Source organism: Lichenicoccus roseus (genome assembly GCF_005844085.1).
GTDB classification, from domain to species: Bacteria; Pseudomonadota; Alphaproteobacteria; order Acetobacterales; family Acetobacteraceae; genus Lichenicoccus; species Lichenicoccus roseus.
Genome location: NZ_VCDI01000006.1, coordinates 1 through 56,015, shown reverse-complemented (window position 1 = coordinate 56,015; position 56,015 = coordinate 1). Strand labels below are relative to the sequence as shown.

Here is a 56,015-nt window from a genome sequence, read left to right as displayed (position 1 = left end):
GTGGGTCAAGGAAAATTCCGGTGGCGTGCGCCTCTATCGTGTTCCGAAGCGGCCCCTGCGCTACGTCGCATTCGGCGCAGACTACTGGCCCGGGCTCGATGTCTGGGGCGTCATGGGCCGTCGCATGACAGTGGTTTCGCACGGCGGTCCGGGCCGTCTTCGTCTGAGCGCCGCGCTGCGGCCGCGATATTCGGTCTCGGTCACCATGAGCGGTGACGGCGCGCCTCGTGTCCTGGTCGTCAGCGGGTCGATACCGCTGGACATCGCCATCCCGGCGGACGTGCCGGTGACATTCGCGGCCGACAAGTCTTTCGTGCCTAACACGATCTGGCACAACGGCGACCGCCGGGTGGTGTCCCTGCTCGCCACGGTGTCACCTTGAGCCCGGCCGCCAGTGGCGTCGGGCGCGCGACGTCTTGCCTGTTCCTTCGGTGCGATCCGACAGCTGGTCGATCAACCGGCCAACGGCAACGCCGCGATGCCCCTCCTGCCAATGGTCCGCCGCGTCGTCCGCCGCCATGAAACCGGGCAGCGGCAGCAGCAGGGCGGCGCCGAGGCCGGCCAGCAACGGCTCGTAGGTGGCACGCAGGGCGACCAGGGTGCCGGCGCCCTGGGCGTCGCTGGTCCAGCGCAGCCCGCTACTCAGCAGCAGTGTTTCCAGCCTGGCATAGTCCTCCGGAGGCAGCCGGTCGACGCCCTGGAACGGCATCGGGGCGAGGTTGAGCGTCCGCGCCATTTCGACCACCACCTGGCGCGCCATGATGAAGGTCATGCGAGCCTGCAACGGCGGCATCTCGTCGAGGCCGACCAGGATCAGCGCGCAGGTGTCCATCACCGCGGTCAGCGCCGCCAGCCAGGACTGGTTGTCGTGCTGCGAGCGGTAATAGACCAGCATCGGGTAGGAGAGGTGGCTCTCCAGCAATTCCGACGCCCACACCTCCCACTCGCGCAGCAGATCGTCGAGCTTGTCCAGGCCGCGACCCTCGGCATGCCGGGTCAGCATGGTGCCGGCGGTCGGCGGCGAGCCGGCGCGGCCGTCGAGCTGGATCACGTGCGCCTCGCGACGCGAGAACAGCTGGTACAGCACCGGCAGGTAGCCGATCACCACGGCGATGAAGCCGATCCCGGAGCCGGCCTCGACCACGCTCAGCACGCGTCCGGCGGCGCTATGCGGCACCACGTCGCCGTAGCCGAGCGTGAAGAAGGTCACGCCGCTCATGTAGATCTGTTCGGAGAGGGCGGAGTGGCCGTGCGACCCCGGTGGCTGCAGCACCCATTCCAGCATGCCGAAGCCCACGATCAACGCGCCGGCCCAGAGCGCGAACAGCATCACCATCGACAGCGCGCCGAACAGGCTGAGGAAATGCTCCCGCCGCGAGCCGGCGCTGAGCTGACGCGCCAGCGCCGACCAGATCGCCCAGCCGCCGAAGAAGTAGTAGCGCATCAGCCGAACCTGCCGGTACACCCGGCGCGGCAGCAGCATGACCTCGAAGGCGTCCTGCAGCACGATAGCCAGCAGGACGGTTGCGAGCAGCCCGACCAGCAGCCGGGTCATCGACTGGCGACCGTCAGGTGCCCGGCAAGCTCACCCCGTTCGCTTCCGCGATCGAGGCGGCGAGGTGCGGCAGGTAGCGCTCGCCGTCGCCGCGCCCGACCGCCAGAGCCAGCGAGTTGCGCACCGCGCTCCCGACCGGGTTGGCGGCGGACAGCGCGCCTGCGACGTTGGACATGTAGGTCATGTCCTTCAGCGCGTTGCGCATGGTGAAGCGGTGCGCTTCCGGGTTGCCGCCGACCACGTAGTCGAAGAAGGTCTGGAAGAACGGGCAGTCCATGCGTCCGCCGGCCAGCACCTTGTGGATGATCTCGGGCGTGATACCGGACTTGGCGCCGAGCATCAGCGCCTCGGCATAGATCGCGGCATAGCCGAGCGAGACCGAGTTGTTCAGCAGCTTGAGCGTGTGGCCGGTGCCGACCTCGCCGGTCTCGACAACCCGCCGGGCGAAGCAGTTCAGCAGCGGCAGGGCCTCGGCGAGATCGGCCGGAGCGCCGCCCGCCATGACGTCGAGGGTGCCCTCCCAGGCCTCCTTCGGGCTGCGCGACAGCGGCGCGTCCACGATGCGGATGTTCTGCGGCGCGAGCCTGGCGGCGAGCTGGCGGGTGCTCTCCGGCTCCGAGGTGGAGCAGTCGATCAGCAGCAGCGGGCGACCCGCTGAGGCGAGACCGTCCGCCCCTAGCACCAGCGCCTCGACCTGCGGCGTGCCGGTGACGCACAGCACGATGCGGTCGCATTGCTCGGCCATGTCGCGCAGCGAGGTGGCCTCGGTGGCGCCACGGGTCTTGAGGTCCTCGACCGCCTCCGCCTTGCGGTGGCGCAGCACGACAAGCTCGAAGCCCTTCTCGACGATGTTCTTCGCCATCCCGTGTCCCATCAGCCCGACGCCGATGAAACCGACCTTGCCTTGTGCCATATCTATGGTCCCGTGCGGTGCGGGATGCCGTCCCTGGACATCCAATATTGTCCAGATATCATACATCTAGCGGCGCGTAATCTCCCGGAGGCCTCATGACTGCACAGCCACCCGGTTCCCCGCAGGTCAGCCTGTCGTTCGGGCGCTCCCATCTGCAGGTTGCCGTGCCGGACGGTGCCCATGCCACCATCATACGCAAGCGTCCGTTGCCGAAGCTCGCGGACGGCGCCGCCGCGATCCGGGGCGCCTTCGATGCGCCGGTCGGCAGCCCGCCGTTGCACGAGCTGGTGCGTGGCCGACGCAGCGCCTGCATCCTGATCTGCGACATCACCCGCCCGGTGCCGAACCACCTGTTCCTGCGGCCGATGATCGAGACGATGATCGCGGGCGGCATTCCGCGCGAGGCGATCACCGTGCTGGTCGCGACCGGCCTGCACCGCCCGAACGAGGGCGACGAACTGCGCGAGCTGGTCGGCGACGACTGGGTGCTCGATACCGTCCGCGTCGAGAACCATTTCGCGCGTGACGACGCGGCGCACGTCGATCTCGGCGTGACGGAAAAGCGCGGCACGCCGATCGGCATCGACCGCCGCTTCGTGGAGGCCGACCTGCGCATCGCTACCGGCCTGGTCGAGCCGCATTTCATGGCCGGCTGGTCGGGGGGCCGCAAGGTCGTCGCCCCCGGGGTTGCGCACCATGCCACCATACGCACCTTCCATTCGGCGCGGTTCATGGAGGATCCGCTGGCCATCCAGTGCAACTTGGTTGGCAATCCGCTGCACGAGGAGCAGCTCGAGATCGTGCGGCGCATCGGCGAGATCTATGCGCTGAACACCGTGCTCGACGAGGATCGCGACCTTGCCTGCGTAACCTTCGGCGAGATCATCGCAAGCCATCTGGCGGCGGTCGATTTCGTCACCGACGCCACCCATGTGCCGGCGCCGCGCCGGTATCATACCGTGGTGACGTCCTCGGCCGGCTATCCGCTCGACAAGACCTACTACCAGACCGTCAAGGGCATGGTGACGCCGCTGGACATCCTGGCGCCCGGCGGCACGCTGGTCATGGTCTCGGAATGCTCGGAGGGCTTCGGCTCGCCGGAATTCCGGGAGGCGCAGGAGCGGCTGGTCGCACTCGGCATGGAGAAGTTCCTCGCGACGCTGACGGCGAAGTCGCTGGCCGAGATCGACGAGTGGCAGACCGAGATGCAGCTCAAGCCGATGCGGCTGGGACGGGTGCTGCTCTACACCACCGGCCTCGACGCCGAGGAGCGCCGCATCACCGGGGTCGAGCTGATCGACGACGTGTCGGCGGCGATCGCGGACAGCATCCGTCGCAGCGGCGATCCGCATGTCGCCTTCATTCCGGAGGGGCCGTACGTGGTGCCCTATTGCGAGGATCAGGACCGGCCGGTCGCAGCCTGATGCCCGTCCGGCTGCTCACCCATCCGGATTGCATCGGGCACGATACCGGCCCGGGCCATCCGGAGTCGCCGGCCCGGCTGCAGGCCGTGTGGCAGGCGCTCGATCATCCGGATTTTGCGGCACTGCATCGCCACGAGGCGCCACGCGCAACCGAGGCGCAGCTACGACTTGCCCATTCCGCCGCCTATGTCGAGCGCCTGCTGGCGATGCGTCCGGCGGCACCCGCGCTGCAGCGGCTGGATGCCGACACGCTGGTCAGCGCCGGCAGCATCGAGGCCGCCCTGCGTGCCGCCGGCGCAGCCTGCGCGGCGGTGGATGCGGTGATGCAGGGCGAGTGCGAGGCCGCATTTGCCGCGGTGCGGCCGCCCGGGCACCATGCCGAGGCGGACCAGGCGATGGGTTTCTGCCTGTTCAGCAGCGCTGCGATCGCCGCCCTGCATGCGCGCGATCGATGGGGCCTGCAGCGCATCGCGATAGCGGATTTCGATGTGCATCACGGCAACGGCACGCAGGCGATCCTGCAGGACGATGCCGGGATGTTCTTCGCAAGCTCGCACCAGTCGCCCTGCTATCCCGGCACCGGCGCCGCCAGCGAGCATGGCGTTGCGAACAACGTGGTCAACCTGCCGCTGGCGCCGGGCAGCGGATCGCAGGCCTTCCGGCGCGGCTGGCGCGATATCGTCCTGCCGGCGCTGGAAGCCTTCTCGCCGGAGTTGCTGATCGTGTCGGCCGGGTTCGATGCGCACCGCGCCGACCCGCTGGCGCAGCTGATGCTGGAAGTGGACGATTTCCGCTGGATCACGCAGGAACTGATGGCGGTCGCGGACCGTCGTTGCGGCGGACGCGTCGTGTCGCTGCTCGAAGGCGGCTACGATCTCGATGCCCTCGCCGCATCGAGCGCCGCGCACGTGCGGGCGCTGATGCGGCGGTGACGTCCCCCGATCAGGCCAGCGTCTCGCCGAACAGCTCCTGCAGCGAAGCCCAGGAGCGCGCATCCGCCTCGGGGCTGTAGCGGATTGCGTCGGGCATGCCGCGCCGGGCCGCTTCCTGGTTGGTGAAGCTGTGCACCGTGTTGCCGTAGAGATGCATCTGCCAGTCGACGCCGGCGTCGCGCATCTCGGTCTCGAACTCGGCGCGCTGCTCGGCCGGGATCATCGGGTCGTCGGCACCGATGCAGACCAGCACACGCGCCTTGATCGCCTTCGCATCGGTCTTTGGGGCCGCGGTGCCGAGGCCGCTATGGAAGCCGACCACCGCCTTCAGATCGGCGCCGGAGCGGGCCAGCTCCAGCGACATGGTGCCGCCGAAGCAGAAGCCGATCGCAGCCACGCGGCCGGCATCCACTTCCGCGCGGGCGGTCAGCGCGTGCAGCCCGCCGGCGGCGCGCGCGCGGGTCTTGGACGGGTCGGCGAACAGCGGCTTCAGGAGCCCGATGGCCTGCTCGAGGTCGTCAACCAGCCGTGCATCGCCGTGCAGGTCACAGGCGAGCGCGACATAGCCCATCTTCGCCAGCCGCTCGGCGCGGGAGATCGCGTGCTCGCTGAGGCCGAACGCCTCGGGGAACACCAGCACGCCGGCGCGCGGTCCGGTGCCCGGCTCGAAGAACAGCTCGCTCTTCATGGTAAGGCCGTCGGCCTCGTAGGTCAGGGTTTCGCGGTGCATGATGCGTCCTGTCGGAAAGGGGATCGGCGTTTGAAGGCACCAGCATGAGCCCGGTTTCCGCCCGTCGGCATGCAATCGCCCGCTGGCCGCTGGTGGTAGTCTACCTGGCCGCCGGGATCTTCCACCTGTCGACGCCCGGCACCTTCGTGATGATCACGCCGGACTGGGTGCCGTTCAAGCGCGACGTCATCCTCGCCACCGGGCTGTGCGAGATCGCCGGTGCGATCGCGCTCAACACCCGCCTGCGCCACGCCGCGGGCATCGCGCTGGCGCTGTACGCGGTCTGCGTCTACCCGGCCAACATCAAGCACGCCTTCGAGGGCCTGCCGCCCGGCCAGGTGCAGCTCGGCTGGTGGTACCATGCGCCGAGACTGGCGCTGCAACCGGTGCTGGTGTGGTGGGCGCTCTATGCTGGTGACGTCGTCGACTGGCCGTTCAACCGATCACGCCGGATGCCACAGGCGCGCTGAAGCCCCGGCACGGCCTTGCACCGGATCCTGGTCCGGGACAGGCAACGCCTGCATGCGCTCCAGCTCCGCCGGGTCCGGTGCGTCGCGCCTGGTGTCCCAGTCCTGGCCGGCGGGATAGGCGCCGATCACCAGGAAGTCCGCGCTGGAGCCGAGATTGCAATGGCCGGTGCCGGCGGGCAGCAGCACCGCGTCGCCGGCCTGCACCCGCACCGTGCGGCCGTTCGGTCCGCCGAGCTGCAGGCGTGCGCTGCCGGCGGCGAAGCCGAGCACCTCGTGCGCCGTCGAGTGGTAGTGGTGGAACGGGTAGACCCCGTTGCGCCACTGCGGCGGCCAGCCGTTCGCCTCGAAACGGCTTTCGAACGCGCGTGCGGGATCGCCGTCGGCGGGGCTGATCGCGGCCCGGTACAGCAGCACCGGCAGCCGGGCATTGTTCGGCACCCAGCCGCCCGGTCCCAGCAGGAAATGCTCGACCTCGCTCACGGCTTCGCGGCCTGGCCCTCCTGGAGGAAGCTTTCGAACGCCGTCTTGTATTCCGGATGCCAGCGCGACAGCGGCGGCCGGTTCTGCACGATGTCGCCCATCGCCCAGGTCATGCGGCGCTCGTCGGTAGGCCGGTCGACGTCGTTGTCCGGGCACAGGATGTAGAAGTCGCCGGCCTCGATTCCGGCCAGCATGAAGTCCGCGGTCTGCTCCGGGGTCCAGGCGGCGGCGGGCTTCTCGGTGCGGTCGCCGGCGGTCAGGCCGGTGAACACGAAGCCGGGGATCAGCAGGTGGGCTGCGACCTTGCAGCCCTCGGTGTTGCGCAGCTCATGCTGCAGCGTCTCGGTGAATACCTTCACGCCGGCCTTGGAGACGTTGTAGGCGGCATTGCCGGGCGGCGTGGTGATGCCCTGCTTGGAGCCGGTATTGATCACCAGCGCAGGGCGGCCGTGCGCGATCATCGCCGGCACGAAAGCCTGTGTGCCATGCACCACGCCCCACAGGTTGACGTCGATGATGCGCGACCATGCATCCCCGCCGTGGATGGCGGTGCTGGCCGGCTGGATGCCGGCATTGTTCATCAGCACGTCGGGCGGCCCGAAGCGTTCGAGCACGGCGTCGCGCACCCGGTCGATCTCCTCCCGGCGTCCGACATCCGCCGCCACCGTAAGGATGTCGGCGGCGCCCTCGATCTCCGCCGCCGCTGCCTGCAGCCGCGCCGGATCCAGGTCCACCAGACACAGCCTCATCCCGAAGGCAGCAAACCGCTTCGCGCTCGCGAGGCCGATCCCGGACGCGCCCCCGGTGATGACGGCGAGGTTGGTTTTGGCGAAGGCCGGATGCGGCATGGCGGTTGGTCCTGCGGCGAGAGGGTCAGACAAAAGCAAGCGCCGCCCGCACCGCCTCCGAGCGCGGGATCGGGTCGACCGCGCCGAACCCCATCGTCGACAGGGCGGCGGCACAGCCGGCGTAACGCAGCGCGGCCTCCGGTGGATCGCCGGCGATGATGCGAGCGAGAAAACTGCCGCAGAACGTGTCGCCGGCGCCGGTCGCGTCGATCGGGCTGCAGGGATGCGGAGCGAGCCGGATGCGGCTGTCTCCGGTCGCCAGCATGGCGCCCTGTGCGCCCATCTTCAGCACCACCAGCCGCGGCCCGAGCCGGAGATAGAAGTCGGCGACCGCGTCGGGATCGGCAAGGCCGGTGAGGGCGGCGGCGTCGTCCAGGCCCGGAAGGGCGATGGAGGCGCCGCGTACCGCCTCGTGGATGAGGCCGGCCGCACGACGCGCCGGCCACAGCCTGGGACGGTAGTTGGTATCGACCGACACCTCGGCGCCGGCCGCTCGCGCGACGTCGATCGCCTCGAACACCGCATCGGCGGCGCTGATGGAGATGCCGAGGCTGATGCCGGATGCGTGCAGCACATGCGCCGCGCCGATCGCGGCAAGCGGCAGGTCGGACACGCCGTAGGCGCTCGCCGCCGAGCCGCTGCGGTAGTAGCTGAAATGATGCCCGGCCTCGTCGTGGCTGACGAAATAGATGCCGGTCGGGCGGCCGGGGTCGCGGCGCACGTAGGCCGAGCCAACCCCTTCGCGCTCCCACAGCGCCATCAGGCTGTCGCCGGCAGTGTCGGTGCCGACCGCACTGAGATACGCCACGTGGGCACCCTGGCGGGCGGCGGCGATCGCCACGTTCGAGGTATCGCCGCCGAAATGCGGCACGAAGCTCTCGCCGGCAGGACTGCCGCGGCGCGCGCCCGAGTTGAACTCCAGCAGCGGCTCCCCGAGGCAGAGCAGGGCGAAGGGTCCGACGCTGCGCTCATCCACTGGTCTTCGGTCCCCTTGCCGTCACTGGCCGCATGCTGGTCCGGCCGCGCCGCCGCTGTCCATCCACCGGTGACGCCTTGATGACAACGGTTGCACGGCTTTGTGTTTTCCGGGGCTTTTGCTAGATCCTGACCCGGATGATCTCGGAAGTCCTGTCCTGGTATGCGCAGCAGATGCGCGGCTTGGTGCCAGCGCGCCTCGCCGCCGCGGACCCGGCGGACGTCAATGCCCTGCTGGTCACGCCGCGTCCGGGACAGGAGCCGCCTACCAGCCTTGCCGTCAGCCTGCGTCGCAACGACCAGGAGACCCTGCTGGGCATGCACCAGGCCGGCGACACCACGCTTCAGCGCCTGCGCGCCGAGCATCCCGCCGCCGTTCTGCTGCTGCGGCTGTCGCAGGACGCGCTGCTGGTGCGCGACGTCTCGCTGCCGATCGCGGCGGAAGCCGAATACGAACGCGTCCTGGGCTACGAGATGGACCGCCTGACGCCATTCTCTGCCGCCGACGTGTTCTGGACCGCGCACGTGCTGCGTCGCAACCGCGCCGCCGGCCGTCTCGACCTGCGCCTGCACCTGGTCCCGCGCGCCTGGGTCGCCGGCCCTCTCGCGCTGATGCAGGAGGCCGGCCTGCGACCGGCCGCCATCGAGGCTGCCGGGATCCCGCCGCTGCGCATCGCGCTCGCCCACGACACCCGCCATGGCAGCCGCGAGCGCCTGAAGCTACGGGTCGCGGCGGGCGCCTGCGCGGTCCTGGCCGTGCTTGCGATCGCGCTGCCGTTCGTCCTGCAATCGGCAGCCAGCGCCCGCGTCGAGCGCCGGATCACGGCGCTGCAGCCGCAGGTCGCCCAGGTGCAGGCGCTGCGCCGGACGCTGCTGGCCGGCAGCGCCGGGGCCGACGCCATCGCCGCCGCGCGCCGGCGGCTGGGCGATCCGCTGCAGCTGATGGCATCGCTCACCCGGGTGCTGCCGGACGACACCTATCTGAGCGACCTGGCGCTGCGTGCCGGCATCCTCACCCTCACCGGCCAGTCGGCCAGCGCGGTGCGGCTGATCCCGGCGCTCAGCGCGGATCCGGCCTTTGCGGCACCCGCCTTCTCGGCGCCGGTCACCCGCATCGAAGCCAGCAACACCGACCTGTTCTCGATCCGCGCACGGGTCGCCGCCCGCTGATGGCCGCACCGCAGGCGCTCTCCCTGCCGGACGGACAGCGCGGCCGCGTGCTGGCGCTGCTGCTTACCGTGGTGGTGCTGGCGCTGTTCTGGTGGGCGATCGTGAGCCCCATCCTTGGCTGGTATGCCGAGCGGCAGGACGCACTGGCGCAGCGCCAGGCGCTGGCGGCTCGCATGACGATGCTGGTGCAACGGCTGCCGGCGCTGCGCCAGCAGGTTCGCGATACCGCGCGCGCGGGCGACCCCGGTGCGCATGCCCTGGTCGAGGGCGGCAGCGACGCGGTGGCGGGTGCCGCGATCCAGGAGACCGTTGCCTCGCTCGCCACCGGCCTTGGCGTCAGCCTGTCCTCGACCGAAACCCTCGCCGGCGCGCCGGACGGCGCCTACCAGCGCGTCGGCGTGCGCGTCTCGCTCGATGCGCCGTTTCCGGTGGTAGTGCACCTGCTCGCCGCGATCGCCGCCGCCAGGCCAAGCCTGCTTGTCGACGACCTGCAGATGCATGGCGCCCGCATCCTGGGCCAGCCGGAATCCGCGCCGCTCAACGTCGCCTTCACCGTCCTCGGCTTCAGGCGTCCCGATCGCGGCGAGCCACAGCCGACCCCAGGCGGTGGCGTGACCGGCGATGCGGGCGGATAGGCATCATGCTGCGGTATCGATTTGTTGCGCTGGTTGCGCTGGCCGTCCTGCTCGTGGGAGCAATCGCCGCCGAACTTGCAAGCGCTGCAGGCGGAGAACAGGAGCGAGCGACAGCCATTCCGGCGAATCCGCGACCGATTGCAGCACCGGCCGGCCAGACCGCCGCGGGGGCGGTCGAAGCCGACGCCCAGCTTGCGGCGAGACGGCAGGAATACAGCCGCGTCATCCTGGAGCGCCCGCTGTTCAGCCCGTCGCGGCGCCCGAACGCAGCCGTGGCGGCTGCGGCGGCCACGCCGCCGCGGCTGGCCGGGATCATCCTCGGACCGACCGGCGACCACGCCATATTCGCCGGCAGCGGCGATGCGCGAGCCGTGCTGGCCGGGGTCGGCGCACAGGTCGGACCATACCAGATCCGCGCGATCAGCGCCGGCGGGGTGGATGTGACCGGACCGGACGGCAGGCAGCGCCTGCTTCCGCACTACGATGCCGGCGCGACATCCGCCGGCGCCGCGCAGCCGGGCCTTTCGGCGGCGCCCCCGCCGGGCGGCTCGATCCTCGACATGCTGCGGGCGCGCCTCAGGCCGGGAGGCGGCCAGCCCATCGCCAACCTCCCGGGTATCGCGATGCCAGGACCGTTCCGGCCGCAGGCGATCCCGACCGAGGCCGTTCCGCCCCCGGACGCCAACCTGCCCGCCAACGCCAACCCGTCCCGTCGATGACCGCCCCTCCTGTTGGTTGAAATAAAAAGCGACATGGCTCTGCCGCCCACCCGCCCGACCAGCCCCTCCGCGTCAAGATGCAGCCTGCTGCTTGCCAGCAGCGTGCTGGCCCTGCTGGCCGGCTGCAGCCCGCCCAGCGAGCCGGTGCTCGGGCCGCTGCCTGCCGGCAACGGTGCCTACCCGGCGGTCCGGCCGCGTCTCGATGGCGATCTCGGCGCGCCGACGGCGACCGGGCCGGCCCTGTACAGCTACGGCCGCGGTGGCTACGGCAACAGCCCGGGTGGCCGGGCGGCGGAAGGGGCGCCGAACGCCCGCATCGACCAGGGTGGCACCATCACGCTGGACTTCGCCGATACCGACATCCGCGATGCGGTGTCGCAGATCCTCGGCGCCCTGTTGCGCGTCAACTACACGATCGACCCGGCGGTGAAAGGCACCGTCACGCTGCATACCGCGACGCCGCTGACGACGCGGCAACTGCTGCCGACGATGCAGGCGCTGCTGGCGCAGGTCGGCGCCGAGATGCTGCAGTCGGGCGGGCTGTATCGCATCGTCAACGTGGGCGTGGCGGGCGGCGCGGGTGGCGGCGGCACGCCGAACATGGCGCTGGCGGAGGGCGCCTCGGTCGGCGGCGCATCGGCGGTGCAGCTTCGCTACGCCAACGCGGAGGATCTCGCCAAGGCGCTGCAGCCGTTCGTGGGCCAGGGCGCCAAGGTCACCGCCGTTCCCGGCAGCAACGCGCTGCTGATCGCGGGCGACCCGCAGGCGCGCAACACGCTGCTGGACATGATCTCGGCGTTCGACGTCGATGCGCTGGCGGGACAGTCGTACGCGCTGCTGCCGGTGGAGAGCGGCACCGCCAAGGACATGGCGACGTCGCTGCAGGACGCGCTGCGCGGCCAGAACAAGACGCTCGCCGACGTGGTGCGGGTGATCCCGATGAGCCGCGTCGATGCGGTGCTGGTGACCTCGCCGCAGCCCGCCTACATCACCGCGGCGCGTCGCCTGTTCGCGCTGGTCGAGCGCAGCCGGCGCAACAGCATCCGCGCCTGGCACGTCTACTACCTGCAGAACAGCCACGCCGACGACACCGCCAACCTGCTGCAGCAGGCCTTCACGCCGAACAACGTCACCGTGCAGCCGAGCGCGCCGCGCCAGTTGCCGCAGGGCGGCGCGCTGGGCGGCCAGCAATCCGGCAGCGGCAGCACGCTGGGATCCGGCAGTTCGCTCGGCGGCGGCAACTCGCTGAGCGGGTCGGGCGGCACCGGCGGCGGCAGCATCGGAGGCATCGGCGGCGGATCGATTTCCGGCGGCGGCAGCAGCGCCGGTTCGACCGGCGCGCCGTCGACGCCGCCCAGCGGTGGCGCCTCGTCGAATCCTCTGCTCGGCGGCCTCGACAATGCCGGCGGCGGCGGCAACGCCGAGAATACCATGCGCATCATTCCGAACACGCAGAACAACGCGGTGCTGGTCTACGGCACCGAGCACGAGACCGATGCGGTCAGCCAGATGCTGCGCCGGATCGACATCGTACCGTTGCAGGTGCGGATCGACGCCATCGTCGCCGAGGTCGACCTGAACGATAACCTGCAATACGGCACGCAGTTCTTCTTCAAGTCCGGCGGCATCAACGGCGTGCTGAGCAACGCCACCACCAGCACCGGGACGGTCACCAGCACCATCGCCGGTACGGTGGCGTCGATCGGGTTGGGGGCGACCTTGCCGGGTCTGGTGATCGGCGGCCTCGGCACCGGCGGCGGCCCGCTGGCGATCTCCGCGCTGCAGGCGGTCACCAAGGTGCATGTGCTGTCCTCGCCGGAATTGATGGTGGTGGACAACCAGCCGGCGCGCCTGCAGGTCGGCCAGCTGGTGCCGTACCAGAGCGGCACCGCGCAAAGCACGCTGACCAGCACTGCATCGATCGTGAGCCAGATCCAGTATCAGCCGGTCGGCGTGATCCTGGAGGTGACGCCACGCATCAACACCGGCGGCCTGGTGACCCTCGATGTCAGCCAGGAGGTCAGCACGGTAGCGACCGGCACCACCACCACCGGCGTCAACTCGCCGACGTTCAACACCCAGAACGTCAATTCGCGTGTGGTGGTGGCGGACGGACAGACCGTCGGCATCGCAGGCCTGATACGCGACAACACCACGAAGGCGAACAGCGGCATCCCGTGGCTGAAGGACATCCCGCTGCTCGGGTTGCTCGGCGGCACGCAGACCAACAGCCGCACGCGTCAGGAGCTGCTGGTGCTGATCACGCCGCATGTGGTGCGCGACCAGCATGATGCCCAGTCGCTGACGGAGGATCTGCGCGAGCACCTCAGCGACGCGGCTTCGGTGCCCTATGATTCCGTGGCGCCCAGCGGCAGCGCGGACCCGAACCAGCGGCTCAAGCGCAGCCTGGGCCTTGAACGCTGAGAAGCGGTCGCGTTCCAGGAGCGCGCGACGCGGGCTTCGCGCTGCTGATCGTGTTGTGGACGCTGTCGTTGCTGGCCTTGCTGATCAGCCAGATGGCAGGATCGGGGCGGCAGGCGGTGCGGCTTGCCGGCAACCTGCGGAACGCGGCGGCGCTGCAGGCGGCGGCCGATGGGGCGGTGCAGGAGGCCGGGTTCCATCTGCTTGCCGGGGGCAACGGGCACTGGGCGGCGAACGGGCTGGTGCATGAGCTGCGCCAGGACGGCGCGGATATGCGCGTGCGGATCGACAACCAGGCCGGGTTGATCAATCCCAGCATCGCCTCCGTCGAGCTGCTCGCCGGACTGTTGCGCGCCTGCGGTGCGGAGAGCGGTGCCGCGGTGCAGGCGGCTTCCGCCATGGTGGCGTGGCGCTATCCAGGTGCGCAGACGGATTTCGGGCCGGCGGCCTACCGGCAGGCCGGGCGCGACTACGCCCCGCCGGGTGCCGCCTTCGAGAGTATCGACGAGATCGGGCTGGTGCTCGGCATCACCCCGCCGCTGCTTGCCTGCATGGCACCGCACCTCTCGCTCTACCGCGACACCGACCCCGATCCGAATGCCGCCGACCCGGTGGTGCTGCGCGCCATCGAGATCGCGACCGGGGCGTCGCCGCAGGTGACCGGGCCTGCCGTCGACGAGACGGTCGTGATGGTCACCGCCGTCGCCACAGGGCCTGACGGGGCCCGCGCCAGCCGACGGGCGGTGCTGCGGGTGGCGGCGCCGAACCAGGCATCCGCGCAGGGTGCGGCTCCCGTTTCGCCGTTCGAGGTGATGACGTGGGAACGTTAGTCCCGGAAACGCTCAGCCTGCGCGGCACACGAAGCAGGCGGTGTCGATCTCGAAGCTGCCATCCTCCGAGAACCGGAAGTAGTCGCGCACCTCGGCGGGCGCCGTGGCCTGCAGCGAGCGGATCGCCTGCACGCGAAGCGCCTCGGTGGCGGTGCGGGCAATCCAGGCGGCGAACTCCAGCGGCAGCCGGCGCGGCGTGACGCTCTCCACCGGCAGGCCGGCACGCGCAAGCGCCGCCACCCAATCGGCCAGCGTGTGGTTGCGCACATGCGAGGCATCGCGCAGCAGCTCGATCGACTGCAGGGTGGTGTCGAGCAGGCCGGAAGCCGGGCTGATGGTGTCGATGAAGACCGCGTGCCCCTGCGGCCGGAGCACCCGCCGCGCCTCGCACAGGCCGGCTTCGAAGCCGAGCCAGTGATGCGCGCTGAACCGGGACAGCACCAGGTCGAAGGCGGCATCTGCGAACGGCAGCCGTTCCGCGGCACCCTGCCGCACTTCGATGTTGTCCAGGCCGCGCGTGCGGGCCTCCGAGGCGACCGCGTCCAGCATGCTCGGCGTCAGGTCGCAGGCGACCACGCGCGCGACATGCGGCGCCGCCCGGAAGCTGACATGGCCGCCGCCGCAGCCGAGATCGAGAACATCAGCGCCGTGCCCGACCTCGCGCAGCAACGCCTCGATCTGGTCGAGGTCCGCGCCGGTGCTGTGGGTGGTGCTGCTGACGTAGTCCTGCGCGCGGGCCGCATAGTGCCCGGCGACGAAGGCGTGTCCGGCGTCGTTGCCCATGGTCGGTTCCCTCCTGCCGGCAACCTTGATGCCCCTTCCGCCATGCTGCCGGAAGCCATAGATCTGCAGGACTGGCCTGCCCCGTAGGAGATACCGCCCGTGCCGACGCTGCTGCTGGCCTATCTCGTGCTATGCACCGCCTGGTGGGCGTTCGAGTTCTATGTCGGCCGTCGGCAGGCGGCCTGCGTGCAGCGCTACCGCGACCAGGTGCCGGCGGCCTTCGCGCAGAGCGTGACGCTTGAGGATCATCGCCGCTCGGCCGACTACACGCGCGACCGGCTGCGGCTCGACGCCATCGCCTCGATCGTCGACCTCGCCGTCACCTTCGTCGCCCTGCTGTGGGCGCTAGATTTCGTCACCGGACTGGTGTCCGGCTGGATGGCGCCCTCGATCGCGCGCAGCCTGGCGACCCTCGGCATCCTCTGGCTGTGTTCCAGCCTGCTATCGCTGCCGCTGTCGGCGGTGCGCGACCTCGGCCTGGAGCAGCGCTACGGGTTCAACCGCAAGACCCCCGGCCTGTTCCTGCGCGACCGGCTCAAGGCAATGCTGCTCACCGTCATCATCGGCGGCCCGCTTGTCGCCGGCATCCTGTGGGCGTTGCGCGATTTGCGCGGGCCATGGTGGGTCTATGTCTGGGCGGCGCTCACGGTGATCATGCTGGCGGCCCCAACCGTCTATGTCCGCGTCGTGGCACCCTGGTTCAACCGCTTCACGCCGCTCGACGGCGACCTCGCCGCTCGCCTGGAGGCGCTGCTCGTGCGCTGCGGTTTCCGCTCCGACGGGCTGTTCGAGATGGACGCATCCCGCCGCTCCAGCCGCGGCAACGCCTTCTTCGTGGGGTTCGGCCCGACCAAGCGCATCGTGCTGTTCGACACGCTGCTGGAAAAGCATGCCCCGGACGAGATCGAAGCGATCGTCGCGCACGAACTCGGGCACTTCAAGCATCGCCACACCCTGACCGGCGCGTTGCGCGGCATCGTCAGCCTGTTCGCGATGCTGGCAGTGGTGGGCTGGCTGTGCCGGCAGCCCTGGCTGCTGCCCGGCTTCGGCATGCGCCACGCCGATCCGGCGCTCGCCCTGCTGCTCGGCTTCATGCTGGCCTCGGCGGCCTCCCCGGTGTTCGGGCTGTTCGGGCGCGCGATCTCGCGCCGGCACGAGTTCCAGGCGGACGATTTCGCCCGCTCGATGGTTGGCGCCGCACCGATGGTGTCGGCGCTGACCCGGCTGGCGCGCGACAATGCCAGCACGTTGACGCCGGATCCGCTGTTCTCGCTGGTGCACGACACCCATCCGCCGGTGCCGGTCCGGGTCGCTCACTTGCTCGCGTGACCTGGAACCTGCGGAGGGCCGCAGCGGTTGTCTGGGGGATAGCCCGGGCAAGGATGATGGCGAGATGAGCGAAAAGGACTTCCCGGTGCCGTTGCAGGGCCAATGCCGCTGCGGCGTGCTCACTTACCGGATCACCAGCGCCCCGAAATTCTCCTTTGCCTGCCATTGCACGGACTGCCAACAGCTCACCTCGAGTGCGTTCTCGATGGGCCTTGCGGTGGACAAGGCCAGCTTCGAACTGAAGGGCGAGCCGCATCGCTGGAGCAAGGTCGGCAGCAGCGGCAAGGAAAGCCACCAGTTCACCTGTCCGTTCTGCACCGGCTGGACGCATACCGAGACCGAAAGCCATCCCGGCGTGGTCGTGGTGCGCCCGAGCACCCTCGACGACCATCGCTGGTTCCGCCCGATCGCCCAGCTCTATACCCGGAGCGCCTACCCGTGGGCGCTGATGCCGGTGCAGTTCAGCTTCGAGACCGAGTTCGAGGATCCCGCGCCGCTGGCGGAAGCGTTCGCGGCAGGCGGCATCAGGCCGTAGTCAGGGCGCCGCGCTCGGCCACGATCGCGCGCAGTCCGGCAAGCAGTTGCTGGACGCCGGCGGACCCGTCCAGCAACTGATCGACCGGTGCCGCCTCGGCGGCCTGCCGCAGCAGTTCCGCCTGTCCGGCCAGCATGCGGTCCGCCGCGACCAGGCGGTCGAGGGTGGCTTTCTCCTGGTGCAGGCGCTGGGTGACGCGATCGTTCTCCGGCACCGGCAGGGCGGCGATCAGGCCCTGCAGTCCGGAGATCTCGCGTCCCAGCTCTTCCAGCTTCGACGCGGTCGCGATGGCGACTGGATCGGGACGCGGATGCTCGCGCGACAGCGGCGGCATCGCACGGCGGAATTCCGCCTCCCGCTCCGAGACGCTTCGCCGCGCGGCACCCAGGAGGTCCGAGACCCGCGACCGGATCAGCAGGCTGTCGGCGCGCAGCTGGTTCTCGACGCGGTAGAAATTGTAGCCCCAGCCATAGAACAGGTTGACCGCGACCTGCTCGATCCGGTCGAGATCGTAGAAACCGGGCATCAGGTGGCAGGCCCCGTGCCGCGGAATCCGGCTGCCTCGCCGAGCGGGATGGTGCCGAGCACCTGGCTGCCGATGTTGAAGGGCGCGCCGACCGCGGCATTGGGGGCCGACACCAGCCCGGCATTGGCCATCGACATCGCCAGGTAGTAGCGCACCGCCTCGATCGGGGTCAGCCCGAACGCCTTCAGCGAGATCAGCTGGCGCATCCGCTCGTCCTTCGGCAGCACCAGGATCTTCAGGTCGTTCAGCATGATGCCATACACGCGCAGGAAGTCGGCGAGGTGGCCCTTCACGCTCTCCCGCAACTCGCCGATGCGCTCGTTGATGTTCTCCAGCGGCGTGACCTGGATCACCTGGTTGATGGCCTGCTCGATCGCCGGGCCGGCATAGGCCGAGATCTCGTCGGTGTTGATCACCGAGCCGTTGAACGGCAGGTGCTGGATCAGGTCCAGCGCCTCCTGCTTGGTGTCGATGTGGATGTAGTAGTCGGCCTGCCACGATACCTCGGCCATCTCCGCGGTGGTCGCGGTGCCGGCGCTACGCACCAGCAGCTTCGAGCGGTTGATGTAGATGACCTCGTACACCCAGGGCGAGGAGCCGCCGAAGAAGCCCTGGCTGATCGAGCCGAACAGCGGCTTGTCCGGCGTGGTCAGCGGATACTGGCCGGTCTCGTAGACCTGCAGGATGGCGCCGCGGCTCTTCAGCACGCAGAAATGGTTGCTCTCGACCGTCAGCAGCGAGCCGGAGACTATGTTCTGGTCGTCCGCCAGCTTGAGGGCGACGTTCTTGGTGCCGAGCAGGTCGACACCCCGCGGATCGAGGGCCGTGATGACCTGACGGGTGATCGCCATGCGGAAGCTCCGAGCGTGGGTGTCGACACGTGGTTCATACCACCGGCGCATCGACGAGTTCACCCATCGCGATCGGTGGGCTCAATGCGCGAAATGCTGCATGCCGCCATCCACCGCGATCACCGTGCCGGTGATGTACGAGGCGAGCGGCGAAGCGAGGAACGTCACCAGCGGCGCGAACTCCTCCGGCTCGCCGAAACGGCCCGCTGGGATGTTGGCGGCGATGAAGGCCTGCCGCTGCTGTTCGTCGGGATGCAGCCGCTCGCGGATCTGCTCGCTCCAGATCCGGCCGGGCGCCACTGCGTTCACGGTGACACCGTCGGGCGCAACCTCGCAGGAGAGCCCCTTCGACCACAGATGCAAGGCGCCCTTGGCGACTCCGGCGGCATTGAGTTGCCGGGGCTCCATGATGCCGCTGATGCTGATCACCCGCCCCCACCGGCGTGCGCGCATGCCCGGCAGCAGGCCGTGCGTCACCCGGCGCACGGCATCGTAGTTGAGGTCGAAGGACGCGTCCCAGACCGCATCCCCGGTCTCCGTCGTGGTCGGACGGGAGGCTCCGGCGGCGTTCACCACGATGTCGACCTGGCCCAGCCCGGACAGCGCCTCCGCGACGATGCGGTCCTGTCCGGCACGGTCGGCGATATCGGCCTCGATGACGACGGTGCCATTTCCGAGCGCGTCGGCCAGGGCGTGCAGCGCGTCGCCGCGCCGCGCGGTGATCGCGAGGCGGACGCCCTCGCCGGCAAGATGTCGGGCGATGGCGGCGCCGAGTCCGGCGCTGGCTCCGGTGACCAGGGCGGTCCTGCCCGCAAGATCGAGTTGCATGATGTCTGCCTCGTTGCTGTTGCCGGACCCTTCGCCCGGCTCACCGCATCTGGCGTCGAGCACCGCCTGGCAACATCCGCATTGATCTCATCGCATCGATGAGATTTACCTCAACAATGGCGTCCCCCAGCCTGCCAGCCCTCGAAGCCTTCGTCTCGGTAGCGCGCCATCGCAGCTTCAGCATGGCGGCGGCGGAGCGCGGGGTCAGCACGTCGGCGCTGAGCCACGTCATCCGGAGTTTGGAGGACGGGCTGGGCGTGCGGCTGTTCAACCGCACCAGCCGCAGCGTCCGCATCACGGCAGCCGGCGAGCATCTGTTGGCGTCCGTGCGTCCGGCGCTGGGCGATATCGCGGAGGCGGTCGATACGCTGGACAAGTTCCGCGACCGTCCGTCCGGACTGCTCCGGTTGAACGTTCCGCGTGTCGCACTGGTGTTGATCGTGCAACCGGTCCTGGCCCGTTTCCACGCCACCTATCCGGAGGTGCGCCTGGATGTCACCAGCGATGACGGCCTGGTCGACATCGTGGCCGGCGGATATGACGCCGGCATCCGCCGCGACCGGCGCCTGTCGCCGGGCATGATCGCAACGCCGATGGGGCCGGCCGGGAGGTTCGCCGTGGTCGGCTCGCCCGACTACCTGGCGCGGCGTGGGCGGCCGCTGGTCCCGCAGGACCTGCACTCGCATGCCTGCATCGAGCGGCGCTACCCGGGCGGAGCCCGCTATGCCTGGGAGTTCGCGCGCGCGGAGGAGATGCTGGAGATCGAGGTTACCGGGCCGCTGATCATCGATGACAGCGCCCTCATGATCCACGCGGCGACCGCCGGGATGGCTCTTGCCTTCGTGCACGAGGCGCTTGTCGCCGGACCTCTCGCGCGCGGGGATCTTGTGCGCGTCCTCGAGGACTGGTGCCCGGTGCTGCCACGCTTCCACCTCTACTATCCGGGACCCCGCCAGGTGCCGGCAGCTCTGCGGGCTTTCATCGAGAATGCGCGCGAGGTGCTCGGCGGCTGATGGTGCAAGGGAGTGCTCAGTGCAGGCGCTTCCTCAGCACGACGAACTCCAGATCGGGTCGCCTGGGGATCCCGAAGCGGTCATCGTCGTATGGGAACGGTTCTCTTTCCGCCGTCAGGATGTAGCCCCGGCGCTGATACCAGCCGATCAGGGTGTCGCGAACGTTCACAACTGTCATGCGGATCGCTTGCCCACCGTTCCGGCGCACCCATTCCTCGGAGGCAGCCAGCAGCTTCCGCCCGAGGCCGCCATTCTGTTCGCGAGGGTCGACAGTCAGCGACCCGAGATACCAGACCCCGTCATCCTCGGGTTCGAGCCATACGCATCCGAGGAGGCTGTCGAGGCCAGGCGTGCGGCAGACCAGCAGGGAGGCACGCACCCTGGTCGAGAGTTCGCTCCGGAGCTGGATCTCGGTGGTCCGGTCGCCATCGATGTAGTCGGCTTCGGAATTCCATCCGCCGTCCCGGCCCCGATAGGCCGCGTTCATCAGGGTGACGATGGAGCCAAGATCGGCGTCCAAGGCCTTTTCGAGGATCAGGGCGTTGTCGGCAGGCTCATCGAAGGCACGTATGGACATCTGGACACGCTCCCGCAGGAGGCGGGGTGATATACGCCCTGCCGCCTTGCAACTCTGTTCCCGGGGCCGCCGCCACATGCCGGAGCCTTCATGACGCGTGCCCTTGGCATACTTTATCTGGCGGCCTTCATCGATGCGACCAGCGTCGGCCTGATCATCCCGATCCTGCCCACGCTGCTGCGGCGGCTGGTGGATGGCGGCCCGGTGGTGTTGGAATACGGCCTGCTGGTGGCGGCGTTCGCTGCGATGCAGTTCCTGTTCGCGCCGGTGCTCGGTGCGCTCAGCGACCGTTACGGACGTCGCCCCATCATGCTGCTGTCGCTCGCCGGCGGCACCGTCGACTATCTGCTGACCGGGTTCGCGCCGACGCTGTGGCTGCTGTTCGTGGCGCGGCTGATCGGCGGCATGACGGCGGCCAACCTTGCGGTCGTCTCCGCCATGATCGCCGACCTCACCCCGCAGGAGGAGCGTGCCGCGCGCTACGGGACGATGAACGCCGTGCTCGGACTGGGCTGGATCGCCGGTCCGGCGCTGGGCGGCATCTTCGGCCAGGTGTCGCCGGTGCTGCCGTTCCTGCTCGCTGCCGGTTTCAACGGCCTCAACCTGCTGCTCGCGCTCTTCCTGCTGCCGGAGCCGCCGCGATCGCGCGCCGGGATGCCGCCGATCCGCCTGGCGCAGCTCAACGCCTTCGCATCGCTGCACTGGATCGGCACCTTGCCCCGGCTGGCGCCGCTGATCGCGCTCTATGCCGCCCTGTGCCTGCTCGGCCAGATCCCGGGCTCGCTCTGGGTGCTGTACGGCCAGGCCCGCTACGGCTGGGGGCCGGCGATGGTCGGCTGGTCGTTCGCCTGGTTCGGGCTGCTGTTCGCGCTGGCGCAGAAGCTGCTGCCCGGCCCGATGAACCGCCGGCTGGGCGAGCGGCGCACCCTGCTGGCCGGGATAGGGCTGGACGCACTCGCCTGCGCGCTGATGGGGGTCGCCAACCGTGGCTGGATGCCATTCGCGATCACCACCCTGTTCGGCGCCGGCAACGTGGGGATGCCCGCCCTGCAGAGCGCGATGTCCCGCGAGGTCGGCGAGGACCGGCAGGGTGAACTGCAAGGCAGCCTGGCAAGCCTCAACAGCCTTGCGTCGGTGGCCGGGCCGATCCTGGCGACGCTGGCGTTCGGCGCGACGCGCGAGACCATGCCGGGGGCGGTCTGGTTCGTCGCGGCGGTCGGATACCTCGCCTGCATGGTGTCGATCGGCGCGGTCGGCGGGGCAAGGACCCTGGTGCGGCCTTGACCTGGCGATCAGTCGGCAAAAACGCCTTGATCTGAAGTGGCCAGATGCCCGGGGATGGCGCGCGCCTGTATGGCGTCGACGCCGGCCCACCGTGTGCTGGAGGTGCGTGTCCATCCGGATCTGCCCTGCTCGCGGATCCCGTCCGACGACGTGCTGTCGAAGACCGGCCTGGCCGAGCTGGTTATCGAGACGGTGGCGGATATCGCTGACGATCCGATCGCCGCGCGAGCCCGGGTCGGTATGCTGCGGGACTTCGGGTCCGGCCCGCGCCTGTGGGGCTAGATCGAGGTCGCCCCAAGCTGTTTCAGCAGCGAAAGCGAGTCCACCATCGCCCAATGCTCCACGAGCTGTCCGCCTTCGAGCCGGAACAGGTCGAACACCTCGACATCGATCGCGCCGCCGGTCGGGGCGTGGCCAAGGAACTCCCCCGTGTGGGTCCCGCGGAAGCGCAGCCGCACCAGCACCTTGCCGTCATCCTCCATCACGTCGTGGATCGGCAGGTTGAGGTCGGGGACACCTGCCAGCAGCACGTCGTGGTGATGCTGCAGCCCCTCGATGCCGACGACCTCGTAGGGCAGGCCGGGATCGTGCCTGCGGAAATCCGGCCGCACGTTGCGCTGCCACCAATCCCGGTCGCCGCGGATGAAGGCGTCGAAATACTCGCGTGCGACCTGCTTGTCGTGCTCCCGGCCCATCGGCGTATCCATTTCCCTTAGTTGAACCTCTGCAGGAACCGCAGCCGCTCGCGGATCCGGCCAAGCCCGGCAACCGCGATCAAGGTCCCACCCCAGATCGTCAGGGTCAGGAACTGGCTGAAATTCATCAGGTTGAAGGCGGTCGAGATAAGCTGGAGGATGACCAGCGCGATCACCAGCCCGGTCACCTTGCCAAAACCGCCGGAGGGCGAAATGCCGCCGAGCACCGCCGCGAGGATGGTGATCAGCAGGTAGCTTTCGCCATAGGCGGCATTGGCCGAGTTGAAGCGCGCCATCATGATCAGGCCGCCGATCCCGGCCAGCAGGCTTGACGCGATATACACCTTCACCAGCGTGCGCTTCGTATGAACGCCGCTATAGCGGGTCGCCTCCTCGTTCGAGCCGACCATCGTCACCAGGTGGCCGAACGAGGTGTGGTTGAGGATCACCGACATCACCGCGGCGACGGCGATGAAGATCAGCATCACCAGCGGGACCCCGGCGATCGCGCCGTTGCCGATGAACACCATCGTGGCGGGGAATCCGGTCACCACGTTGCCGTGGGTGAGGCCGATGCTGATCCCCTTGACCAGCGTCATCGCTCCGAGCGTGGTCAGGATGGGCGAGACCTCGAGACGCGCGATGATCAGGCCGTTGACCAGGCCGATGACGCAGGCGAGGGCGAGGCCGGCCAGGATCGCGACCAGCTGCATGACGATCCAAAGCACGCCGGGCTGGTGCGGCACCAGCGCGTGGAACAGGAAGGCGACGGTCAGTGCCACCAGGTTGGCAGTCGAGATGATCGAGAGGTCGAGGCCGCCGGACAGCAGCGGCACCATCATCGCCAGTGACAGGATGCCGAGCTCCGGCAACTGGTAGGCCATCGAGCGGATCGAGGCGCCGTTGAACAGGGCGTTGCCGAGCACCACTCCGAACACCAGGACGAGCAGCAGCAGCAGGGCCGTGAGCCGGCTGTTCACCACGCCGATCCGCCGGATCACCGGCGCCAGTCCGCCCGGCCGTGACGCGCCGCGCACCGCGCTCATGCCGCGGCCACGATCGTGCGGCGGATCGCGGCGCGCTGGCGGCGGCGTTCCCAGGCGATCGTCGCGACTGCGGTCAGGAACACGAAGCCGGTGACGCAGTCGATCCAGAACGACGACACGCCGAGCAGGATCAGTCCGTTATGCACCATCGCCAGCAAGGCGAGGCCGATGAAGGTGCCCGACACGCTGCCGATGCCGCCGAGCAGGCTGGCGCCGCCGAGCACCACCGCCGCCAGCACGTCGAGCTCGCGTCCGACCAGCATGTTGGGCACCACCGAGCCCGCCACCTGCGCCTCCACGATCGAGGCCAGGCCGGCGGTGAAGCCCATGTAGCCGTAGGCGACCATGTTCAGCCGCAGCGTGCTGAAGCCGACCCGCTTGGCCGCTTCGGGATTGCCGCCGAGCGCGCGCAGTTGCCGACCGGTGGTGGTGCGGTTCAACAGCAGCCAGGTCAGCAGGAAGCTCAACCCGAGGCCGAGGATCTGCATGTTGAGGATGTACGGATTGCCGTGCGCGTCCGCGCCGATCACCCACGAGAGGCCGTCGATGTACCACCCGGGGAGCGTGTTGATCGAGTTGCCGTGGCTGAGGAACATCAGCAGCCCGTAATAGACGTTGAGCATGGCGATGGTGACGATGATGCTGGCGATGCGCAGCCAGGTCACCAGGATCGCGTTCAGCAGGCCGAGCAGCAGGCCCGAGCCGATCGCGATCCCGCACAGTCCCGCCCAGCCGAGATCGTAACGGCCGATCGCCGACACCGCGAGGAACTGCGCGATCGAGGCCACCGCGGTGAACGAGATATCTAGGCCGCCCGCGACGATCACCACAACCAGTCCGGCGGCGAGCATGCCCGGGAAGGCGTACGACGTCAGCAGGTCCAGGCCATTCTGGATCGAGAAGAAGTTCCTGGTGGCGAAGGAGAGGAACACGAACAGCAGCACGGTGACGGCGAGCAGCCGCGCCTCGTGCGTACGGGCGAAGGCGCGCAGGCCGCTACGCATCGACCGCCTCCTGCAGCACCGCTTCCTCGCAGCGATGCGGTTCGAACTCGCCGGTGATGCGGCCCTCCCGCATGACCAGCACGCGATGACTGTTGTAGAACACCTCGGGGATCTCGTCGGAAATCAGGATGACGGCCAGCCCCGCCTCGGCCAGGCGGCGCACGATCCGGTAGATGCCGTCCTTGGCGCCGACATCGACGCCCACCGTCGGACTGTCCAGGATCAGCAGCTTCGGTCCGGTGGCGAGCCATTTCGCCAGGCCGACGCGCTGCTGGTTGCCGCCCGACAAGGTGCTGACCGCATCGTCGGGACTGCCGATCTTGATGCCGAGCTCGCCGATCCAGTGCCGTACCAGATCCTGCCGCGCGTCTGCCGCCACCAGCCCCAGCCTGCCAAGCAGCCGGTCGATGACGGTGACCGCCACGTTGGCCGCGATCGGCTGCTCCATCACCAGGCCGAGCGACAGCCGGTCCTCCGACAGGTAGGCGATGCCGTGCTCGATCGCCTCGCGGTTCGAGTGCAGCGTGACCGGCCGGCCTGCGACCAGGATCTCGCCGCGATCGGGCCGGTGCATGCCGAACAGCGACAGCGCGAGCTCGGTGCGTCCGGAACCGAGGCGTCCGGTGATGCCGAGGATCTCGCCCTCACGCACCGACAGCGAAATATCCTCGTAGTCGCCGCTCCGGCTCAGTCCGCGCACCGACAGCACCGGCGGTGTCGGGGCACCGAGCGGGTCCATCACGTGATGCTCGAAGGAGCGGCCGGTCATCAACTCGCCCAGCCGGCGGCTGGTCATGTCGCGGGCATCGAAGGTGCCGCGCTTCTCGCCGTTCTGCAGCACCGTCACCCGTTCGGCGATTTCCAGCACCTCGTCGAGCCGGTGGCTGACGAACACCACCGCGACGGACCGGCGCTTCAGCTCCAGCGTCAGGTGCAGCAGCGCGTCCACCTCGCGGCGGGTCAGGGAGGCGGTCGGCTCGTCCATGATCACCAGCCGTGCCTCGTTGGCGCTTGCCCGGCAGATCGCGACAAGCTGCCGCTCGGCGATCGACAGGTCCGAGACATGCCTGTCCAGGTCGAGCGATACGCCGATCTGCTGCATGGCCGATCTCGCGATCCGCTGCACCGGTCCCCAGCGCAGGAGGCGGACGCCGCGCTGGTGCTCGATGGCGATGTTCTCCGCCACCGTCATGTTCGGGAACAGCGACAGGTCCTGGTAGATCACCTGGATGCCGCGTCGCAGGCTCTCGGCGGGCGTCAGGCCGGACTGCTCCTCGCCGTCGATGAGGATGGTGCCACCGGGATCCGGCGGGTGCACGCCTGCGATGATCTTGATGAGCGTAGACTTGCCGCAGCCGTTCTCGCCGGCGAGGCAGTGCACCTCGCCGGCTTCGATATCGAGATCGACCGACTTCAGCGCCTGCACGCCGCCGAAGCGCTTGGAGATGTTCCGCAGCTCGAGAAACCGGGCCATGCCGGATGCTGTCCGGGTCGCCCGATCAGACGCCGAGCTTCATCATGGCCGGCAGCGTCTGCTGGTTGAGCACCAGCATGCGCGACACGCTGATGAGCTGCTGGTCGGGTATCACTGTGGCCGGGCCGATGCCGGGGATGTCCATGCCGGTCTTGAACTCGGCCTTCTTGAGCACGAGGCTGGCGACCGCGACCATCGCCAGCCCGACCTCCTTCGGGTTCCAGAAGAAGACCTCCTTCAGCGCACCGGCCTCGACCAGCGGACCGGCCTGCGAGGGCAGCGCGAAGCCGGTGACGGAGAGCTTGCGCTGCAGGTGGCGCTGGCGGACGACGTTGCCGGCGCCGATCGGACCGTTCGAGCCGAAGCCGATCACGCCGCGCAGGTCCGGATAGGCCTGCAGGGCGTTGCGCACCACGTTCTCGGTGGTGTCGATCTCGTCGGCGCCGGGGAAGCGGTTGGTCGCCAGCGTCATGTTGGGATAGTTCTTCTTCTGGTAGGCGATGGCGGCATCGCACCAGAGATTATGCAGCGGCGTCGTCAGGGTGCCGACGATGCAGATATATTGTCCGGTCCCACCCATCTGGCGGGCAAGGGACTTCATCATCGCCTCGCCGAATTCGGTGCTGTTCACCATCTCGACGTCCCAGGTGCGGCCGGCCATCTTCGGGCCTTCCTGGGTGATCACGATGATGCCGGCATCGCGGGCGCGTTGCACCACCGGCGCCAGCACGTCGACATCGAGCGGGATCAGCCCGAGCACGTTGACCTTCTTGGCGATGGTGTCCTCGACCAGCCGGACCTGCTGCGCCGGATCGACATGCGCCGGACCGACCATGCTGGAATCGATTCCCATCTGCTTGCCGGCGGAGACCAGTCCCTGTTCCAGCAGGGAGAAATAAGGGACGCCGACGATCTTGGCGACGGTGGTCATCGTCGGCATCGCGGCGGCGGATACCGGCTCCGGAAACCCGAGCGCGCCCATCGCGGCAACGCCGGTCGCCATCGTCACGAATTCACGACGCTTCATCCTGGTGTCTCTCCCGATCCGGCTGCCATGCCGGTTGTTGTTCACTACAGTCCGAGCGCGGGCGCGTGCAGGGCAAGGCCGTTGCAGGATATCGGCAGGGCCTCGACATGGCCGTCGCCGACTTCGGTAACCAGCAGGGTGTTGCCGTCGAGCGCGAAGGCGCAGTTGGTCGGACAGGATCCCCGCAGCGCCAGCCGCTCCTCGACACGTCCGCCGGCGCCGAGCACCGTGACGTTGCCCTGGCCATAGACGGTGCAATAGAGCCGCCCGTCGGATCCGAACTTCATCCCGTCGGGACCCTTGAGGCCGTCCTTGTCGTCCGGCTGCAGCACGTTGCCGAACAGTTCGCGGCGTGCCTCGGCGCCGCCGAAGATGTCGTAGCGGTAGATGTCACCGGGGAACGATGCGTTGGCGTACAGGACACCAGCCTTGTCGAAGGCGATCCCGTTGGTGAACAGGATGCCGTGGTCGATGTGGCGCAGTACCGCGCCTCGTTTCGGATCGATCTCGTACACACGGCCGTCCCAGGGTAGCGACATGAAGTCCTCGACGAAATTCTGTCCATCGAGGAAATCGGTGAGCGCCAGTCCGGAGTCCGTCATGTACAGATGCCCGTCGGGACCGAAGGCGAGGTCGTTGGGGAAGGCGAAGCGGCCATCCGGCGGACCGTCGATGCGCAGGATCTCGCGTCCGTCCGGTGCTACGCACAGCAGCGCTCGCAGCCCGGCTTCCGCGATCCAGAGATTGCCGTCGCCATCCACGGCAAGGCCGTTAGGGCGGCCGCCGGTGGTGACCACCACGCTGCGCTCGGCATAGGCTCCCGCATCCGGCGCCGACAGCCGGCTGACGCATTGCCGGTCGCCGGACATCTCGGTCACGTACAGCGCGCCACCGGGTAGTGCGACCGGGCCCTCCGGCGCACCGATATTGCGGGCGAACAAGGTGTGCATCGCAGTCCGTCCTCCCACGGCGCCGGCGTTGATCGCCACGCTCGTTCTGTAGTGCGGCAACTTTCTAGAGCCACGCCTTGACGGTTGTCATCACCGCATCGACGGACAGGCCGTAGCGGTCGTGCAGCGTCGGCAACGCGCCGGCATCGAGGAATGCATCCGGCAGCGCGATCTGGCGGAACCGCGCCGCGATCCCGTTGCGCATCAGCACGCCGGCGACCGCCTCGCCGAGGCCGCCTACGATGGAATGGTTCTCCGCCACCACCACAAGCCGGCCTGGCTTCCCGGCTTCGGCAACGATCGTGGCCTCGTCGAGCGGCTTGATCGTCGGCACGTGCAGCACGGCGGCGGAAATCCGGTCTGTCGCCAGGCGCTCGGCGGCTTTCAGGACGCGCATCGTCATCAGGCCGCTCGAGATGAACAGCACGTCGCTCCCGTCGACCAGCCGCTTCGCGCGCCCGATCTCGAACCGGTAGTCGTAGCGGTCCAGGACCACCGGCACCTTGCCACGCAGCAGCCGCATGTAGACCGGACCGGCATGGTCCGCCATTGCCGGCACCGCCTGCTCGATTTCCAGCGCGTCGCACGGGTCAATGATGGTGAGGTTCGGCATGCCGCGGAAGATCGCCAGATCCTCGGTTGCCTGATGGCTCGGGCCGTAGCCGGTGGTGAGGCCGGGCAGCGCGCAGGCGATCTTGACGTTGAGGTTCTCCTCCGCGATCGCCATCGCGATGAAGTCGTATGCGCGGCGGGAGGCAAACACCGCATAGGTGGTGGCGAACGGGATGAAGCCCTCGCGCGCAAGTCCGGCGGCGGCGCCCATCAGCAACTGCTCCGCCATGCCCATCTGGTAGAACCGGTCCGGGTAGGCTTTGGCGAACACATGCAGGTCGGTGTATTTCGCAAGATCCGCAGTCATGCCGACAACCTCCGGACGCTCGGCTGCGAGCTTCACCAGCGCCTCGCCGAACGGGGCCTGCCGCGTCTCGTCCTGCGCGTCCGCGATCGAGGCGATCATCGCCGAGGTGCGCAGCCTTGCCGCACCCGATTGCGAAAGATCCGGACGCCTGTACTTGTCGCGCATCAGAGTGGCCTCGCCGCGTCCAGGACCTCGAGCGCCTGGCTCCATTCCTCGGGGCCGACATTGAGGAAGTGGTTGCGCTCCCGAGCCTCCAGGAACGGCACGCCGCGGCCCATCTTCGTATCGCAGATCACGATGCGCGGTCCCGGCCAGTCGTGGTGGCGGGCACGGTCGAACGCCGTGGTCAGGGCGTCGAGGTCGTTGCCGTCGACGCGCTGCACGAACCAGCCGAACGCCTCGAACTTCGGCCCGAGCGGCTCGAACGCCATGATCCCGGTCGACGGTCCGTCGGCCTGCATGTTGTTCACGTCGACGATGCCGATCAGGTTGGCGAGGCGGTGCGTGCTGGCCGACATCGCCGCCTCCCAGGTCGCGCCCTCGTCGAGTTCGCCGTCGGAGAACAGCGTGTAGACGAAGCTGCCCAACGATTTGCGACGCAGGCCGAGCGCCACGCCGATGGCGATCGGCAGTCCCTGGCCGAGCGAGCCGCCGGTGATTTCCATGCCCGGCGTATAGGCTGCCATGCCGGACATCGGCAGCCGGCTGTCGTCGGCGCCGTAGGTGGGGATTTCCTCCTCGGGGATGATCGCGGCCTCGATCAGGGCCGCGTACAGCGCGATGGCATAGTGCCCGATCGAGAGCAGGAAACGATCGCGCCCTTCCCATTCGGGATCGTCGGCGCGGTAGGTCATGGCGTGGAAATACGAGACCGCCAGCACGTCGGCGATACCGAGCGCCTGCGCGATGTAGCCCTGGCCCTGCACCTCGCCCATCAGCAGCGCATGGCGGCGTATGCGATAGGCCCGCTGCGCGAGGCTTGCATTCGAGATCGCTCTCGACACCGGTGCGGGTGGGTCCTGGACAGTCATCGGCGCGAGCGTTCCCTGGACGGCACCCGTTGCGGCGCCTTCGGCCGCGTGCCCGGCCTTGCGGGACATATGCTCTGCCGCGACGCCACCTCCCACAACTGCAAAGTTTACAAGATAAGGTGAATTCTGCTCAACTTGGCCATGCTCAAGAATGTCTCGCTGTCGGCGATGCGGGCCTTCGAGGCGGCGGCGCGTACCGGGTCCTTCAAGGCCGCCGCGACCGAACTCGGGCTGTCGCCCAGCGCCATCAGCCACGCGATCTTCACCCTGGAGCGGTCGCTGGGAGTGCCGCTGTTCGAGCGCGACGGCCGGACCATCCTGCTGAGCGCCGATGGCGAACAGCTCATGCGGCATGTCGGCGAGGCATTCGAGGAACTCCGCCGCGGTGTCGATGCCGTCACCAACAGGGGGCCGCAACTGCTCCGCCTGCATTCGGCTCCCAGCTTCGCCGCTCAGTGGCTGTCGCCGCGCCTGCCTTCGTTCATGCGAGCCTGTCCGGAGATCGCCGTAAGGTTATCGGCGAGCACCGACTACGCCTCGTTCGCCAGCGACGATTTCGATGCCGACATCGTCTACGGCCTGCCGCGTCGCGGCGTGACGCCACTCGGGCTCGGTCAGGAAGTGGTCACGCCGATCTGCGCACCGGCGCTCGCTGCGCGTCTTGCCTCACCGGCCGACCTGCTGTCGCTGCCGCTGATCCAGAGCGAACGCAAGCAGGTGCGCTGGCCGGACTGGTGCGCCGAGAATGGCATCCGACCTCCTTCGCAGCAGGGCGGTCTGCGCTTCGACCGCAGCTTCCTGGCGATTGCCGCGGCGGTAAACGGTCTCGGCGTCGCGCTGGAATCGACCCTGCTCGCGGAGCGCGAATTGGCCGACGGATCGCTTGTCGCCCCGGTGCTCCGCTCTGCCCGCAACATCACCTATGTCGGGCACCATCTCGTCTGTCCACCGAACGGCGTACGCCGCAGGCCGGTGCGGGCCTTCGGGGCATGGATGTTCGCACAGCTCGGCGTGAACGCACCCGATTGGTGAGCGCGGCTCAGCCTGGGTTCAGTTTATTTCGTTTGCGGCATCTCAAGACAAGCGGTCATGACTGCGCGGTCGAACCAGAAGATCGGCAACCAGAGGACCGGCATGATGCTGCTCGAAGGCAAGGTCGCTGTCATCTCCGGCGCCGCCGGGCCGCGCGGCATCGGCATGGCGACTGCCCGGCTGTTCGCCGAACATGGAGCCCGGGTGGCAATCCTGGATCTCGACCGCACCGCACCGGCCGCCACGGCGGCGGCGCTCGGAGGCGCGTATCGCGGCTATGCCTGCGACGTCTCGAGCCGGCAGGACTCGCAGCAGGCGATTGCGGCGGTACTGGACGCATTCGGGAAAGTCGACATCCTGGTCAACAACGCCGGTGTCACCCAGCCGCGCCAGATCATGCAGGTCGAGCCTGAAGACTACGAGTTCGTGCTCGACGTGAACTTGCGCGGCACGCTCTACCTCAGCCAGGCGGTAATCCCGCACATGCGCGCCCGCAGGCAGGGCTCGATCGCCTGCACGTCGTCGGTATCGGCGCAACGCGGTGGCGGTATCTTCGGCGGCCCGCACTATTCCGCCGCCAAGGCCGGCATACTCGGTCTCGCGAAGGCAATGGCGCGCGAACTCGGAGCGGACAACATCCGGGTGAACTGCGTGACGCCGGGCCTGATCCAGACCGACATCACCGGCGACAAGCTGACCGACGCGATGAAGGCGGAGATCGCCAGCGGCATCCCGCTCGGCCGCCTCGGCACGCCGCTGGATGTCGCCCGGGCGATGCTGTTCCTGGCGTCCGACCTGTCGGCCTATGTAACCGGCGCGACCATCGACGTGAATGGCGGCATGCTGATCCATGGATGACGCAAGCTAGTCCCGCCGCCATACCACCTGCGCGTTGAGGAATTCGCGCAAACCGAAGTGCGACAACTCGCGGCCGTAGCCGCTGCGCTTGACGCCACCGACCGGGGTGCGCGGATCCGACGCGGTGAAGCCGTTGATGAATACCCCGCCGGCCTCGATATGCCGGGCGAGTCGTTCGGCCAGCGCCCGGTCGCGGGTCCAAAGATTGGCGCTCAGCCCATATTCGGTGGCATTCGCCAGGCTCAACGCGTGGTCGGCATCCCGCGCCACCACCAGCGACGCGACCGGGCCGAAGGTCTCCTCGTCGAAGGCGGTGTTGCCGGGTTCGATACCGGCGAGGATGGTCGGCTCGTAGAACCAGCCGGGTCCCTGGCGCGGATGGCCGCCGAGCAGCACCCGCGCTCCGCCTGCGACAGCCTTCTGCACCTGCTCGTCGAGCGTGTCGCGCAGATCCTCGCGCGCTATCGGGCCGATGGTGGTGGCCTCCTCGGTCGGGTCGCCGACGACCAGGCGGCGCGCCGCCTCGACGAACTTCCGGGTGAACGCATCGGCGATCGGCTGCTCCAGGATGAAGCGCTTGGCGGCAAGACAGACCTGGCCGCAATTGGCAAACCGTCCGCCGATCGCGGCGGCGACCGCGCGGTCGAGGTCGGCGTCGGCCAGCACGATGAACGGATCCGAGCCGCCCAGCTCCAGAACCGACTTCTTCAGCGCCCGGCCGGCCATGGCGGCCACCGCGCTGCCGGCGCGCGGGCTGCCGGTGAGGGTGACGGCGGCGATGCGCGGATCGTCGATGATCGCCTCGATCGGGTCGTTGCCGACGTTGACCACGCCGAACACCCCGCGCGGCGCGCCGGCCCGCAGCCAGGCCGCTTCGAGCGCGTAGGCCGATCCCATCACGTTGGGTGCATGCTTGAGCAGGAAGCTGTTGCCGCCCAGTGCGATCGGTACTGCGGCGCGCATGGCCTGCCAGAGCGGGAAATTCCACGGCATGATGCCAAGCACGGTGCCGATCGGCCGGTAGCAGACGCGCACGTCCTCGCCCTCCACCGGTGCCTGCTCGTCCGCAAGGAAACCAGGACCGTTCTGCGCGAACCAGCGAGCGGTGGTGGCGCACTTGCGGATCTCGGCCCGCGCCTCCGCCAGCGTCTTGCCCATCTCCGCGGTGATCAGCGCGGCCAGCGTCTCGATGTCGGCCTCCAGCGCATCCGCCAGCCGGGCCAGCACGGCGGCGCGCTCATCGACCGGTGTGTCGCGCCAGTCCAGGTAGCCGGTCCGGGCCTCGGTCAGCCTGCGCTCGATGCCCTCCGCATCGTCGTGGCGGTAGCGTGCCAGCACCGCGCCGGTGGCGGGATTGCGGGACACCGCCTCGGTCTCCGCGGACGCATCGCGACGGGTGGGCACGCTCTCAGGCATGGCTCAACTCTTCCGATCGGGCCGTGAAGTTGGGGTTCCCCACCGAGGCAGAAAAGGCAGCCTCAGGAGGGGGTCAGGATGTCCCGGATCCGGGTTGCCAGGCTTTCCATGGTGAACGGCTTGCTCATGATCTGCATGCCCGGCTCCAGCATGCCGTTGCCGACCACCGCATTCTCCGCATAACCGGTGATGAACAGCACCTTCAGCGCCGGGGTGCCGACGCGGGCGGCATCCGCAAGCTGGCGACCGTTCATGCCGCCAGGCAGCCCGACATCGGTGACCAGCAGGTCGATCCGTCGCCCCGACTGCAGGGCCCGCAAGCCGGCGGCGCCGTCCGACGCCTCGACCGCGTGGTAGCCCAGTTCGGACAGCACCTCGACCACCAGCATGCGTACGGTGGGCTCGTCATCAACCACCAGCACGGTCTCGCCGTCGCCGGCGCGCGGCGCTGCCGCCAGCATCGCGCCCGCCTTGTCCTCGTCCACCGCGCCATCGTGGCAGGGCAGGTAGAGTGTCACCCCGGTGCCTTCGCCGACGGTGCTGTGGATGCGGATCTGGCCGCCGGACTGCTTGACGAAGCCGTAGATCATGGAGAGCCCCAGGCCGGTGCCCTGGCCGAGCGGCTTGGTGGTGAAGAACGGGTCGAATGCACGCTCAACCACGTCGGGCGGCATGCCGGTGCCGGTATCGGTAGCACTCAGCGCCACGTAGCGTCCTTCCGGCAGGTCGCGCATGTGCGAGGCGTACGGGTCCACCATCCGGTTCGCGGTCTCGATGGTCAGCCGGCCCCCCCCGGGCATGGCGTCGCGGGCGTTGATGCACAGGTTGAGCAGCGCGTTCTCGAGCTGGTTCGGATCGCACAGCGTCGGCCACAGGTCGGGGGTCTTCACCACCACGAGGTCGATCTCCGGTCCGACGGTACGCCGGATCAGCTCCTCGATGCCTTCGACCAGCCGGTCGACATCGACCGTGCGCGGATCCAGGGTCTGCCGGCGCGAGAACGCAAGCAGCCGGTGGGTCAGTGCCGCGGCCCGGTTGGCGGCCCCCTGCGCCGCATTCACGTAGCGGCCGAGATCGCCGATGCGGCCCTGCCCGATCCGGGTCTGCATCAGCTCCAGGCTGCCGACGATGCCGGTCAGCAGGTTGTTGAAGTCGTGCGCAAGGCCGCCGGTAAGCTGTCCCACCGCCTCCATCTTCTGGCTCTGCCGCAGCTGCTCCTCGAGGCTCTTGCGGGCAGTCATGTCGCGGCCGGCAGCGTAGAACTCGTCGCCGTCCGGCAGGCAGGTCCAGCTGTACCAGCGATAGAAGCCACCGCTGGCGCGCAACCTGGTGTCGAGGTCGCCGACGGGCTCGCCGGCGCGCAGCCGATCGAGCGCCGCACGCACCGGCGCCGCATCCTCGGGATGCAGCAGGGTCTCGAAGCGCAGTCCGGTCAGGCTCGACGCCTGGTAGCCGAGCGCCTCGGTCCAGGCGGTGTTGACGTTGCGGACATGGCCGTCATGGCCGCAGGTGACGAACAGGTCCGGGCTGACCCGCCAGACCAGGTCGCGCTCGCGCGTGCGCTCGCCGACCTCGGCCTCCAGCGTCTCGTTGAGGCGTCGCAGATCGGCCTCGGCGCGCACCCGTTGCGCCGCCGCCCAGGTGCGGTCGGCGAGGGTGCGTATGAAGGCGATGTCCTCGGGGCACCAGCTCCTGGTCAGCGTGTCGTGCAGGAACAGCACGGCGACCAGTTCGCCGCGCTCCATCAGCGGCACATTCAGCAGGCTCTCGATCTGCAGATCGCGCATCTTGTCGGCGAACGCTCTGGTGCGCGGATCCGCCGAGACATCCGGGATTGCGACAATCTCGCCGCGCAGCAGATCCGCGAGGAAGCTGCCATGATCGCTGACCTGGTGATCGCCGGCGATGCTGGAGACGGTATCGTCGGCGCACCAGTCGCGCTCGATGATGAGCAGCTGGCGCTGGCGGTCCACGCGCCCATAGCCTGCCCGGCGCACGTTCAGGGTGCGGCCCAGGGTCTCGGCCAGGATCCCGGCCATCGCGGCGGTGTCGCGCAGGTCGCGCAACCGGTCGCCGAGCTCGAGCTCGGCCGCCTGCCGCAGGGCGTGGCGCTTGCGGCTGTCGATGTCGAACAGGAGGCCGGGAAAGCGCAGCGCGCCGCCGTCCGGGTCGCGCTCGCAGATGCCGTTCGCTTCGATCCACAGCCAGGAGCCGTCGAACTGCCGGACCCGGTAGTCGGCGCGGTAGCGGCTGCCCTGGACGACCGCTTCGCCGATCAGCGCCTGCACCCTCAGCTGGTCGTCGGGATGGATGGCCGCGAGGGCGCGGCCAAGTGGCACGCCGGCGGACATCGCGGCCGGGTCCAAGCCGAAGGTGCGGGCGAAGCGCTCGTCGCCGGTGAGCCGGTTTGCCGGAACGTCCCAGAGGAAGGTGCCGATGACCGCGCCGGCTTCCAGGGCGAGTTCGATGCGCTCGCTGGCCTGGCGCTGCTCGGTGATGTCGCGAGAGATCGCCAGCAGCTTCTCGGGCAGCCCGTCGGCTCCGAGCATCGGCGTCACCACCACGTCCCAGTAGCGGTTGGCGCCCTTCATGGTGTTGGCATAGCCGTGGAACCGGCCGACGCCGCCGCGACGCGCGGTCTCTACCGCCGCAATGGCGTCGCGATTGCCCTGGTGCTTCCAGAAGGTCGGCCACGGGCAGCCACGCACCTTGGTGAAATCGTCCAACTCCAGGGCGCGCATGCCGCCGTCGCTGATGAACAGCACGCGGCCGTCCGTATCGAGCACTTTGATGCAGTCGCTGGAGCTGGCCAGGATCCGGCGATTGAACTCCTCGCTGGCCTGCAGGGCCGCCTCTGCGGAGCGCGCCGCGGTGATGTCGATGGCGATGCCGGTGTGGCGCAGCGCCCTCTGGCCATCATGCTCGTAGCACCGCCCGCGCACCATCAGCCAGCGCACCTGGCCTTCCTCGGTCGAACCCCCTGCAGGCAGACCGTTGGATTGAAGCACCCGGAACTGCTCGGCGAAGTCGGTGCTGCTGGTCTCGGCGCGCCGTATGCTGTCGGCGGTGCGGGCGCGATCGTCCGGATGCAGCCGGTCCAGCAGCTCGCCGATGGAAACGCCGTCCTGCAGCTGGTTCGGATCGAGGGAATGGAAGGCGGCGAAGGAGGCATCTCCGCGCAGCAGCCCCGATCGTACGTCCCAGTCGAAGAAGCCGACCAGGCCGGTATCGAGCGCGGTCTCGATCCGCTCGCGGCTGTCGCGCAACGCGCGGACCGCCATGCGCTGCTCGGTGCGGTCGCGCATGATCTTGATGAAGCCGTCGACGGCGCCGGTGTCGTCGCGCAGCGCCATCATCTCGCCCGATGCCCAGAAGCGGATGCCGTTCCGCTTCAGGTGCCAGCGCTCGTCGTTGCCGCGGCCATGGCGCAGGGCGCTTTCCATCTCGGCCGCCGGGATGCCGGCGGCGATATCCTCGGGCGTGAACAGGCGCTCCGCCGGGCAGCCAAGCATCTCCGCCTCGGTCCAGCCCAGGATGCGGGTGGCGCCGTCGTTCCAGCTGGTGACGCGCCCGGCGACGTCGAAGCTGATGATCGCGTAGTCGATGGCGCTGTCCAGGATCCGCCTGCTGAGCCGAGCATCGCGCGTTCCTGCTTCCGGGTCGCCGACCGGGAGGGTGTCGAGTTCGTCCGAGGACACCGTCTCAGGCCTCCAGCGCGATGAGCTCGGCCTCGACATGCGTGCCGCTCACATGCAGCCGGCCGAGCGTGACCGGTAGCGAGAAGCGCCGGCGTCCGGCGCTGCCCGGATTGACGAACAGCACGCCGTCGCGCTCCTGCAGGCCGGGATGGTGCGAGTGCCCGGACACCACCACCCGGATGCCGGCCGCGGCCGGATCAAGCGTCAGGGTGGCGAGGTCGTGCAGCACGTGGATCGCGACCGCGCCGACCTGAAGGGTGGTCCGCTCCGGCAGCAGGCAGGCAGGCGGGCTCTCGTCGATGTTGCCGCGCACCGCCACCACCGGCGCAACGGCGCCCAGGGCCGGGAGGATCTCGCCGCCGCCGACATCGCCGGCATGGATGATCGCCTCGCTGCCGCGCAGGGCGTCGAGCGCCGCCGGGCGCAGCAATCCGTGCGTATCCGAGATCAATCCGATGAGGCGGGACGGCGCCGTCATGCGCATGCGCTTCCTGTGATCGGCCCTGCCGGACCTGGGCGAAGGGGGCTCGAAGGAACGGAGCTATGCCAGACCGCCGCCCATGCGTCGCCGCCGAAAATCCGGCGCCGGCACGGGGGAGCCGTTTTCGTGGTCGCGTTGCGGGAGCGCCGCAGGCCCTGGAGACGCGGTCCCGGCCCGGCCACGATTTCCCGTCCGCCTGTCAATTCTGCCGGCGCGGCTTCATCTCCAGGATGTTGGTCCTATCCTTCGGCGCGGCGGCAGCGCCCAGCACCTCGGCGAGCTTGCGCGCCAGCTGTTCGCGCTTGAACGGCTTGGCGATGAGGTGGACCCCCTCGTCCAGCCGCCCGTGATGGACGATGGAGTTCTCGGTATAGCCGGACATGTAGACCACCATGATCCCCGGCTTGAGGGCGGAGATGCGCTCGGCCAGGGCGCGGCCGCGAAGATCGCCAGGCAGCACCACGTCGGTGAGCAGCAGGTCTATCTCCTCGGCGTGCGCGCCGAAGACGCGCAGGGCCTCCTCGCCATCGGCCGCGTCCAGCACGCGGTAGCCGAGATCGACCAGGATTGCGACGGAGATCTCGCGCACCGTGGGTTCGTCCTCCACCACCAGCAGCGTTGCCGTGCCGCGCGGCAGTTCCACCGGCACGCTGGAGACCTGCGGCGCCGGCGCGGACCTGGCCCGCGGCAGGTAGAGCCGCACCGTGGTGCCGACGCCCGGCTCCGAATACACCTTCACGTGGCCGCCGGACTGCTTGGTGAAACCGAACACCATGGCCAGGCCCAGCCCGGTGCCGTGGCCGTCCGGCTTGGTGGTGAAGAACGGCTCGAACACGCGCGCCAGCACATCCTGGCTCATGCCGTGGCCGGTATCGGACACCGCCAGCATGGTGTAGTCGCCCGCCGTGACTTCGGCATGCTGCCGGGCGTAGTCGTCGTCGAGCACCTTGTTGGCGAGCTCGATGGTCAGGCGGCCGCCGCCCGGCATGGCGTCGCGGGCGTTCAGCGCGAGGTTGAGCACCGCGCTTTCGAGCTGCGCCGCATCCGCCATCGCCGGCCATAGCCCGGCGGTCTCGACATAGCGGACCTCGATATGCTCGCCGAGCGTGCGCCGCAGCAGCGGCACCAGGTCGGGGATCGACAGCGCGATGTCGATCGGTTTCGGCGACAGCGGCTGCTTGCGCGCGAAGGCGAGCAGCTGGGCGGTGAGGGCGGCACCGCGCTGCGCCGCCCAGGTCGCCCTCTCGATGCGGCCCGACAGTGCCGCGTCGCCGCCCAGCCTGGCCTGGGCGATCTCGAGGTTGCCCAGGATCACGGTCAGCAGGTTGTTGAAGTCGTGCGCGATACCGCCGGTGAGCTGGCCGATCGCCTGCATCTTCTGGGCCTCGCGCAGCACCGCCTCGGCCTGCGCGCGCTTGGTCATGTCGGTGATGGTGAGCACGAAGCCGGCGTCGGGCATGGGAGTCCGGCGCAACTCGAGGTGACGGCCATCGGCCCGGCTGCGCTCATAGATGACCGGCTCGCCAGCGCGGCTGCGGCCATGCCTGATCTGCGCCTCGGTCTCCAGGAAGGGCGGGGGCCGGGCGGCGTCGTCCTCCAGGCCGGGTTGCGCGTCCGGCCCCGATGGATGGGACGACGCGACGTGGCTGGCGAGGTCGGCATAGCGGTTGCCTTGCCGCAGCATTGTCACCGGCAGGTCGAGCAGCTGCTGGAAGCAGGGGTTCCAGTCGGTCAGGCGGCGGTCGGCGTTGAACACCGCGACGCCCTGGCTCAGGCTGTCGAGCGAGGTGTGCAGGCGCAGTGCCGCGGTGCGCTGCTCGGTTTCCAGCCGGACGATGTTCACCCAGGCCCGCCTCAGCACATGCGCACCCCACAGCAGCGCCAGCAAGGCCAAGCCGATGCCGAGCAGCAGCAGCGTCCGGAAGCGCTTGCTGTGCCTGTCCCCGTTGGCGAGCCGCTGCTGCAGCAGGAGACGCTCGTCCTTCATCATGGCGTCGAGGATCGAGGAGATGCGCTGCGTGTTGTGCAGGCCCGCCTTGGTCTGCACGATACGCATGGCCTCGTCGGTGCTGCCGTCGCGCTTCAGCTGCACCGTCTGCGCCAGTTCCTCGAGCTTGCGCTGCAGGATCGGGCTGAGCTGGCGCAGCCGGTCCTGCTCTACGGCATTGTCCGCCGTCAGGCGCTGCAGATCGCCCTGCAGGAAGGTGACCCGGCCGAGCGCCTGCTCGTACGGGAGCAGGTAGTCGTCGTCGCCGGTGAGCAGGTAGCCGCGCTGGCCGGTCTCGGCATCATGCGCCGCGACATTCAGGCTCTGTATGGCGCCCAGCACCTCTTCGGTGTGCTGCGACCAGATACGCGCGGTCCTGGTGGCATCGATTTGGCTCCAGGTCAGTCCGGCGATCAGCAGCAGGACGAAGCAAAGCACGCCGAGCATGAGGCCGTGGGTTCGGGTGACGTCGGACTTGGTCACAGCAGCACCTCGACGCGGTCATGGTCCGGAAGGCAAGCTACGGCAGCCCAGGCTGTCGATGCAGCGGCATGGTAGCGCGTTCAGGTCGCAACTTTGAACATGCGATTGAACGGCTCCGGGGTGGCGCGCGGGGTGGGCGCTTAATTTGCCCGAAACCCGCTCTTGCTCTAGTCGCTTGCTGATCTGATGGACGAAGGAGCCCCCATGTCGACAGCCCTGATCACCGGCATCACCGGCCAGGACGGCGCCTACCTGGCTGCCCTGCTGCTCGAGAAGGGCTACCGCGTGGTCGGGCTGGCGCGTCGCTCCGCCTCGGCGGACCGGGTCAGCGAGCGCCTGCGCTGGCTCGGCGTGCTTGATCGGGTCGAGCTGGTGGATGGCGACCTGCTCGACCTGTCGAGCCTGATTCGCATCATGAACGACGTGAAGCCGGACGAGGTCTACAACCTCGGTGCGCAGAGCTTCGTGGCGGCAAGCTGGCAGCAGCCGCTGCTGACCGGGCAGGCGACCGGCATCGGCGCCGCCAACGTGCTGGAGGCGGTGCGGCTGGTGCGGCCGTCGGCGCGATTCTACCAGGCATCGTCATCGGAGATGTACGGCCTGATCCAGGAGAAGGTGCAGAGCGAGAGGACACCGTTCTATCCGCGCTCGCCCTACGCGGTCGCCAAGCTGTACGCGCACTGGATGACCGTTAACTACCGCGAGAGCTTCGGGCTGCACGCCTCGTCCGGCATCCTGTTCAATCACGAGAGCCCACTTCGCGGCATCGAGTTCGTGACCCGCAAGGTCACCGACGGGGTGGCGCGCATCAAGCTGGGGCTCGCCTCGCAACTGCAGCTCGGCAATCTCGAGGCGACCCGCGACTGGGGCCATGCGCGCGACTATGTCCGGGCCATGTGGCTGATGCTGCAGCAGGACGTGGCCGACGACTACGTGGTCGCAACCGGCCGCACCACCTCGATCCGCGAACTGTGCCGGATCGCCTTCTCGCACGCTGGCCTGAACTACGAGGACCATGTGGTGAGCTCGCAGTCGCTGATGCGGCCCGCCGAGGTCGATGTGCTGCTGGGCGATCCCGGCAAGGCGCGCGAGAAGCTCGGCTGGGAAGCCAGCACCGGCCTCGAGGACATGATCGCGGAGATGGTCGAGGCCGATCTCGCCCGCCACCGTTCGCGGCAGGGCTGAGGATCCGGCCTTTGCCACCGCGGCGCATCCTCGCCACCGGTCTTACCGGATTTTCCGGACGTCACCTCGCCCCGGCAGTGGCCGCGATCCTGCCGGACGCCGAGCTGGTGCCGCTGGGCTGCGACCTGACCGATTCCGGCGCCGTCGCGGCGCGAGTGCGCGAGGTGCGGCCGGATGCCTGCATCCATCTGGCCGCGATCGCCGCGATCGGCGTGGCGGGCAGCGATCCGGGGCTGGCCTGGCGGGTCAACCTGCACGGCACGCTGGCGCTGGCCGACGCACTGGTCCGGCATGCGCCCGGGGCGGCGCTGGTGCATGTCTCGTCCGGCGATGCCTACGGGCACTCGTTCGCCACCGGCGTGGCCATCGACGAGGGTGCACCGCTGGCGCCGATGAACGTGTACGGGGCGACCAAGGCGGCGGCGGATCTGGCCCTCGGCGCCCTGGCCGGGCGGTCGCTCCACGTCGTCCGGCTGCGCCCGTTCAACCAGGCCGGGCCGGGGCAGGCCGACGCGTTCGCGTTGCCGGCCTTTGCGCGACAGGTGGCGGAGATCGCGCGCGGATCGCGGGCGCCGGTGCTACGGGTCGGCAATCTCGATCCGGAGCGCGACTTCCTCGACGTGCGCGATGTGGCGCGCGCCTACGCGCTGACCCTGGCGCGAGTACATGAGTTGCCGAACGGCAGCATCCTCAACCTCGCCTCCGGCACGCCGCGCCGGATCGGGACGCTGCTGGACGACCTGCTCGGCCTGGCCGGGATCACGCCCACGATCGAGCCCGATCCGGACCGCATGCGCCCGAGCGACATCCCGCGCGCCATCGGCGATGCCTCACGGGCCCGGGCGTTGCTGAGCTGGGCGCCGCAGATCGCCTGGGACCGGACGCTCGCCGACGTGCTGGCGGACTGGGTGCAGCGGGTGGGCCCAGCCTGAAGGCCGGATCAGGCTTTCGCCTGGACCGAGTGCAGCCACGCCAGGATCGACTTGAACTGCTGGTCGCTGATCACGCCGCTCCAGTTCGGCATGCCCTTGTCGATCCTGCCGTGCGTGACGGTGTGGTAGAACATCTGGTCCATGCCGGCGCCGTAGCGGACCTGCAGCAGGCGCAGGTTGACCCGGCCGTCGCCGGTGACCGCATCGGGTCCGTGGCAGTGGGCGCAGTTGCCGTTGAACATGGAGTGCCCGGCGACCGGATCGCCCCCGGCCGGCGTGAACGCCGCCTCCCTGGTGCCCTTGTCACCGGCCGCTGCCGGGCCAGGCTGGTCCTGCGCCGTCTCGCTCTTCGGCAGGTCCTGGCTGGGTGCGGTGTCCTTGGTGATCGCCGGCACCTTCAGCGTCTGGACCTCGTTCATCACCGCGGCCTGCTGGATTCCGGAACCGCTGCCGGGAAAGCCGTACTGGCGCGCCTGCTGCTGCATGAAGCCGGGATCGTCCGACAGGGCGCGATCCACCCTGGCGCGAAGCGTGCGTGCGGCGGGCGCGAAGGCGATCGCGACCTGCCACTGCATGTGACGGCCCTGCAGCGGCGTGATGCTGTAGCCGCTGCCGGCTGCCTGGTTGAGATAGCCGGCGGACGGGCCCCATAGCAGCGCCGCCTGCACCTGCCCGCCCTTGAGATCGGCCATGCCCTCCTCCGGGCTCATGACGGTTACGGCATCCACATCCTGGCGCCGGGACAGCATGTCCTGCGGCGGGGAGGCGAACTGCACCGCCACCGCATGGTGCGCGAGCGCCGCATCGTCATCGATGCCCGAGCCGGCGGGCCTCACCAGCGCATAGCCGGCGGTCAGGATCGGGTGCGACAGGATCACCTTGCCGTCCAGGAACTCCGCCGCTGCCGGCACACCGATGAACATGTCGCACGTGCCGGCAAGCAGGGTCTTGTGCAGCATCTCCTCGTCCTGGTCGGTCGGCGCCCAGACGATGCTGAGCGGTCGGCCGAGCTGGCTGGCGAGGTGCCGGGCAAGCGCCACATAGATCCCGGGGCGGTTGGGCTGGTTGCTGGAGAACGGCAGGTCAGCCGGGTCGGCACAGACGCGGAGCGTGGTCGAAGCCGACGTGCGGGCGGGTGTCGCTGCGGATCCAATCAGCGCCGCGCAAGCCGGGCCGGCACCAGCGGGCGCGAGGGCCAGCAGCACGGTTGCCAGCAGCACGGCGCGGCGCGGCGAACGTAGCCTTTTGATGTCGTTGGCGTGCATCGGCTCAGCTCCCGAGCGCGAAGACAAAAAGGGATCCACCCTCCGGGGTCGTCGCGATGATCTTCTTGCCGGCATCGCCCATCGCCGCCGGCAGGGTTGCCGTGCGGCCGACGACGACCGCGACATATTGCTTGCCGGCAACTGCGTAGGTCATCGCTCCGGCGCCGATGCCGCTGCCCAGCTTGATCTTCCACAGTGTCTTGCCGGTGCGGGCATCGAGGGCGCGGAAGTTTCCGGTGATGTCGCCGAAGAACACCAGGTTGCCGGCCGTGGTCATGGTGCCGCCGTTGAAGGGAAGGGGAAGCTTCACCTCCCAGGCCTTCCGCCGATGCACCGGATCCCAGGCCGCGAGCTCGCCGCGATAACCGCCGGGGCCGTCATAGACGTTGTAGTCGGCGCCGAGATAGAACACGCCGCGATGATACGAGGGCTCCATGTCCTTCATGTCGAAGCACATGTTGTTCGAGGCGACGTAGACCAGTCCGGTCATCGGGTTGAACGACATCGGCTGCCAATTCTTGCCGCCGATCCAGCTCGGGCAGACGCCCTTTACCGGATGGTCGAGCGCCGGACGTTTGTCCGGATCCGCGATCGGCCGTGCCGTGGCAATATCGTAGCCCTTCGCCCAGGTCACCGGAACATACGGATCGGCGGAGAGCAGCTTCCCGGTGTTGCGGTTCACCACGAAAAAGAAGCCGTCGCGATCGGCCTTCATCAGCGCCGGCACGCTCTGGCCGTTCTCCTTCAGGTCGGCGAGAACATTCTCGTTGACGCCATCATAATCCCAAACGTCCTGGGGAGTGCCCTGGAACCACCACTTGATGTGACCGCTGGCGGGATCGAGTGCCACCGTGCTCGCGGTGTAGAGGTTCGAAAGCTTGCCGTAATCCACCGTGCCCGTGCTGCGCACGGCGGAGTTCCAGGGCGACGCGTTGCTGGTACCCCAGAAAAGGGTGTCCGTCGCGGCGTCGTAGGAGCCGACATTCCAGGCGGCGGCACCGCCGTGACGGGCGCTGTCGCCTTTCCAGCTATCGCCGTTTGGCTGGTCCTGCGTTGCCGTCAGCCAGGTTTTCCAGACCTGCTTGCCGGTGTTCTCGTCATAGGCCTGCAGCGCGCCACGCACGCCGTACTCGCCACCCGCGAAGCCGGTGATCACCCGCCCCTTCAGCACCACCGGCGGGGAGGTGATGACCGAGCCCTGCTTGTAGTCGACGACCTGTGTCTTCCAGAGCTCCTGGCCGGTCTTCGCATCGAGCGCCACCAAGTAGCCGTCGAGGCGACCGACGAAGATCTTGCCGTTGTCGTAGCTGACGCCGCGACTGACAACGTCGCAGCACGAATACTGCATCATGTCGTCCGGCAGATCGGGGCGATAGGCCCACTTGATGTCGCCGGTGCGCGCATCGAGTGCGTAGGTCGTCTTTGGCCCCCAGGAACTCGAGACATACATGGTGTCGCCGATGACGATCGGCGTCGCCTCGTTCGATCGCAACGCACCGAGCTGCAGCGTGAAGGCAAGCTTGAGCCGGCCGACATTGCCGCTGTTGATCTGGGTAAGCGGGCTGAATCTCGTATTGGCGTAGGTCCGGCCGTAGGTTTCCCAACTGGTGGAATGGTCGCTTGCCGAATGATCGGACGATGGGACGGTCATGCCGGGCTGGGTCGCCTCGCGGCCGTGGCCAATGTCCGGGGTGGCAACAAGCCCTGCCGCGGCGAACACCGAGGCCGCGGCAAGCGACGCCTTGCGCACGAGCCTCGACGATGACGTCCCGGCGACGTGTGCACCGTATATTCGATGTCTCACGTGTCCTCCTGTTCGTTGCCGACTTGTGCCGATCCCTGTTCGACGCGCTTAGGCACCAAGGCCGTATCTGTCAAGTTCAGGCTGCGGCTCGCGCAATGCATCCGCGGGAGAGGAGTTGTGGCCGGGCAGCAGGATCCTGAGAATTTCGATCCGTATCCGGTTCCGTTACCGATCGCCTGCGAAGCGGGACCCCAACGATGTGGCCGGGGCCGGTGCTAGACTTCTGGCAAAGACCAGGAAGTATACTGAAGGACTACGAATATGGCGTTGGCGTCGGGGCAGGATAGGCACCAACTCTCTGTCGATCACGACGGCGCGACCGAATGCGGTTCTTCAGGTCGACCGCAGCAACCCGCAGACTTCTTGCACCGTGATCACGATCCGTTGCATCGGCGTGGGAGACAAATTAGCCGGATAATCTTGCGAGCGCCGGGACCGTCACCTGGCGGTGGTCGATGCCGCTTTGCCTCGCATGCTGCCTAACTGCCTTTGCCAGTCACGCACGGTCGGCGGTATGCCGCAGGCGTTGGCGGCGAATTCGGGATATCCGTTCTATCCGACCGTGGTGCCGGCGGCGTGGGACAGGTTCTATCCGCTTCGGAACCGCTCGGTGTTCACCGCGATCGGCACGCATGCAGTCAATCCGGGAATGCAGTATGTCTTGCACCCGTCAGGGGAAACGAGATCCCGAACGCGTTCGTCATGGAGTTGCTGGCCGAAAGACGACCGGGACCGCCTCACCCCAAGGGCAGCTCCGGATCACCAACCCGATCCGCGCTGGCGGTCGCTGGCCTGGCCTCCGACTTCCCGAGCCGTCAGCCGGGACCGTGGTTCAGGCGGCCGCGAGAGCGTGCAGGATACGCGCCCATGAACGGATCCCGCGCTGGAAGCTGTCGAGGTCGTATTTCTCGTTCGGCGAGTGGATGCGGTCGTCGTCGCGGGCGAAACCGACCAGCAATGCGTTCAGGCCAAGCGCCTGCTGCAGTTCGCCCACCACCGGGATCGAGCCGCCCGAGCCGATCGTCACCGCGGGGCGGCCCCACTCTTCGCCGAGTGCCTGCAACGCTGCCTTCAATGGCGCGCCGTCGAACGGTACCGCGGAGGCCGGCGAGCCGCCATGCGGGCGGAACTCGACCGAGCAGTCGCCTGGAATGCGGCTTTGCACGAACTCGCGGAAGGCGGCGCGGATGCGCTCGGGCTGCTGGCCGGCAACCAGGCGGAACGAGATCTTTGCGGACGCCTTGGCCGGCAGCACGGTCTTGAAGCCGGGATCCTGGTAGCCGCCGGTGATGCCGTTCACCTCGCAGGACGGCCGCGCCCAGGTCTGCTCCAGGGCGCTGTAGCCGCGCTCGCCGGCCGGGATCGACAGGCCGACCGGGCCAAGCGCCGCCTCGTCGGTGAGGCCGATCGCATTCCAGGCTGAGCGCACCGCGTCCGGCACGTCGGTCACGCCGTCATAGAAGCCGGGCAGGGTGACCCGTCCGTCGGCATCACGCAGGCCGGCGATGATGTCGGCCAGCACATGGATCGGGTTGCGCGCGGCGTTGCCGAAAATGCCGGAGTGCAGGTCGCGATCCGCCGCCGAGATCACGATCTCCTCGCCGACCAGGCCGCGCAGCATGGTGGTGATGGCCGGGATCTGGTGTCCGACCATGCCGGTGTCGCAGACCAGCGCGATGTCCGCGCGCAGCTCCTCCGCGTTCGCCTTGAGGAACGGCAGCAGGTTCTCACCGCCGCTCTCCTCCTCGCCCTCGAGGATGATCGAGACACGGACAGGCAGCTTGCCTTCCGCCTCGCGCAGGGCGCGGATGGCTTCCAGGAAGGTCATCACCTGGCCTTTGTCGTCCGACGCGCCCCTGGCGACGATGGCGCCGTCGCGGACAACCGGCTCGAACGGCGCGGTGTTCCACAGCGACAGCGGATCGACCGGCTGCACGTCGTAATGGCCATAGAACAGTACATGAGGGCCGCCGGCATCCGAACGGTCGTGCGCCACCACGATCGGATGGCCAGGGGTGTCGCGTACCGAGGCGTCGAAGCCCATGCCGTCAAGCAGACCTGACAGCCACTCGGCGGCACGCCTGCAGTCGCCGGCATGCTTTGGCTGGGTAGAAATACTCGGAATGCGCAGGAGCTCGAACAGGCGGCCCAGGCTGGCCTCCTGGCCAGCGTCGATATGGGCCAGGGTATGCTCGAGTGTGCGATCGACTTCCTGCGCCGCGCCGTCCGAAGTCATGAGTGCCTGATGCCTTGCTGCCATGCCGGCGATCCACCGGCATGGGTATCGTGCAGGATGTCCCGCAGGCTGTCGAGGTAGAGCGCCTGGCTGTTCTCGTGCAGCAGGCGGCGCAGGGCGCCACGCCGGACCGTGTTCCAGGTTTCGGAATTTTCGTACAGCCTGAGCACCCGGTCGGCGAAGCGGGCCGGATCGTCGGTGCCGCCGTTCATGATGTCGGCCTGGTCGGTCCAGCCGACCTGGTCGCAAAGCAGGCGGGTGGCCACCACCGGCAGTCCAAAGGCGGCGGCCTCGTGCACCTTGAACGGGATGCCGCCAGCGAACCGCGTCGGGGCGACGAACACGCGGTGACGATCGTAGAGAGCCTCGAGATCGTCGACCGCGCCGATCAGATCGACACGCGGGTGGCGCGCCAGCGCAGAAAGGTCGATGCCGCGACGCACGAAGCCCGCCACGGTGAAGCGCACGCCGGGCGCGAGGCGGCTATCGAGCAGCGGCAGCACCTGTTCGATGAACCATTCGAGGCTGTCATGGTTCGGCGAATTCGGATCGTGGATGGCGCCGAGGAACAACAGGCCGCTGCGTTGGCTCCAGCTCGAGGGCGTCGCCGCCGGCTGCTTGAGATGGCCGAGTACGGCGACGTTGCTGTGGCCGGCACGCCTGACCAGCGCCGCGTCGGCCTCGCTCACCGCGATTATCTTCTGGCAGAAATAGGCGCACTGCAGCTCGCGCTTCAGCGCCTCGTCGAGCGACACGGTCTGCGGCAGGCCGAGCACGCGGTTCTGCTCGGCAGTCCGCGGGGCGGCGATCGCCTCGGTGTCGAGCACGAAGCCGTGCTGCGGCAGGAAGTTGGAGCCGTCGCCCAGGATCGGCAGCAGACGCTCAAGATTATGAGTACGGCCGATCCAGACGATGTCGAAGAAGCCCGCCCGTTCCTCGATGAAGGCGGGCAGCGTCTCCATGCCGCGCTCGTACAGCACCTCGGCGGTTTCCGGCATGTCGCGGTAGATCTCGATCGGGCTGGCCGTCGCCTTGTAGATCGGGAAGATGCTGACCTGGTGGCCGAGCGCCGCCATGCTCTGGATGATGTCGTTGGAGCGCACATAGCCGGCGCCGAGGTTGCGCAGCGGAATGCGGTCCTCGATGAACAGGATGCGCAATGCGGGGGAACCGGCGGCAGTGTCGTCGTCGCTCCCCGGCGGCGTCGCGATCGCGGCCGTGCCGCGGCGTGGCGAGCGCGCATGCACGGCATTACGCAGCCGCGGCGGGTGCTGGTAGCGCAGCCAGTCCATGTGCTTGGACAGGAAGATCTTGTGGTTGCGCAGCATCAGCCGGCTCGAGGCGGCGGCGTTGGCCGAGCCATACTCGAAATGCTGGATCACCACCGAAGGGTCGTAGAGGATGCGGTAGCCGGCCTTGCGCAACCGTACGCATAGATCGGCTTCCTCGTAGTAGGCCGGCCGGTAGTCGTCGTCGAAGCCGCCGAGCTGCTTGACCAGCGCGGTGCGGAACATCAGGAAGGCGCCCGAGCAGAAATCCGCCTCGCGCAGGAAGTTGGCCTCCGGCGCGTTCGGGTCGGCATCGCGCAGGTAGCCGTAGGTGGTGCCATCGCGCCAGATGATCGAGCCGGCTTCCTGCAGTTGCCCGTTGGTGCGTATGCACTTGGCGCCAACCGCCGCGATCGAGGGCTCGGAGAACAGCCGGTCGAGTGCCCGCTGGCAGGCATTGATGCCGAGCAGCAGGTCGTTGTTCAGGTAGAGCAGGGCGGGCGCGCTGACCTGCGCGAGCGCGCTGTTGCAGCTCTCCACGAAGCCGGCGTTGTAGGCGAACCGGATCAGCACTGCGCCGGCGATATGGCGCTCGATGTGGCGGGTCTCGTCGGAGGATCCCGAATCCACCAGGATGAGCTCGATCGGGCCGGGGAAGTTCGAGCGCGGAGACGCCATCGCCATCATGGTCAAGGCGAACTGGTTGTGCAGCACGACGATGACGCTCAGCAGCGGCGCAACGCCCGCTGCCAACCGGAAGTCGAGGCCGTCGCGCGCGAGTTGCGGCAGCATCGCCTCGGCCGCCCGGGCGAACAGCTGCTTGCATTGCAGCTCGGCGATCGGCTCCGCGACGCGGCCCAGCGAGCCGGTGGCCAACCGGGACAGCCAGTGCGCGAAGGCGTCCCGGAATGCGCCACCCTCGAGATCGGCCTGTACGCGTCCACTGAGATAGTAGTGCAGCAGGTCGATATCGGCATGCGGTCGCCTGCGTTCACCGGCGCCGTGCTTGATGAAATGCTCGTAGGTGTTGCGGAACCGGCCGTTCTCCACCGCGCCCTGCACGTCGGGATAGGTCGCCGCGTAGTAGGTCTCGGAAAACCACTCGAGCGGCAGATAGTCCTGTGGGCGCCGGTTGGTCAGGTAATGGTGCAGGGCGCAGCGATATGCGCCGGATGCGACACAGGCGGCGACCTCTGGATACGTCGCCAGATACCAGGCCGCATCAAAATACCACGACACCCTGGCGAACGTGCCGGCTATGCATCCGCCCTGCAGGAACTGCTCGAACGAGCCGCCGGCGGAGGCGGTGGAACGGTCCTCTTCGGGCTTGTTGGAGCGGTAGAGCATAGGGTCGAAGAACCAGTGCCCACTACGGAACTCGCGGTCGCCGAGGGTCAGGTAGTGGTCGTAGCCATTCAGCAGGCCATGTCGGTCAAGCACGCCGCGGCTGATGTCGGCGTTGCTGCTCAGATAGAAGCTCTCCGAGAACAGCCAGTGCGGCGAGCGGTCGTGATAGCCGCCGTTGCAGTAGTGCGAGAAACCGGAGGCGATCGTGCCGCGCGCCACCAGGGCCGCAACATCCGGGTTGCTGTCCATGTAGTACGCTTCGTCGAAATACAGGTTCGGCGAGTGGCCGAGGCTCGCACCGTACTGGCGGTAGAAAGCCTCGACATCGGCGAGGCCCGCGGCCTTCATCTGCTCCAGTGCCGCCGGGTATTCGCCCAGATACCAGGCACGATCGAAGTGCGACCAGGATGCCGGGCGCAGGTCGGGTTCGTAGCCAGGGGTCACCGCGGCTTCGGCCTTGATGATCTCGATACGCAATTCGTTCACGGGCCGACCGCCATGCTGTTCCGGATCGATGAGCCGAATTAGCACGTTCATGACACAACGGGTAAAGTTCCCGCGAGTATTCGCGGGCGGAACACAGTTCTGATAATGATGCTAAAGAAACGACCGTTTAATGGCTTCTCAGTTCAGGCGTCCGCGCAGAAAGCCGAGCGCCGGCAGCGGTCGCCAGCTCCGTGGCAGGTCGGCACGCCGGATCGGCGCCACGCTGTACGAAGGCACCGGTTGCCGCGACAGCCGCAGGAATTGCGCGTACGCGCGCACCTGCTGCTCGCGCCACGTGCGGTCCGCCAGGGCGGCCTCCTGGGTCGGATAGATCTCGGCGACCCGCGTGAGGCACCCGGTGGTCGCGATAACCGCCCAGATGCGGTCCTCGCGGCGTGCATTCCGCACCTGTTCGAGCGTGACGATCTCGCTCATGCGGTCCTCCGGCCCAAAGCCCGCTCCGGTCGACCGGGCTCGTGAGGCAACGAAACCATGCAACCCGCCGTGGCCGCAAGCACCCGCTACTCCCGCATGCGCGTCCCCTGCCGGGGGAACCGGCGACCGGGTTGCAGCGTCCATGCGGTGCCGCGTTCTTGATGCAGGACCATCACCTGCCCTATTTCACAGCCAGGTGAGCATGATCCGTCCGTCGTGCTCGGGGAGTCAGTCATGCTGCGCCTGATCGTCACGCTGCCCTTCCTGATCGTCCTGGTGGTGTTCGCCTTCGTGAACCAGCAGGTCGTGACACTCGACCTGCCCTACATCTTCAGCGGCCAGTCCAGCCTTGCCATGGTGGTGATTGTCGTGGCGCTGGTGTTCTTCCTGATCGGCGGCCTGGCGGTCTGGTTCGCCGAGCTGCGGCAGCGCCGGCGGGCAAGACGGGCTGAAAGCACCATACGAAGCCTCGAGACGCAGGTCGTCGACCTGCGCCAGCAGCTCGCCAATTCGAATGCCCAACTCGCCGCCCAGGCCTCCCTGGCCCCGCACGGCCAGCCGGGAAGCACCACCTACCTGCCGGTGACGCAGCCGCCCTCGGCGTTCTGAGCCGGGATGGCCGGCGCTCGTCGCACCGGGCTCATCGCCGCCCTCGATACCGCGGATATCCAGGAAGCCACGCGCTGGGCACGGGCGGTCGGGCCGCATGCGGGGGCCATCAAGCTCGGCCTCGAATTCGCCTATGCCAATGGTCTCCCGGCGGTCCGGCAGGTCGCCGACGATGCCGCCCTGTTCCTTGACCTGAAGCTGCACGACATCCCCAACACGGTGGCCGGCGCCATGCGCAGCCTGGCGCCGGTGCGGGCCGCGATGCTGACCGTGCACGCCTCCGGGGGCAGAGCGATGATCGAGGCGGCGCGCATCGAGTGCGACGCCATGCCGGTGCGTCCGCTGCTGCTGGCGGTGACCGTGCTGACCAGCCTGGATGCCGAGGCGCTGCACGAGACCGGCATCGCCGGCGGACCGCGCCAGCAGGTGATGCGGCTGGCGCGCCTGGCGCTGGGCGCCGGTGCCGACGGGCTGGTCTGCTCCCCGCACGAAGTCACCATGCTGCGCGATGCGCTCGGCGCGGCACCGGTGCTGGTGGTACCTGGCGTGCGACCGGCCGGTGTCGAGATCGGCGACCAGAAGCGGGTGATGACTCCGCGCCAGGCGGCCGCAGCCGGTGCCGACTGGATCGTGGTGGGCCGCCCGATCACCCGCGCCGCCGATCCTGCCGCCGCCGCTGCCGCCATCGCCGCGGAACTGGCGTGATCCAGGTCAAGATCTGTGGCCTGAACGACGAGGCCGGCTTCGATGCCGCAACCGGGCACGGCGCCGACTGGGTCGGCTTCGTGTTCTTCGCGAAGTCACCGCGGGCCGTCACGCCGGAGCGCGCGGCCGTTCTGTCCAGGCGGCAGGCGGGTGGCCCGGGCCGGGTCGGGCTGTTCGTGCAGCCGGAAGACGACGAGATCCGGCGTTGCCTGGACCGGGTGCCGCTCGACGCCCTGCAGATCTATGCCGGCGCCGGGCGCGCCGCAGCGATCCGGGCCCGTTTCGGACTGCCGGTGTGGGTGGCCTGCGGCGTGCGGACGCCGGCCGATCTGCCAGGTCACGCCCGGTGCGATCGTATGCTGATCGAGAGCCTGCCACCCGAGGGGGCGAGCCGTCCCGGCGGTAACGCGACGAAGCTTGACTGGCAGATGCTGGCGGGATGGCGGGCTCCCGGGCCGTGGATGCTCGCCGGTGGCCTCGACCCCTCCAACGTCGCCGAAGCCATCCGCATTACCGGAGCGCCTGCGGTCGACGTGTCGTCTGGCGTCGAGTCCGAGCCTGGCCGCAAGGACCCGAACCAAATTGCGGCTTTCCTGGCTGCGGCCCGGGTACCCGACTGAGGAGACCTGGTTCGGTCAGCCTCGCCTTGGTCGCAGATCCAGGAGTTCGCGCCGGATCTCCGCAGCAAGCGCCGGATTGGAGCGCCTGATCTGGCCGATCCGCAGGACGGCAGCCGTTCCTGGCGCGGGATCGCTCTCCCAGTTCTCCAGAAACAACAGATCCTCGGACATCCGGTCCGCACCGGCCTGGCTGCTATGGAACGCGGACAGCGCACGCTTGGCCGCGGTGGTCTTCGGCAAACTAGTCTTCATCGTCTCCGCCCGCGGCAGGGTTGGCCCTGTCTGTGAGTTGGATGCCGCCCTGGCCCGGTCAGGTCGGGACGGCCCGGGAAGAAAGATAAAGCTCCCTGGCCTGACTGCAAGCATTCCCGAAGCATGAGCCGCCGAATTATCGGACTGGATAGTTCAGTCCAGACCTGAATTGATGCGATCTTTCCCTGTCACACTAGTAACAACGCGACTGCGCTAACGAACTCGATAGCCCTCTTCTTCGATTGCTTGCCGCACTGCAGCATGGTCGGCGTCGCCATGCCAGCTGAGCATGCCGGTCGCGAGTTCGACCCGCGGCCGCGCGACGCCGGGCACCCGGCTGGCCGCTCCGGTCACCGCCCGCACACAGTGCTCGCAGGTCATGCCCTCGACCTGCATCCGGCTCTCCAAGGTTTCGCCCATATCCGTCTCCCTGCGCGGCAGCCCGCTCCGTCTGAACATTTCCGGTGCTTGTCCGGGACCGCCTATATAGGAGGCCGGATGCGTCGAGGGAGATGGGCGAATGGACGGCATGGAGATACCTGCCCCGCCTGAAGGGGCGATGGACGGGGTTGGGGGCTCCCGGACGCGCATCGTCGATCTCGCGATCGACGGCATGACCTGCGCCTCCTGCGCGGGACGCGTCGAACGCGCTCTCTCCCACGTCGACGGGGTGCTGTCGGTCGCCGTCAACCTCGCCACCGAGCACGCGCGGGTGTCGGTCAGCGCCGGCCGTGGCGAAGACGAGGCCGCCCTTGCCGCCCGCCTGCAGGACGCCGTGCAGAAGGCTGGATATGGCGGCCGCCTGCTGCCTCCCGAAGCGTCCGGGGAGGATGCCGAGGCGGCATTGCTGGACCATCGCGAGCGCCTGCACCTGCTGCTGGCCTGCCTGCTGTCGGCGCCGCTGCTGGTTGCGATGCTGCTGCATGTCGGAGCAAGCCTGCTGCACCAGGACAGCCTTGCGGCGCGCATGATGCTGCCCGGCTGGCTGCAATTCCTGCTCGCCACCCCGGTGCAGTTCTGGCTCGGCTGGCGGTTCTACCGCGCCGGCGCCGCTGCGGTGCGGCATGCCAGCGGCAACATGGATCTGCTTGTCGCGCTTGGCTCGAGCGCCGCCTGGGGCCTCAGCACGGTATCGCTGCTGCGCGGCTCGGATCGGCTCTATTACGAGAGTTCGGCACTGATCATCACCTTCATCCTGTTCGGCAAGTGGCTGGAGCGCGGCGCCCGCCGACGGGCGGCGAACTCGGTCCGTGCGCTGACCGCGCTGCGCCCGGATACGGCCTTGCGGCTCGATGCCGCCACCGGACAGGAGCAGGAGGTGCCGCTAGCCGAGATCCAGGTGGGCGACCAGCTGGTCGTGCGTCCCGGCGGCCGCATCGCCGCCGACGGACTGGTGCGGGATGGCGAGAGCCTGGTCGATGAACAGCTGCTCACAGGGGAGAGCCGTCCGGTCGCCAAGGCGCGTGGCGAGCGGGTGATCGCCGGCAGCCTCGCGGTCGATGGACGCCTGGTGATCGCCACCACCGCCATCGGCGCCGAGACCCGGCTCGCCGGCATCGTGCGGCTGATCGAGAGCGCCCAGGCGTCGCGCGCCCCGGTGCAGCGCCTGGTCGACCGGGTGAGCGCGGTGTTCGTGCCGGTGGTGCTGGTGCTGGCGGGGCTGACCTTCCTGGCCTGGTGGATCGACACCGGGCGGATTGCGCTGGCGCTGCTCGATGCGGTCTCGGTGCTGGTGATCGCCTGTCCCTGCGCGCTCGGCCTGGCCACCCCGGCGGCGCTGGTGGCGGGGATCGGAGCGGCGGCGCGGGCCGGCATCCTGATCCGCGACGCCGCCGCGATCGAGCGGGCGCGCGGCATCGGCATCGTCGCCTTCGACAAGACCGGGACCCTGACCGAGGGACGCCCGGTGCTGGACTGCGTGGTCCCGGTGGGGGGCCACGGCAACTACGAGCAGGCCGCCGAACTGCTGTCGCTGGCGGCGGCGATGCAGGCGGGCAGCGAGCATCCGCTGGCCGAGGCGGTGCGTGCTTCTTCGGGCCATGCCGCCCCGCTGCCCTCCGAGCGCTTTGTCGCAGTGCCCGGGCGAGGTGTGACGGCGCGGGTCTCCGGCCGCTCGCTGCTGTTGGGCAACCGCCGGATGATGGCGGCCGAGGGGCTGGTGGTGCGCGGCGAGATGGCCGAGGAGGCTGACCGGATCGATGCCGAGGGGGGTACGGTGTCATTCCTGGCGGAGCGGACATCGGCCGAGCGTGGCAGCCGTGCCGGTGGCACGATCCTGGGCGTGCTGGGCTTCTCCGACCGGGTCCGCCCCGGAGCGGCGGTCGCGACGGAGCGGCTGCGCGCCATGGGGATCATGTCGGTGATGCTGACCGGGGACGGCGAGGGCGCCGCGCGACGGGTTGCCGATGCCGCCGGGATCGACCGGATGCTGGCGGACGTCTCTCCCGAGGACAAGGCCGGCGCGGTCCAGGCCCTGCAGCGCGAGGTGCGCGGCAGCGAGCGGCCCTCTGTAGCGATGGTCGGCGACGGCCTCAACGATGCCCCGGCGCTGGCGGCGGCGGATCTCGGCATCGCCATGGGGCGCGGCACCGATGCCGCCATCGAGGCGGCCGGCATCACCCTGATGCGCAGCGATCCGGGCCTGGTGGCGGATACCATCGAGATCGCCGGCCTGATCGCCTCGCGGATACGCCAGGGGCTGTTCTGTGCGTTCGCCTACAACCTCGTCGGCATCCCGCTGGCGATGTCCGGCTTCCTGAGCCCCGCGGTGGCGGGCGGCGCGATGGCGTTGAGCAGTGTCAGCGTGGTGCTCAACGCGCTGCGGCTGAAGAGCTGGCAGCCGCACCGCGAGCCGGAAGCGCGCCCCTAGAGCGGAATCCGATCAGTCTGGTTCATATCCGGCTGCGGTGAAGTAATTGGCGCAATCTTGTGGCGAGAAGGTC

Annotated in this window: 52 protein-coding genes (1 of these 52 running past the window's edge); 22 read left to right on the top strand and 30 right to left on the bottom strand. The window is 68.8% G+C overall.

Going from position 1 to position 56,015, the window contains the following annotated elements:
- Positions 1-382: the 3' portion of a hypothetical protein gene (locus FE263_RS16080; protein ID WP_138327060.1), read on the top strand. Its footprint begins 1,529 nt before the window's first position; 382 of the gene's 1,911 nt are visible here — the last part of the coding sequence; its start codon lies beyond the left edge, outside the window; its stop codon occupies positions 380-382.
- Here the strand turns inward: FE263_RS16080 and FE263_RS16075 are convergent.
- Complete coding sequence (locus tag FE263_RS16075; RefSeq protein WP_138327059.1) at positions 374-1,555, bottom strand: potassium channel family protein; 1,182 nt, start codon at positions 1,553-1,555, stop codon at positions 374-376. The genes FE263_RS16080 and FE263_RS16075 overlap by 9 nt on opposite strands.
- Positions 1,556-1,568: 13 nt before the next feature.
- Entirely contained in the window at positions 1,569-2,468 is a 900-nt protein-coding gene (locus FE263_RS16070) for an NAD(P)-dependent oxidoreductase (RefSeq protein WP_138327058.1), read from the bottom strand.
- 95 nt (positions 2,469-2,563) lie between these two features.
- Between FE263_RS16070 and FE263_RS16065 the strand changes: the two genes are divergently transcribed.
- Positions 2,564-3,892: a nickel-dependent lactate racemase family protein gene (locus tag FE263_RS16065; protein ID WP_138327057.1), complete on the top strand. Its 1,329-nt coding sequence runs from the start codon at positions 2,564-2,566 to the stop codon at positions 3,890-3,892.
- Positions 3,892-4,824, top strand: coding sequence for a histone deacetylase family protein (locus tag FE263_RS16060; protein WP_138327056.1), 933 nt, complete (start codon positions 3,892-3,894; stop codon positions 4,822-4,824). Before FE263_RS16065 ends, FE263_RS16060 begins: the two co-directional genes overlap by 1 nt.
- A gap of 10 nt (positions 4,825-4,834) precedes the next feature.
- Here the strand turns inward: FE263_RS16060 and FE263_RS16055 are convergent, their stop codons facing one another.
- The gene (locus tag FE263_RS16055) at positions 4,835-5,554 is read right to left on the bottom strand and encodes a dienelactone hydrolase family protein (RefSeq protein WP_138327055.1); all 720 of its coding nucleotides are present in this window, start codon (positions 5,552-5,554) and stop codon (positions 4,835-4,837) included.
- Positions 5,555-5,598: 44 nt separating this feature from the next.
- Between FE263_RS16055 and FE263_RS16050 the strand changes: the two genes are divergently transcribed.
- Entirely contained in the window at positions 5,599-6,024 is a 426-nt protein-coding gene (locus tag FE263_RS16050) for a DoxX family protein (RefSeq protein ID WP_138327054.1), read from the top strand.
- On the opposite strand, the gene FE263_RS16045 is transcribed toward FE263_RS16050, so the two are convergent.
- The 3 genes from FE263_RS16045 to FE263_RS16035 are packed head-to-tail and all read right to left on the bottom strand — an operon-like array spanning position 5,998 to position 8,328.
- Positions 5,998-6,504, bottom strand: a complete 507-nt coding sequence (locus FE263_RS16045; protein WP_240759783.1) for a cupin — start codon at positions 6,502-6,504, stop codon at positions 5,998-6,000. The genes FE263_RS16050 and FE263_RS16045 overlap by 27 nt on opposite strands.
- Positions 6,501-7,352 carry an SDR family NAD(P)-dependent oxidoreductase gene (locus tag FE263_RS16040; protein WP_138327053.1) on the bottom strand — a complete coding sequence of 284 codons (852 nt, stop codon included), beginning with the start codon at positions 7,350-7,352 and terminating at the stop codon, positions 6,501-6,503. Before FE263_RS16040 ends, FE263_RS16045 begins: the two co-directional genes overlap by 4 nt.
- A gap of 25 nt (positions 7,353-7,377) precedes the next feature.
- Complete coding sequence (locus tag FE263_RS16035; RefSeq protein ID WP_205880409.1) at positions 7,378-8,328, bottom strand: sugar kinase; 951 nt, start codon at positions 8,326-8,328, stop codon at positions 7,378-7,380.
- A 137-nt stretch (positions 8,329-8,465) separates the two neighbouring features.
- On the opposite strand from FE263_RS16035, the gene FE263_RS16030 reads away from it, so the two are divergent.
- The 5 genes from FE263_RS16030 (at position 8,466) to FE263_RS16010 (ending at position 14,102) form a co-directional block, all read left to right on the top strand.
- Positions 8,466-9,497 (top strand): PilN domain-containing protein, encoded by a 1,032-nt coding sequence (locus tag FE263_RS16030; RefSeq protein WP_138327052.1) that lies wholly within the window; start codon positions 8,466-8,468, stop codon positions 9,495-9,497.
- Positions 9,497-10,132, top strand: a complete 636-nt coding sequence (gspM, locus tag FE263_RS16025) for a type II secretion system protein GspM (RefSeq protein WP_138327051.1) — start codon at positions 9,497-9,499, stop codon at positions 10,130-10,132. The genes FE263_RS16030 and gspM overlap by 1 nt, the downstream gene beginning before the upstream one ends.
- 5 nt (positions 10,133-10,137) lie before the next feature.
- Entirely contained in the window at positions 10,138-10,851 is a 714-nt protein-coding gene (locus FE263_RS16020) for a hypothetical protein (protein ID WP_138327050.1), read from the top strand.
- A gap of 33 nt (positions 10,852-10,884) precedes the next feature.
- Positions 10,885-13,275, top strand: a complete 2,391-nt coding sequence (gene gspD, locus FE263_RS16015) for a type II secretion system secretin GspD (RefSeq protein ID WP_138327049.1) — start codon at positions 10,885-10,887, stop codon at positions 13,273-13,275.
- Between the two features lie 68 nt (positions 13,276-13,343).
- Positions 13,344-14,102: a type II secretion system protein GspK gene (locus tag FE263_RS16010; protein ID WP_138327048.1), complete on the top strand. Its 759-nt coding sequence runs from the start codon at positions 13,344-13,346 to the stop codon at positions 14,100-14,102.
- A 12-nt stretch (positions 14,103-14,114) separates the two neighbouring features.
- On the opposite strand, the gene FE263_RS16005 is transcribed toward FE263_RS16010, so the two are convergent.
- Positions 14,115-14,885 carry a class I SAM-dependent methyltransferase gene (locus FE263_RS16005; protein WP_138327047.1) on the bottom strand — a complete coding sequence of 257 codons (771 nt, stop codon included), beginning with the start codon at positions 14,883-14,885 and terminating at the stop codon, positions 14,115-14,117.
- A gap of 99 nt (positions 14,886-14,984) precedes the next feature.
- Here FE263_RS16005 and FE263_RS16000 point away from each other — a divergent pair, with 99 nt between their 5' ends.
- Entirely contained in the window at positions 14,985-16,214 is a 1,230-nt protein-coding gene (locus tag FE263_RS16000; protein ID WP_138327046.1) for a M48 family metallopeptidase, read from the top strand.
- A 64-nt stretch (positions 16,215-16,278) separates the two neighbouring features.
- On the top strand, positions 16,279-16,749 hold the full coding sequence (locus FE263_RS15995; protein ID WP_138327045.1) for a GFA family protein: 471 nt from the start codon (positions 16,279-16,281) through the stop codon (positions 16,747-16,749).
- Here the strand turns inward: FE263_RS15995 and FE263_RS15990 are convergent.
- From FE263_RS15990 to FE263_RS15980, 3 genes are all read right to left on the bottom strand, one after another.
- Positions 16,739-17,275 carry a hypothetical protein gene (locus FE263_RS15990; protein WP_138327044.1) on the bottom strand — a complete coding sequence of 179 codons (537 nt, stop codon included), beginning with the start codon at positions 17,273-17,275 and terminating at the stop codon, positions 16,739-16,741. The genes FE263_RS15995 and FE263_RS15990 overlap by 11 nt on opposite strands.
- Positions 17,275-18,126: an SPFH domain-containing protein gene (locus tag FE263_RS15985; protein ID WP_138327043.1), complete on the bottom strand. Its 852-nt coding sequence runs from the start codon at positions 18,124-18,126 to the stop codon at positions 17,275-17,277. The genes FE263_RS15990 and FE263_RS15985 overlap by 1 nt, the downstream gene beginning before the upstream one ends.
- A gap of 81 nt (positions 18,127-18,207) precedes the next feature.
- Positions 18,208-19,017, bottom strand: a complete 810-nt coding sequence (locus FE263_RS15980; protein WP_240759781.1) for an SDR family NAD(P)-dependent oxidoreductase — start codon at positions 19,015-19,017, stop codon at positions 18,208-18,210.
- Between the two features lie 53 nt (positions 19,018-19,070).
- On the opposite strand from FE263_RS15980, the gene FE263_RS15975 reads away from it, so the two are divergent.
- Positions 19,071-19,967: a LysR family transcriptional regulator gene (locus FE263_RS15975; RefSeq protein WP_138327042.1), complete on the top strand. Its 897-nt coding sequence runs from the start codon at positions 19,071-19,073 to the stop codon at positions 19,965-19,967.
- A gap of 16 nt (positions 19,968-19,983) precedes the next feature.
- On the opposite strand, the gene FE263_RS15970 is transcribed toward FE263_RS15975, so the two are convergent.
- The gene (locus FE263_RS15970; protein WP_138327041.1) at positions 19,984-20,622 is read right to left on the bottom strand and encodes a GNAT family N-acetyltransferase; all 639 of its coding nucleotides are present in this window, start codon (positions 20,620-20,622) and stop codon (positions 19,984-19,986) included.
- Positions 20,623-20,634: 12 nt separating this feature from the next.
- Here FE263_RS15970 and FE263_RS15965 point away from each other — a divergent pair, with 12 nt between their 5' ends.
- Together FE263_RS15965 and FE263_RS15960 are read left to right on the top strand one after the other, a co-directional pair.
- The gene (locus FE263_RS15965) at positions 20,635-21,828 is read left to right on the top strand and encodes a TCR/Tet family MFS transporter (RefSeq protein ID WP_138327040.1); all 1,194 of its coding nucleotides are present in this window, start codon (positions 20,635-20,637) and stop codon (positions 21,826-21,828) included.
- A 69-nt stretch (positions 21,829-21,897) separates the two neighbouring features.
- A complete protein-coding gene (locus FE263_RS15960; RefSeq protein WP_138327039.1) occupies positions 21,898-22,110 on the top strand; it encodes a hypothetical protein in 213 nt (70 codons plus the stop codon).
- On the opposite strand, the gene FE263_RS15955 is transcribed toward FE263_RS15960, so the two are convergent.
- The 8 genes from FE263_RS15955 to FE263_RS15920 form a co-directional block, all read right to left on the bottom strand.
- The gene (locus FE263_RS15955) at positions 22,107-22,523 is read right to left on the bottom strand and encodes an ester cyclase (RefSeq protein ID WP_171034145.1); all 417 of its coding nucleotides are present in this window, start codon (positions 22,521-22,523) and stop codon (positions 22,107-22,109) included. The two genes, FE263_RS15960 and FE263_RS15955, sit on opposite strands and share 4 nt — an antisense overlap.
- Before the next feature lie 17 nt (positions 22,524-22,540).
- Entirely contained in the window at positions 22,541-23,569 is a 1,029-nt protein-coding gene (locus tag FE263_RS15950) for an ABC transporter permease (RefSeq protein WP_138327037.1), read from the bottom strand.
- Entirely contained in the window at positions 23,566-24,573 is a 1,008-nt protein-coding gene (locus tag FE263_RS15945) for an ABC transporter permease (RefSeq protein ID WP_138327036.1), read from the bottom strand. The genes FE263_RS15950 and FE263_RS15945 overlap by 4 nt, the downstream gene beginning before the upstream one ends.
- Entirely contained in the window at positions 24,566-26,047 is a 1,482-nt protein-coding gene (locus FE263_RS15940) for a sugar ABC transporter ATP-binding protein (protein WP_138327035.1), read from the bottom strand. The genes FE263_RS15945 and FE263_RS15940 overlap by 8 nt, the downstream gene beginning before the upstream one ends.
- 25 nt (positions 26,048-26,072) lie before the next feature.
- Entirely contained in the window at positions 26,073-27,074 is a 1,002-nt protein-coding gene (locus tag FE263_RS15935) for a substrate-binding domain-containing protein (RefSeq protein WP_138327034.1), read from the bottom strand.
- A 44-nt stretch (positions 27,075-27,118) separates the two neighbouring features.
- Positions 27,119-28,024: an SMP-30/gluconolactonase/LRE family protein gene (locus FE263_RS15930; RefSeq protein WP_138327033.1), complete on the bottom strand. Its 906-nt coding sequence runs from the start codon at positions 28,022-28,024 to the stop codon at positions 27,119-27,121.
- A gap of 64 nt (positions 28,025-28,088) precedes the next feature.
- A complete protein-coding gene (locus tag FE263_RS15925; RefSeq protein WP_138327032.1) occupies positions 28,089-29,108 on the bottom strand; it encodes a transketolase family protein in 1,020 nt (339 codons plus the stop codon).
- Positions 29,108-29,974: a transketolase gene (locus FE263_RS15920; RefSeq protein WP_171034144.1), complete on the bottom strand. Its 867-nt coding sequence runs from the start codon at positions 29,972-29,974 to the stop codon at positions 29,108-29,110. Before FE263_RS15920 ends, FE263_RS15925 begins: the two co-directional genes overlap by 1 nt.
- 141 nt (positions 29,975-30,115) lie before the next feature.
- Between FE263_RS15920 and FE263_RS15915 the strand changes: the two genes are divergently transcribed.
- Together FE263_RS15915 and FE263_RS15910 are read left to right on the top strand one after the other, a co-directional pair.
- Positions 30,116-31,006, top strand: coding sequence for a LysR substrate-binding domain-containing protein (locus FE263_RS15915; protein WP_138327031.1), 891 nt, complete (start codon positions 30,116-30,118; stop codon positions 31,004-31,006).
- A 57-nt stretch (positions 31,007-31,063) separates the two neighbouring features.
- Positions 31,064-31,864 (top strand): glucose 1-dehydrogenase, encoded by an 801-nt coding sequence (locus tag FE263_RS15910; protein WP_240759779.1) that lies wholly within the window; start codon positions 31,064-31,066, stop codon positions 31,862-31,864.
- A gap of 6 nt (positions 31,865-31,870) precedes the next feature.
- Here FE263_RS15910 and FE263_RS15905 read toward each other — a convergent pair whose 3' ends face one another.
- The 4 genes from FE263_RS15905 to FE263_RS15890 form a co-directional block, all read right to left on the bottom strand.
- Positions 31,871-33,280 (bottom strand): NAD-dependent succinate-semialdehyde dehydrogenase, encoded by a 1,410-nt coding sequence (locus FE263_RS15905; RefSeq protein ID WP_138327030.1) that lies wholly within the window; start codon positions 33,278-33,280, stop codon positions 31,871-31,873.
- A 62-nt stretch (positions 33,281-33,342) separates the two neighbouring features.
- Positions 33,343-36,978: a PAS domain S-box protein gene (locus FE263_RS15900; RefSeq protein WP_171034143.1), complete on the bottom strand. Its 3,636-nt coding sequence runs from the start codon at positions 36,976-36,978 to the stop codon at positions 33,343-33,345.
- Positions 36,979-36,982: 4 nt separating this feature from the next.
- Positions 36,983-37,456, bottom strand: a complete 474-nt coding sequence (locus FE263_RS15895; RefSeq protein ID WP_138327028.1) for a metallophosphoesterase family protein — start codon at positions 37,454-37,456, stop codon at positions 36,983-36,985.
- 202 nt (positions 37,457-37,658) lie between these two features.
- Positions 37,659-39,929, bottom strand: coding sequence for a CHASE3 domain-containing protein (locus FE263_RS15890; protein ID WP_138327027.1), 2,271 nt, complete (start codon positions 39,927-39,929; stop codon positions 37,659-37,661).
- 204 nt (positions 39,930-40,133) lie between these two features.
- On the opposite strand from FE263_RS15890, the gene FE263_RS15885 reads away from it, so the two are divergent.
- Both FE263_RS15885 and FE263_RS15880 read left to right on the top strand, forming a co-directional pair.
- On the top strand, positions 40,134-41,114 hold the full coding sequence (locus FE263_RS15885; RefSeq protein ID WP_138327026.1) for a GDP-mannose 4,6-dehydratase: 981 nt from the start codon (positions 40,134-40,136) through the stop codon (positions 41,112-41,114).
- A gap of 11 nt (positions 41,115-41,125) precedes the next feature.
- On the top strand, positions 41,126-42,046 hold the full coding sequence (locus FE263_RS15880) for a GDP-mannose 4,6-dehydratase (protein WP_138327025.1): 921 nt from the start codon (positions 41,126-41,128) through the stop codon (positions 42,044-42,046).
- Positions 42,047-42,054: 8 nt separating this feature from the next.
- Here the strand turns inward: FE263_RS15880 and FE263_RS15875 are convergent, their stop codons facing one another.
- The 5 genes from FE263_RS15875 to FE263_RS15855 form a co-directional block, all read right to left on the bottom strand.
- On the bottom strand, positions 42,055-43,311 hold the full coding sequence (locus FE263_RS15875; RefSeq protein WP_171034142.1) for a c-type cytochrome: 1,257 nt from the start codon (positions 43,309-43,311) through the stop codon (positions 42,055-42,057).
- 4 nt (positions 43,312-43,315) lie between these two features.
- Positions 43,316-45,115: a PQQ-dependent dehydrogenase, methanol/ethanol family gene (locus FE263_RS15870; protein WP_205880408.1), complete on the bottom strand. Its 1,800-nt coding sequence runs from the start codon at positions 45,113-45,115 to the stop codon at positions 43,316-43,318.
- Positions 45,116-45,947: 832 nt separating this feature from the next.
- Positions 45,948-47,375: a dipeptidase gene (locus FE263_RS15865; protein WP_240759777.1), complete on the bottom strand. Its 1,428-nt coding sequence runs from the start codon at positions 47,373-47,375 to the stop codon at positions 45,948-45,950.
- Complete coding sequence (locus FE263_RS15860) at positions 47,348-50,452, bottom strand: glycosyltransferase (RefSeq protein WP_171034141.1); 3,105 nt, start codon at positions 50,450-50,452, stop codon at positions 47,348-47,350. The genes FE263_RS15865 and FE263_RS15860 overlap by 28 nt, the downstream gene beginning before the upstream one ends.
- Before the next feature lie 138 nt (positions 50,453-50,590).
- A complete protein-coding gene (locus FE263_RS15855) occupies positions 50,591-50,887 on the bottom strand; it encodes a hypothetical protein (RefSeq protein WP_138327022.1) in 297 nt (98 codons plus the stop codon).
- Between the two features lie 234 nt (positions 50,888-51,121).
- Between FE263_RS15855 and FE263_RS15850 the strand changes: the two genes are divergently transcribed.
- Genes FE263_RS15850 through FE263_RS15840 form a run of 3 tightly spaced genes read left to right on the top strand, consistent with a single transcriptional unit; the run spans position 51,122 to position 52,821 of the window.
- Positions 51,122-51,496 (top strand): lipopolysaccharide assembly protein LapA domain-containing protein, encoded by a 375-nt coding sequence (locus FE263_RS15850; protein ID WP_138327021.1) that lies wholly within the window; start codon positions 51,122-51,124, stop codon positions 51,494-51,496.
- Between the two features lie 6 nt (positions 51,497-51,502).
- On the top strand, positions 51,503-52,201 hold the full coding sequence (pyrF, locus tag FE263_RS15845) for an orotidine-5'-phosphate decarboxylase (protein WP_138327020.1): 699 nt from the start codon (positions 51,503-51,505) through the stop codon (positions 52,199-52,201).
- Positions 52,198-52,821 (top strand): phosphoribosylanthranilate isomerase, encoded by a 624-nt coding sequence (locus tag FE263_RS15840; protein ID WP_138327019.1) that lies wholly within the window; start codon positions 52,198-52,200, stop codon positions 52,819-52,821. The genes pyrF and FE263_RS15840 overlap by 4 nt, the downstream gene beginning before the upstream one ends.
- Positions 52,822-52,836: 15 nt before the next feature.
- On the opposite strand, the gene FE263_RS15835 is transcribed toward FE263_RS15840, so the two are convergent.
- Both FE263_RS15835 and FE263_RS15830 read right to left on the bottom strand, forming a co-directional pair.
- Positions 52,837-53,073 carry a hypothetical protein gene (locus FE263_RS15835; RefSeq protein ID WP_138327018.1) on the bottom strand — a complete coding sequence of 79 codons (237 nt, stop codon included), beginning with the start codon at positions 53,071-53,073 and terminating at the stop codon, positions 52,837-52,839.
- Positions 53,074-53,286: 213 nt separating this feature from the next.
- Positions 53,287-53,493, bottom strand: a complete 207-nt coding sequence (locus tag FE263_RS15830; RefSeq protein ID WP_138327017.1) for a heavy-metal-associated domain-containing protein — start codon at positions 53,491-53,493, stop codon at positions 53,287-53,289.
- A 139-nt stretch (positions 53,494-53,632) separates the two neighbouring features.
- Between FE263_RS15830 and FE263_RS15825 the strand changes: the two genes are divergently transcribed.
- Positions 53,633-55,942 (top strand): heavy metal translocating P-type ATPase, encoded by a 2,310-nt coding sequence (locus FE263_RS15825; protein WP_138327218.1) that lies wholly within the window; start codon positions 53,633-53,635, stop codon positions 55,940-55,942.
- Positions 55,943-56,015 lie beyond the last annotated feature (73 nt).

What these genes read in the sequence shown, in the direction of transcription:
- FE263_RS16075 (WP_138327059.1), bottom strand. Translation starts at nt 1,555, where the DNA reads ATGACCCGGCTGCTGGTCGGGCTGCTCGCAACCGTCCTGCTGGCTATC.
- FE263_RS16070 (WP_138327058.1), bottom strand. Translation starts at nt 2,468, where the DNA reads ATGGCACAAGGCAAGGTCGGTTTCATCGGCGTCGGGCTGATGGGACAC.
- FE263_RS16065 (WP_138327057.1), top strand. Translation starts at nt 2,564, where the DNA reads ATGACTGCACAGCCACCCGGTTCCCCGCAGGTCAGCCTGTCGTTCGGG.
- FE263_RS16060 (WP_138327056.1), top strand. Translation starts at nt 3,892, where the DNA reads ATGCCCGTCCGGCTGCTCACCCATCCGGATTGCATCGGGCACGATACC.
- FE263_RS16055 (WP_138327055.1), bottom strand. Translation starts at nt 5,554, where the DNA reads ATGCACCGCGAAACCCTGACCTACGAGGCCGACGGCCTTACCATGAAG.
- FE263_RS16050 (WP_138327054.1), top strand. Translation starts at nt 5,599, where the DNA reads ATGAGCCCGGTTTCCGCCCGTCGGCATGCAATCGCCCGCTGGCCGCTG.
- FE263_RS16040 (WP_138327053.1), bottom strand. Translation starts at nt 7,352, where the DNA reads ATGCCGCATCCGGCCTTCGCCAAAACCAACCTCGCCGTCATCACCGGG.
- FE263_RS16030 (WP_138327052.1), top strand. Translation starts at nt 8,466, where the DNA reads ATGATCTCGGAAGTCCTGTCCTGGTATGCGCAGCAGATGCGCGGCTTG.
- gspM (WP_138327051.1), top strand. Translation starts at nt 9,497, where the DNA reads ATGGCCGCACCGCAGGCGCTCTCCCTGCCGGACGGACAGCGCGGCCGC.
- FE263_RS16020 (WP_138327050.1), top strand. Translation starts at nt 10,138, where the DNA reads ATGCTGCGGTATCGATTTGTTGCGCTGGTTGCGCTGGCCGTCCTGCTC.
- gspD (WP_138327049.1), top strand. Translation starts at nt 10,885, where the DNA reads ATGGCTCTGCCGCCCACCCGCCCGACCAGCCCCTCCGCGTCAAGATGC.
- FE263_RS16005 (WP_138327047.1), bottom strand. Translation starts at nt 14,885, where the DNA reads ATGGGCAACGACGCCGGACACGCCTTCGTCGCCGGGCACTATGCGGCC.
- FE263_RS15995 (WP_138327045.1), top strand. Translation starts at nt 16,279, where the DNA reads ATGAGCGAAAAGGACTTCCCGGTGCCGTTGCAGGGCCAATGCCGCTGC.
- FE263_RS15990 (WP_138327044.1), bottom strand. Translation starts at nt 17,275, where the DNA reads ATGCCCGGTTTCTACGATCTCGACCGGATCGAGCAGGTCGCGGTCAAC.
- FE263_RS15985 (WP_138327043.1), bottom strand. Translation starts at nt 18,126, where the DNA reads ATGGCGATCACCCGTCAGGTCATCACGGCCCTCGATCCGCGGGGTGTC.
- FE263_RS15975 (WP_138327042.1), top strand. Translation starts at nt 19,071, where the DNA reads ATGGCGTCCCCCAGCCTGCCAGCCCTCGAAGCCTTCGTCTCGGTAGCG.
- FE263_RS15970 (WP_138327041.1), bottom strand. Translation starts at nt 20,622, where the DNA reads ATGTGGCGGCGGCCCCGGGAACAGAGTTGCAAGGCGGCAGGGCGTATA.
- FE263_RS15965 (WP_138327040.1), top strand. Translation starts at nt 20,635, where the DNA reads ATGACGCGTGCCCTTGGCATACTTTATCTGGCGGCCTTCATCGATGCG.
- FE263_RS15960 (WP_138327039.1), top strand. Translation starts at nt 21,898, where the DNA reads ATGGCGTCGACGCCGGCCCACCGTGTGCTGGAGGTGCGTGTCCATCCG.
- FE263_RS15955 (WP_171034145.1), bottom strand. Translation starts at nt 22,523, where the DNA reads ATGGGCCGGGAGCACGACAAGCAGGTCGCACGCGAGTATTTCGACGCC.
- FE263_RS15950 (WP_138327037.1), bottom strand. Translation starts at nt 23,569, where the DNA reads ATGAGCGCGGTGCGCGGCGCGTCACGGCCGGGCGGACTGGCGCCGGTG.
- FE263_RS15945 (WP_138327036.1), bottom strand. Translation starts at nt 24,573, where the DNA reads ATGCGTAGCGGCCTGCGCGCCTTCGCCCGTACGCACGAGGCGCGGCTG.
- FE263_RS15940 (WP_138327035.1), bottom strand. Translation starts at nt 26,047, where the DNA reads ATGGCCCGGTTTCTCGAGCTGCGGAACATCTCCAAGCGCTTCGGCGGC.
- FE263_RS15935 (WP_138327034.1), bottom strand. Translation starts at nt 27,074, where the DNA reads ATGAAGCGTCGTGAATTCGTGACGATGGCGACCGGCGTTGCCGCGATG.
- FE263_RS15930 (WP_138327033.1), bottom strand. Translation starts at nt 28,024, where the DNA reads ATGCACACCTTGTTCGCCCGCAATATCGGTGCGCCGGAGGGCCCGGTC.
- FE263_RS15925 (WP_138327032.1), bottom strand. Translation starts at nt 29,108, where the DNA reads ATGCGCGACAAGTACAGGCGTCCGGATCTTTCGCAATCGGGTGCGGCA.
- FE263_RS15920 (WP_171034144.1), bottom strand. Translation starts at nt 29,974, where the DNA reads ATGACTGTCCAGGACCCACCCGCACCGGTGTCGAGAGCGATCTCGAAT.
- FE263_RS15915 (WP_138327031.1), top strand. Translation starts at nt 30,116, where the DNA reads ATGCTCAAGAATGTCTCGCTGTCGGCGATGCGGGCCTTCGAGGCGGCG.
- FE263_RS15910 (WP_240759779.1), top strand. Translation starts at nt 31,064, where the DNA reads ATGACTGCGCGGTCGAACCAGAAGATCGGCAACCAGAGGACCGGCATG.
- FE263_RS15905 (WP_138327030.1), bottom strand. Translation starts at nt 33,280, where the DNA reads ATGCCTGAGAGCGTGCCCACCCGTCGCGATGCGTCCGCGGAGACCGAG.
- FE263_RS15895 (WP_138327028.1), bottom strand. Translation starts at nt 37,456, where the DNA reads ATGACGGCGCCGTCCCGCCTCATCGGATTGATCTCGGATACGCACGGA.
- FE263_RS15885 (WP_138327026.1), top strand. Translation starts at nt 40,134, where the DNA reads ATGTCGACAGCCCTGATCACCGGCATCACCGGCCAGGACGGCGCCTAC.
- FE263_RS15875 (WP_171034142.1), bottom strand. Translation starts at nt 43,311, where the DNA reads ATGCACGCCAACGACATCAAAAGGCTACGTTCGCCGCGCCGCGCCGTG.
- FE263_RS15865 (WP_240759777.1), bottom strand. Translation starts at nt 47,375, where the DNA reads ATGGCAGCAAGGCATCAGGCACTCATGACTTCGGACGGCGCGGCGCAG.
- FE263_RS15855 (WP_138327022.1), bottom strand. Translation starts at nt 50,887, where the DNA reads ATGAGCGAGATCGTCACGCTCGAACAGGTGCGGAATGCACGCCGCGAG.
- FE263_RS15850 (WP_138327021.1), top strand. Translation starts at nt 51,122, where the DNA reads ATGCTGCGCCTGATCGTCACGCTGCCCTTCCTGATCGTCCTGGTGGTG.
- pyrF (WP_138327020.1), top strand. Translation starts at nt 51,503, where the DNA reads ATGGCCGGCGCTCGTCGCACCGGGCTCATCGCCGCCCTCGATACCGCG.
- FE263_RS15835 (WP_138327018.1), bottom strand. Translation starts at nt 53,073, where the DNA reads ATGAAGACTAGTTTGCCGAAGACCACCGCGGCCAAGCGTGCGCTGTCC.
- FE263_RS15830 (WP_138327017.1), bottom strand. Translation starts at nt 53,493, where the DNA reads ATGGGCGAAACCTTGGAGAGCCGGATGCAGGTCGAGGGCATGACCTGC.
- FE263_RS15825 (WP_138327218.1), top strand. Translation starts at nt 53,633, where the DNA reads ATGGACGGGGTTGGGGGCTCCCGGACGCGCATCGTCGATCTCGCGATC.